The following is a 40,910-nucleotide window of genomic DNA, read 5'->3' on the forward strand; positions in this document are numbered from 1 at the left end:
GTGCTCAGATAGTTGGGCTGGATCGAGGGATAGGCGGCGGGGTCGGCGCTGGTCATGTCGATGATGCGCTGTCCCGGTCGCGCCCGGGCGATGACACCCTCGCTGCCGAGCATCACTTCGCGCAGCACCTCGGTATTGGCCACGCAGCTCAGGATCACGTCCACCTCCGCGGTCAGCTCGGCGACGCTGTCGGCTACCCGGGCACCGGTGTCGGCGGCCACCGCCTCGGCCTTGGTCCGGGTGCGGTTATACAGTGTCAACGGATGCCCGGCCTCGGCCAGCCGGCGGCTGAGTGGATCGCCCATCAGGCCGATACCGATAAAGCCGAGGCGAGGCAGCGCAGATGATGTGGTCGAGCGGGGAAGCGGCATGACGAACTCCTGTGCAGGGGCGGGTGGTCGTGACACCCCGGTTGGCCAGTGCCAGGGGGCGTGAGTGGGGGGAAGCGTCTAGCATGCGTCAGTCGGTCGTGCTCCCTCAACTGATAGTGTGGACGCGCCCGGACGCGCGACCTAGTCTGGGGATTCACCCCATGCCCCCATCGGGGCGTCTGGCGTGTTCCTTTATTCGACACTCCATCTTTATCCAGGCCAAGACCGCGATGCTCGAGTACTCCCTGGCCCACTGGGTCACGTTTCTGTCGGCGGCACTGCTGCTCAACCTTTCCCCGGGGCCGGACATGGCCTACGTGCTGGGCCAGACTGCACGCCATGGCCGCCGTGGCGGCTTTGCCGCCATGTTCGGGGTATGGAGCGGGGCGGGGCTGCACGTCATCATGGCCGCGTTGGGTCTGTCGGCGATCCTCGCCACCTCGGCGCTGGCCTTCAGTCTGGTGAAGTGGGTGGGCGCCGCCTATCTGGTGTGGCTGGGGCTCAAGTCGCTGCTGGCGCGGGGGACAGAGGACACCGCCACGGCGCCTGTGGTTCCTGCCAGCGGCGCCCGCATCTACCGCCAGGGAATCATGATCTCGCTGCTCAACCCCAAGGTCTCGATCTTCTTTCTGGCCTTCCTGCCCCAGTTCGTGGTGGCCGGGGCGGGACCCGTCAGCCTGCAGCTGGCGCTGCACGGGCTGGCCATCATCCTGGTGGCGGCCGTGGTCGAGCCTCCGCTGGTGATCGCTGGGGCCAGGCTGGCCAAGGCCCTGCGCGGCAGTCGCAGGCTTGGGCTATGGTGTGAACGAGGGCTGGGCGCCTTGTTCGTGGGATTGGGCGCGAGGCTTGCCCTGACCGAGCGTAACCTCTAGCCGGGAACCGGGAGGCGACACCATGCGCCTGAGAATACTGTCCGACCTGCACCTGGAACACTTCGACGGAGATCGTGAGTTGCCGGAAGTCGAGGCCGACGCGGTCATCCTGGCCGGGGATATCCACCTCGGGCTCAAGGGGCTCGAGTGGGCGGCCAGGCGCTTTGCGGATCAGCCGGTGATCTACGTGCCCGGCAATCACGAATTTTACAAGCACCGCATGGGCGCCCTGCGCCGGGAGATGGCCACACGGGCCGGGGAGCTTGGCATTCACCTGCTCGACAACGCACGGCTGGAACTCGGCGGCGTGCGCTTTCTGGGCACGACACTGTGGACCGACTTCGCGCTCTACGACGAGCGTCCCGACCCGCAGGACATTCCCACCGAGACGCTGTCCGCTGCACTGCGACAGATGCCCGACTTCGCGGTCATCGAAGAACCCGAAGGTGAGGTCTTCTCGCCGGAACGCAGCGTCGAGCTGCACCGCGAGAACCGGGCCTGGCTGGAGGCCGAGCTTGCCAGGCCGTTTGGCGGTGCCACGGTGGTGGTCAGCCACCACGCCCCCCTGGCCGAGAGCATTCCCGCCCACTATCAGGGCGACCCGCTGTCGCCGGCCTTCGCCTCACGCCTCGAGTCGCTGATGGAGGGCGTGGCGCTGTGGGTCCACGGCCACGTCCACGACCCGGTGATGCTGACGGTGGGGGACACCCGGGTGGTGGCCGTGCCCGGCGGCTATCCCGGCGAGCGCCCGGAGGATGACCTGCGCCTGGATCGTGTGGTCGAGGTCTAGGCAGACCTGTCGAGAAATTCGAGGATATGACGGCTGGTCGCCTCCGGCTGCTCGTCGGTCACCCAGTGGCCGGCGTCCTTGATCCACTCAAGTCTGGCGCCGGGTATGGCATCCGCCAGCATCGGCGCGTAGTCCGGCTTCTGGAAGTTGTCCTTGTCGCCCCATAGCACCAGGGTAGCGATCTCGAGGTTCTTCAGCTCACCGGCGATGGCCTGGGTGTATTCCTTGTTGAGGCGGCGCATGTTGCGGAAGAAGGCCGCCTTGCCTTCGGCGCTGTTCCACGGCTCGACGTAGATTTCCTTCAGGCGCTCGGTCGCCGCCTCGGGATCGTGGACGCCCTTGGGCATGAAGTCGCGCATGGTCGCGATGAACTCCTCGACGCTGGTGGACGCCTCGACCCCCGGCTCCAGCATCTGCTTGAACTCTGGTATCGGCCAGGAATCGAAGCACACGCTGTCGATGAGCACCTGGCGGCGTACCCGCTCTGGATGGTTGACCGCGATCAGCTGGCTGACGCCACCACCGATGTCGTGGGAGACGATGTCGGCGCTGGGCACTCCCAGGGCATCCATCAGCTTCACGAGGAGGCGGGCCTGGGCATTGATGGAGACGTCGGCATCCGTGGGCATGTCCGACTCGCCGTAATTGAGCATATCCGGTGCGATCACGCGATACTGCCGGGCTAGTTCCGGCATCACATGCCGCCACATCAACTTGTTGGTCGGAATGCCGTGGATCAGCAGCAGCGGCTGGCCTTGTCCCATCTCCTTGTAGGCGAGGCGATGGCCTTCGATCCAAGTATGGCGCGTTTCGACATGTTCCATTACGTCGCTCACGTTGCTCATCTCCCTTGCACCTTGGTGGCGGTGCGTCGATGTACCTGAGGTCACGGACTGACCTTTGCGATGTCGCGTCGCCACCCTAACGGTCATTGAGCGATCACTCAAACTATTTTTGAGTGATCGCTCTAAAATGGTTCAAGAGATGTGCATGCCCGCAATGCAGGACCCATGGCGTTGCGGCATGAAGCGTTGTGGGAAGAGGTGTTGTGGCAAGGGACGTTGCAGCAAGAGGAGCTGCAGAAAGGGGCGTTGCGACAAGAGAGGTGAGTTGCGGGAAGGGACTGGATGCAGCGAGAAGAGCGACGACAGGAGGACCCGATGGGCGCCGCTCCCGTCGTTGGCCAGGGATCGTCATGCACTGAGGCTGAAGCAGGGCCAAGAAGGCTCTTCTGGCGAGCCTTCTTGGCCCTGATAGAGGACTTTTAGCCGCCCTGGAGCTGTTCCTTGAGCTTGTTGGGCAGCTTCTTGATGATCAGCCGGTCGCGCTCCTCGTCGTACTCGATGCTGTTGCCGAGCAGATGGGAGTCGAAGCTGATCGAGACGCCCTCGGCGCGGCCGGTGAAGCGGCGGAACTGGTTCAGGGTGCGCTTGTCCGGCGGAATCTCCGGAGACAGCCCGTAGTCGGCGTTGCGGATGTGCTCGTAGAAGGCCCGCGGCTTGTCGTCGTCCACCAGCGCGGACAGCTCGTCCAGGGTCATGGCCTCACCACGGCTGGCCTGATCCTGGGCGTAGTCGATCAGCGCGTCGGTCTTCTCGCGGGAGGTCTCCTCGGCCATGTCCTCGCGCTCAACGTAGTCGCTGAACGCCTTGAGCAGGGTGCGGGTCTCGCTCTTCGGGTCGACCCCTTCGCTGGCGCCGAGCAGCGCCTGCAGGTCGTCCGCCAGCTTGCGCGCACCACGGTCGGCCAGCAGTGACAGGTACTGGCTCGACGGGCCGCCTTCCTGCCATTGGGTCAGGTTGAGGCGAAAGGCCAGCGACATCTGGCTGTGGTTGACCTGACCGGTAATGGCGACGCGGCCGTCGTCACCGATGACGAAGCCGTCACGATGGTGCACCAGCGCCAGAAACAGGTGGCGGGTTTCGCCCTGGCGCTGGTCGGCGAGGATCAGGTGCCCACCGGTGGGCAGGTGGTCGTCGACCAGTGTCTTGATCGCTTCACCCAGAGACGCCGCGAGCGTTTGCAGGTCGCGTTCGTCCTGAAGGTAGGCCTTGAACTCGGCCGGGAAGCGGCTGGACGTGGCGACCAGGCCGGTGGATTCAGCCGCGGCGTCGTCCCAAGGCGGGGTATCATCAGCCGGGGGCTCGTCAACAGAGGCATCGCTGGCGCCCACAGCGTCCTGCTCTACCTCGCTCACCGCGACAGTATGCTCATTGAGCCGTCCCCAGCGCTTGGCCTTGCCGTGGTAGGCATCGGTCAGGCGGGTGACCAGGCTGTCCAGAGCGTCACTGTCGGGATGCAGTTCGCTTGCGGGCACAAGGGTTGCCGGACTGTCGCTGGCGCTCTTGTCGAGGCGCTGGATGACACAGGCGGATATCGGCATGGGGACCTCGTGGGCAGGGGGGGCGGCGGCAGATGATAACGCAATTGGGAACCACTGCATAAATTGCTGCGCTCGACATCTCGGCCGCCGGCGGTGCTCAAGCTTCTCATTTAACTATATGTAAAATCGAAACTTTCCGCTCCGGCGGCAGCTGACCTCTCTTCGCTCGCGACATTTCTTCAGCGCTTCCCTTGCTCCGTTGGGTCGAAAGGGTCCCTGGATTCAGGGCTTGAGTCGATAGCCGCTTCTGAAGATGGCGTGGATCACCACCAGGGCCACGGCCATGAACAACAGGATCATGCCCAGGCTGATCCACACGCTGACGTCACCGAGCCCGTAGAAGCTGTAGCGAAAGCCCGACACCAGATAGACCACCGGATTGAACAGGGTCACCGTCTGCCATAGCGGTGGCAGCATGTCGATGGAGTAGAAGGTGCCGCCGAGGAAGGTCAGCGGGGTGATCACCAGCAGTGGCACCAGCTGGAGCTTCTCGAAGCCGTCGGCCCAGATACCGATGATGAAGCCGAGCAGGCTGAAGGTCAGGGCGGTGAGCACCAGAAACAGCAGCATCATCAGTGGATGCTCGATGGTAAAGGGCACAAACAGGCTGGCGGTACCCAGCACGATAAGCCCCAGGACGATCGACTTGGTGGCGGCGGCGCCGACAAAGCCCAGCACGATCTCCAGCGGCGAGATCGGCGCCGACAGGATTTCGTAGACGGAGCCGGAGAAGCGTGGAAAGAAGATCCCGAAAGAGGCGTTGGAGACGCTCTGGGTCAGCAGCATCAGCATGATCAAGCCAGGCACGATAAAGGCCCCGTAGGGAATGCCCTCGACCTCACTGATGCGGGACCCGATGGCCGAGCCGAACACCACGAAGTACAGCGAGGTCGACAGCACCGGAGAGACCACGCTCTGCAGGATGGTGCGCAGGCTGCGGGCCATTTCGGCCCGATACAGCGTCTTGACCGAGGTGAGGTTCATGTCCGTTCCTTGACCAGATTGACGAAGATCTCTTCCAGCGAGCTCTGACGGGTGTGCAGGTCCTTGAAGGTGATGCCGGCGGCGTCGACCTCGCCCAGCAGGTCGGCGATGGCGCCTTCGCCGTCGTCGGCACCGTCGTAGCGATAGACCAGGGCGTGGCCGTCATCGGCCAGGGTCAGGCTGCGGTGGGCGAGCGCCTCGGGCAACTGGGAGAGCGGTTCGCGCAGGTGCAGGGTCAGCTCCTTGCGCCCCAGGCTCGCCATCAGTGTCTGCTTGTCCTCGACCAGCACCAGTTCGCCTGCGCGAATCACGCCGATGCGCTCGGCCATTTCCTCGGCTTCTTCGATGTAGTGGGTGGTGAGGATGATGGTGACGCCGCTCTGCCTGAGTCCACGTACCACCTCCCACATGTCGCGCCTCAGTTCGACGTCGACCCCGGCGGTGGGTTCGTCGAGAAACAGCACCTGGGGCTCGTGGGCCAGCGCCTTGGCGATCAGTACTCGTCGTTTCATGCCGCCGGACAGGGTGATCAGGCGATTCTTGCGTTTCTCCCACAGGCTCAGCTGGCGCAGTACCTTCTCGATATGCGCCGGGTCCTTGGGCTTGCCGAACAGGCCGCGGCTGAAGGAGACGGTATCCCAGACGGTGGAGAAGGCCTCGCTGGTCAACTCCTGGGGCACCAGCCCGATGCGCGAGCGGGCGGCGCGGAAGTCGTCGAGGATGTCATGGCCATCGACCAGCACACGCCCGGAGGACGGATTGACCAGGCCGCAGATGACGCTGATGAGGGTGGTCTTGCCGGCGCCGTTGGGTCCGAGCAGGGCGAAGATCTCGCCGCGACGAATCTCAAGATCGATGCCCTTGAGCGCCTCGAAACCGCCGTTGTAGACCTTGGTCAGTCCCTTGACGTCGATGATCGGGGCGCTCATGTCTGGGCCCCTTCGGCGGCAGGTACAGGCCGCCCGGGTGCGACCCGGGCGGATAGAGATGCTGAGGGATGCGGGCGAGGCATGGAGACGTCCTTATCGATTGACCCCGCCCATCCTAGCGCGACCGCTCTGATCTGCACACAGTCGGGCGCCGTCCCGGCGCGTCTCAGTCGCGTGGGGTGACGTTGGTCATCCGCGGCAGTACGTCGGGACTGTGGCGGCTGACGCGATGGAGCATCGCCATTACCACATGGCCGAGGGCGAGGGCGAACAGGGCCCAGCCCAGCCAGCCATGGAGCAGGTTGGCGGGGGCCTCCATCCAGGCGATCTCGTCTCCTTCGAAGCCGGCCATCAGTTCGATGCCGAAAGGCGAGAAGGCGCGGCCGGAGCCGTACTGGCGAAGGAGCGCGATGGAGGGGATGAGAATCAGCAGTCCATAGAGCGCGACATGGCCAAGGTGCGACGCCAGGTTGACCCGTGCCGGGCGACGCCGCTGGTTGATCAGCGCCCAGCTCACGCGTAGCAGCATCAGCACCAGAATCGTCAATCCCACGGGCTTGTGGCTGCCCCACAGCAGTTCATCCAGCCAGGAGTCCTCGAACAGGAACCTGGCGCTGGCGGTAACGAGCTGCCACACCACCAACGCGGCGATGGCCCAATGGAAGAAACGGCTGATGCTGCCGTAACGGTCGGGAGTGTCGGTGATCGGCATAGGGGGGTCCTCATCATCGGGTAACAGATAGCGTCGCGGTCCATGGGTTCTTGTTTTTTGCCTAGGCTAACCCAGCCCAGCGGACCAGGCGGGTGAATTCTCCCAAGAGACTGTGCAAGAACCGGCAGTCACGCGTGGAACACGGTGTTCGACGATGTGCGTTGGACAGACTCGTGTAAGGAAGGCCGCAGCCGCGCTACTCAAGGATTCCCAATTCGACGGCGTCTTCGGCAAGAGGATCGATCCATGGCTCGAGTGTCCCCCCTGACGTATAAAAAAAATGTGGCTGAAGCAATGGCAAGCAGAGCAATCGCAAGCGGTGCTATGGCAAGCGGTACTATGGCAAGCAGTGCATTGGCCAGCAGTGCAATGGCAAGTCAGCCAATGGCGAGCAGGGCAGCGGCGCTGGCGCAGTCACCCTGGCGTTCGCTGGTGCTGCTGGGACTCGGCCTGGCGCTGATGGTCGCGGTCTTGCCCCGGGCGTCGGCGCAGGCGGGCGAGCAGGTGACGCCGAGCGTGTCCCAGAACATCATGCAGCAGAAGTGGGTGTCCGATGACTCGAATCTGATCTCGACCATGGTGCTGGTCACCCTGGACCCGGGGGCCAGCCTGCCGCCTCACCGTCACGCAGGGCCGGCCTACGTCAAGGTGGCCACCGGCGAGGTGATCTCGCAGCTTGAAGGCGGGGAAGAAGAACGCTTTGGCCCCGGAGACGAATGGCGAGAGCCCGAGGGCGTGCGCCACGTACAGCTGGTCAATGCCAGCGACGACACACCGGCGGAACTGATCGTGGTGATGATCCACACCCGTGGCGAACCCCTGACCCGGGTGGAATGACCCTGTCAGTGTCGCTCTGATAGCCCCGCTCTGACGGTATCGCTCTGACAGCCCCGTTCTGATAGCCCCGCTCTGATAGCCCCGCTCTGATAGCCCCGCTCGGATCGTGTCCAGCGGATTACTCGACACGCCGACACGACAACGCCGCGATCTCTCGCGGCGTTGTCGTTGCTGCTCAGGCAAGCCTGAGGCTCGGTCGAAAGGTCGCCAAGCGCAGGCGCCTTTTCGGCAAGCCTAGCCGCGGCTGGTGACTTCCAGCAGATGATAACCAAACTGGGTCTTCACCGGGCCCTGCACCTTGTTGAGGTCGGCGGAGAAGACGACCTCGTCGAACTCACGCACCATCTGGCCGGGGCCGAAGCTGCCCAGGTCGCCGCCCTGGCGGCCGGACGGGCAGGAGGAGTGCTCGCGGGCAACCTCGGCAAAATCACGACCGTTCTCGATCTCGGTCTTGAGGGTTTGGCACTTTTCTTCGCTGTCGACGAGGATGTGGCGGGCGGTGGCCTGGACCATGGGATGACTCCTGAACTTCACTGAAGGTTGGCTGATGTTGCGAGACGCGAGCTTACCACGGGTGCCGCCGAGGCGGCACCGGGCTTGGTCTGTGTCCAGGTCCGGTGCACCATGGGACTGTCGTCGCCGCCCTTGCGCCCTCTCTTGTGTAGAACGAGTAGATACGATGGACCCGAAATCATCATCCGCCGCCGCAGAACTGACCCCACTTCTGGTCAGCGCCTGCCTGCTCGGGGATCCGGTGCGATATGACGCCGGGCACAAGTGGCTCGGCGACGAGCGTTTGGCGCTGTGGCGTGACCAGGGGCGGCTGGTGCCGGTGTGCCCCGAGGTGGCGGGAGGCCTGCCCACACCGCGGCCCGCGGCGGAGATCGCAGGAGGCAGCGGCGCTCAGGTGCTGGCAGGCGAGCTCAGGATCGTCGATATCGACGGCGGTGATCCCACCGAGGCCTTTGTGGCGGGCGCCAGGCGAGCGCTCGCCACCGCCAGGCGCTACCACTGCCGGTTGGCGCTGTTGACCGATGCCAGTCCGTCCTGTGGCAGCACCCAGGTGTACGATGGCCGCTTCAGTGGCAGCAGGATCGCCGGTGAAGGCGTGACCGCCGCGCTGTTGCGCGACGCAGGCATCGAGGTCTTCGCCCCGCATCAGCTAGAGGAATTGGCTCGCCGTCTGGTCGAGCTGGATACCGACCGGCGGCGTTGAATGTCGGAGCGCTATTCTTGGGGCTCCTGCTCTTGTTGCTGCTCTTGTTGCTGCTCTTGTTGCAGTGCGGGTCGCTGGTGCTGTCGAGTCCCTTCACCTCGCTCGACGTCCAGAGCGGGTTCCACGATCGGGAAACGCACCGTTAGCGTCTGGCGCTGGTGATCGCGCGTCACCGTGATGCTGGCCTGGGTGCCTGGCAGTACGCGAGGCACCAGTGCCTTGAGCTGGTAGGGATGCGCGATGCCATGCCCGGCAAAGTTCAGGATGCGGTCGCCGACGCGCAGCCCCGCAGCCTCGGCGGGACTGTTCGGTACCATCTCGGTCACCACCAGGCCCGGTCGGTCCTCGCTTGATTCGACACCTACCCCGAGTCGCGGCCCCTCGCTCTGCTTGTCTTCGCGTACCACAAAGACGGCGTCGGCAAGTCCCGCTTCGGCCTCGCAGGCGTCGTCGGCAGACAGCGGCAAGAGGCTCGCGACATCGGCGATACCCAGGCTCTTAAGCTGTGCCTCGATTCCCTCGCCGTGGCTGGCGTGACCCATTCCCACCAGGCCCACCGCCAGGTGGCCATCTTCGACCAGGGCGGCGAGCCCCTGGGCCATGGCCATGTCCCACACCTGCTGGGCGTAGACGAAGCCGTCGATCATGTTGTCGTCGAAGCCCTCGCCAAAGCCTTCGCCAGCAAGTTCCAGGGCGTGTTCCTCGAGACTCGCCTCGAGCCGTTCACGGTAGGACGGCATGGCCGGTACGGGTTCGGGAATGCCGTGGCGTTGTGCCGGCGGCAGTGTGGAGACGCCATCCTCGACCAGCCGTTGGCGCAGCTCAGGGGTGACGTTCAGTGCCTTCAGCGGCAGCGCCTGGTCCCGGGCAAAGCGCAGCACCGGCAGGTACAGCTCGGGGTCGAAGCCCCAGTAGCGGTACCACTGGCTCTGCTCGAGCAGGGCGGCCTCATCGATGTCACCGGCGATCCAGGCGTCCAGTGCCGGTTGGCTTTCTCTCGGCAGCATCTCAAGGCCAATGGCCAGATCCGGCTGATGGGCGTGCAGGGCGGCCAGGCTCGCCAGCTGGAATCGATGGTGGTCGGGACGATCGTGCTGTTCACCCAGCAGGACCACCTGCTGGCGGGCGAGCATCGGCCAGCCCATCGTCGGCGCCGTATGGGGGCGAGCGTCACCGGGCGTGATCCAGTCGCCGGGCGCCAGGCCAGCGCCTGTTGCAGTGTTGGTGCAGGATGCCTGGGCATCGAGGCCGAGCACCAACAGTATCGTCAGAGTAGCCAGCCTCGGCATCGTCCATCGGCGTGGGAGAGAGCAGCGATGTGACGGTCGAAATCGCAGAAGGGGCATGAGCGGAGCCAGCGTGAATCCAGCGTGAATCAAGAGAGAACCAAGAGTGAACAAGAGCGGAACCAGCGCAGCTTCGGACCGGAACGACGCCGAAACCAGACCGAAGCGAGAGTCGAAAAGGTTCAGGCTAGCCGCCCCGGCGCCGACGATCCAGTGTGGTCTGCCCATCGCTTGATCGATGTCCCGCCTGCGGCCTGCTGGTACCATGACGCACGCCGTCCACTGTCCATCGCCCAACACCCACCTTTAGCTACCATGATCTTCGCGACCGCATGAACACTCCCTCGCTCCACGCCGAGCGCCTCGAGGCCTTGACCCGATTGCTCGCCGACTGGCACTGGCTCTGGTCGCCGGCGCCCTTTACCCATGCCGGGACTCCCTGGCCCGAGCGGGCGCCCGCCGGCGATGTCGCCGCTTGCCTGCAGGCGCTGGACGACGCTCGGTGCCAGCGCTTGCAGCAGAGGCCTTTCGATGCCTCGCCGCTGGCCGCCTGGCTACCGGTGGATGAACTGGCGCGCCTGGTCAGGGTTCCCGATGGAGCGCCGCCGATCCAGGCGCCCGAGGCGTGGGCGGCCCACGTGGGAGGTCGCAAGTGGCAGCAGATGCTGGCCTTTGCGCCCCAGGTGGCCATCGGCCAGGGGCAGCGGCTTGTCGAGTGGTGTGCCGGCAAGGGACATCTTTCGCGTCTGCTGGCGCGCCGCCACGACGGCTCCATTTGCGCGCTGGAGTGGCAACCGGCGCTGTGCGAAAGCGGCCAGGCGCTGGCCGAGCGGCAGGGACTGGAGGTGACGCTGGTCGAGCAGGACGTGATGGCGCCCAGCGTGAGCCGACACCTCGGTGACGCCGATCGGGTGGTGGCGCTGCATGCCTGTGGCGATCTTCACGTGCGCCTGCTGGAGCTGGCACGTGAACAGAAGGTGGCGATCAGTCTGGCTCCCTGCTGCTACCAGCGTACCCGTGACAAGATCTATCGCCCCCTGTCGCGTCAGGCGCAGCAACAGGCAGAGCGCCATGGTCTGTCGCTGGACCGAGAGGCGCTGGCGCTGTCGGTGCAGGAGACCGTGACCGCCAGCCAGGGAGAGCGACGCAAGCGTGAACAGGCGAACGCCTGGCGACTGGGTTTCGATGCTCTTCAGCGCCGGCTGCGCGGAGTCGACGACTATCTGGCGGTGCCGAGTCTGGCCTACGGCAGGATGCCGGAGCGCTTCGAGGACTTCTGTCGTTGGGCCGCCCGGGAGAAGGGACTGACAGTGCCCGACGGGATCGACTGGGACGCCTATCGACGTCGTGGCGAAGCGTGTCTGCAGCGGGTCAATCGACTCGAGCTGGTGCGCCATCTGTTTCGCCGGCCGCTGGAGGTGTGGCTGGTGCTGGACCGGGCCCTGTGGCTCGAGGAGGCCGGCTTCGAGGTCAGTCTGAGCCAGTTCTGCCCGCGCGCGCTGACCCCGCGCAATCTTGCCCTGGTGGCGCAACCGACGTAAGGCCGCGAGATCACCAGCCGGTCGCGACGTTCCCGCAGGCGCGGCAAGTCCAGTTACTGGCGCTGCCGTGGTGGTCGAGACGAGGCGGCCCCGGACACTTGAACTGTCCGGGGCCGTGTTTTCTTCAAGGGAGGGGATAGCTCGGCTGGCGCCGCACGCCGGATCAGCTGCGCTTGCTACGCCTGAATTGCTCGGTTTCCCAGACCTTGGCGCGCTTGATCAAGGGGGTGATGCTGGATCCCTGGATCAGGATCGAGAACACCACCACCGAGTAGGTCATTACCAGGATGATCTCGCGCACGTCGATGTTCTTTTCGGGAATCACGGTGATCCCCGACGGAATCGACATCGCCATGGCCAGCGCCAGACCACCACGCAGTCCGCCCCAGGTCAGGATGCGCACCGAGTAGGGGTTGTAGCGACGAAAGCGCCGGAAGCCCAGGTAGGCCAGGCGCACGCTCAGATAGCGCGACAGCAGCACCAGCGGCACGGCGGCGATCATCAGCACCCAGTCCTCCGGGTGGAAGCTGAACGACAGCATGGTCATGCCGATCAGCAGGAACAGCACGCCATTGAGGAACTCGTCGACCAGCTCCCAGAAGTGGTCGAGATGCTGCCGGGATTCCTCGGAGAAGCCCTTGCGACGGGTACGGTTGCCGATGATGATGCCGGCCACCACCATGGCCAGGGGGCCGGACACCTCGAGAAACTCGGCGAACACGTAGCCGGTGGTGGGCACCAGAAGCGTCAGCATCAATTCCATGGAGTGGTCGTCGGTGTGACGGATTAACTGGTGAAACAGCTGACCGAGCACGAAGCCGTAGACGATGCCGCCCAGCGCCTCCTGCAGAAACAGGTGGCCGACGCTGGTCACCGTGGGGGTGGTGCCGCCGAAGGCGACGGCGAACAGGGTGACGAAGAGCACCAGACCGAAGCCGTCGTTGAACAGCGACTCGCCCTCGATCTGGGTCGAGATGCGCCGGGGCGCGTTCATCTTCTTGACGATGGCGAGCACCGCGATGGGATCGGTGGGAGAGATCAGGGCACCGAACAGCAGGCAGTAGATCAGATCGAAGTCGATACCCAGCCAGCCCACCAGCAGCCACAGACTGTAGCCGATGAAGAAGGTCGAGAACAGGGTGCTGCCCATGGCAAGGATGGCGATTTCCCACTTCTGGTCACGCAGGTGGGGGAGCTTGATCCCCAGCGCACCGGCAAACAGCAGAAATCCGAGGATGCCCTTCAGCAGGAAATCCTCGAAATTCAACTGATTGATGGCGGTTTTAGCGGTTTCGTCGAGGGCGAACCAGCCCGCGTGACCGGCGATGACGATGGCCAGCGACAGTATCAGAGCGCCAGCAGTGATCGCGATGGTGGTCTGAAATTTTCCGATCTTGCCGTTGATCAGGGAGATCACCATCGCCATCGCGGCGAGCAGGCAAAGGGTGTCGTACACCGACATGGAGGGAGGCCTCTAGGTAGGATGGGTGAGTCGTGTCGGCTCGAGCGCTGGCTCGAGGCCGTAAAAGGGGGGCAGCAGCAGGCACATCGGCTCGGCCCGTCGCATCACCCGAGGAGGTCAGGCGCTGGTGTGACGGGGGAGGCGATTGTGACGTGTCCATCGCGGGAGTTCGGTCCTGAGCGTGGTGTGCTACGCCCTGGCCGGTTGGACCAGGGGGAGCGGATAGGGCTTGCGAACAGGTCTTGCAAACTGGGCTTGCGAATAGCGCCTGTACGCTGGATACGGATGTCCCGGCGGTCAGCATCTGCGGCGTCATGCTCGGAGGCGCTGAAGCCAGGCGTCAAGGCCTTCGACGCGTGAGACGCGAGTCGGCTATATCGGCGTTTCGCAGTGCAACAAAGTATACGCGGGTCGCGGTGCGGGTACATCCCGGATGTCGCTTTTTTTGAAGCGCGTGGGCGAGGATTGACAGGCGCCTGGCTTGTCTACGACAAAGGTCTGAAACCAAAGGCGTGTGTCGCTCGGTTCAAGCGAGCGCCCTGACGACAAGGAACCTCTATGCAAGTACACGATATCGCCGTACACCTGGGTCCTGCCCAGGCCCATCTGCGCCAGTTGGATGACGGTTGGGCGGGGCTGATCGATCGGGTGGGCGACTGCGGACTGACCACCGCCCTCGATCGCAGCCCCTACGAGTCGTTGTCCAGGGCGGTGGCCTATCAGCAGCTCCATGGCAAGGCGGCGGCGGCGATTGTCGGCCGTCTGACGGCGCTGTTCCCGGGGCAGGATTTCCCCAGTCCCCGGCAACTGTCCGAGCTCTCCTCGGAGGAGCTTCGAGCCTGTGGCTTCTCGGCACGCAAGCAGGCGACCCTCCAGGGCCTCGCCGAGGCGGCACTGGACGGTCGAATCCCCAACCGCGAACAGGCCGCCGAGATGGAGGACGAAGAGCTGATCAAGCGTTTCACCGCCATCAAGGGTATCGGCCGCTGGACCGTCGAGATGATGCTGATCAACACCCTTGGACGTCCCGATATCCTGCCGGTGGATGACTTGGGCATCCGCGACGGCGCGCGCTACCTGTTCGGCTGGGAACGCATGCCGACGCCAAGGGAGACCCGCGAGCTGTGCGAACCCTGCAGGCCCTGGCGCTCGGTGGCGTCCTGGTACCTGTGGCGCTGCAACGAACAACCGGATTACCGACGCCTGGCGAAGTCCTGAACCGGGCCAGGCAAGCCGAGAAGGCTAGGAAGGCAAGGAAGGCGCGGAAGCGAGGATGACCGGTGACAGCCGTGCAGGGTGCGCGGCCGAAGCTCTGCACGCGGGGCCCGCTGATGGCGACAGCAGGGTGACTTAGTCGCGACGGCGGTAGGGGTCGGGCATCGCCTGTTCCGGGCGCCAGCGGGTGCGTTCGCCGTTCAAGGTCAGCACAAGCTGGCGAGGCCCGGCGTGGTCGCGGTGCTCGCACAGATAGATACCCTGCCAGGTGCCCATCGCCAGGCGCCCCTCGGTGATGGGAATGCTGAGTGATGGCCCCAGCAGGCTGGCCTTGAGGTGGGCCGGCATGTCGTCGCTGCCCTCCTGGGTGTGACGGTAGTAGGGTGCGTTCTCCGGCACCATCACATTGAAGTGACGCTCGAAGTCGCCACGTACCGTGGGATCGGCGTCTTCGTTGATGGTCAGCGATGCCGAGGTGTGCTGGATGAAGGCGTGGAGCAGGCCGATGCGCATGCTCGGCAGGTCCGGCAGTGCCTGAACGACCTCATCGGTGATCAGGTGAAAGCCCCGGGGGCGGGCAGCGAGGCGAAGGGTGCTCTGGAACCACATCTAGGACGGTCTCATTGTCGGCGTTGACGCTGGAGGCCATGGCACGGCAAGGCCCTTGCGCAGGAAAGCCCCTGTGCAGCAGGGCCATCGCTCGAGGCAGACAGGCGCGATCAGGCGGCCAGCGGTAAGGAATTCAAACGCGCAAAGACTACCTCCTTTACCGTCCTGTGAGGAGTCCCGAATGAAAGATCAACGTCTGACCCGGGCCGACGTCTTTCGCCACCAGCCGATGCTGGCCAAGTCCCTGGTGGAACTCGAGCGCGCCGTGGCCGAGGCGGGCATCGAGTCTGAGCTGGTGCACCTGATCAAGCTGCGCGCCTCCCAGCTGAACGGTTGCGCCTTCTGTCTGCGCATGCACAGCCAGGAAGCACGCGAGGACGGTGAGCAGCAGTCGCGTCTGGATGTTCTGTCGGCGTGGCGAGAGACCCAGCTCTTCAGTCGCCGTGAACAGGCAGCGCTGGCCTGGACCGAGGCGCTGACGCTGGTCAGCGGCCAGGAGATCGGCGGCGGCGACTACACCCGCCTGGCCGCGGAATTCACCCCCGAAGAGCAGGTCAACGTGACGGCGCTGGTGGTCTCCATCAACGCCTGGAACCGGATCGCGCTGGCGTTCGCCTTCCCGGTGGAGTGACGTCCTGCGGCGCGACCGAACGTCTCCCGCGCGGGTAGGCGACGTCGTCTTGCCCCTATGCCCCGCCAAGCAGGCCGGCGGGCAGGCTCATCCTGCCAGCAGCGGAAACAGCGGATGCTCCATGGGGCTGCCCGCGGGCAGTTCGTCGGCGAGGCCGGGAAAGGGCGGCGAGGTGGTCCAGGCCCGCGGTGCGTGGACCATGTCGTCACCCAGCAGACGCACCGAGAAAGCGCGACGGCGATGAGGGCCACTGACGCCACCCGAGGCGTGCAGGGTCAGCATGTTGAAGAATACGGCGTCGCCGGGTTCCAGCGCCCAGCCAAGGATGGTGTAGCGTTCACGCTGGGCCTCGATGTCAGGCAGCTCGGCCAGACTGCCCTCGGGGAACCAGCTGGCCTGGTGGTCCATGAAGGTCCGTGGCATCAGCCAGGGCCCCTTGTGGGACCCGGCCACAAACTCCAGGGTGGCCGCCCGGGATACCGGATCCACCGGTAGCCACATGCTGACGTTCTGACTGCCTTCCACGTTGTAGTAGGGCTGGTCCTGGTGCCAGGGGGTACGCTGGCGCGTGCCCGGTTCCTTGACCAGTAGATGGTCGTGGTAGAGGCGTACCTGGCGCGAGCCCATCAGGCGTTGCCCGATAAGCCCCAGCGGCGAGTCGAAGATGAAACCCCGATACGCTTCGTTGGTCTGCCAGTTGCAGAAGTCCTCGAAGAACCAGCCTGGGTCATCGGGTCGACTGGCGACCTTGGCCCGGGGGCTGGGATCGCGCAGGTTGTCCTCGATGCCCTCCGCCAGTCGCTTGAGCTCCTGGGGGCAGAAGATGCCGCGTAGACAGATGGCGCCGTCGCGCTGGAAGGCGGCGACGTCTTCGTCGCTGACCATGGTGTCGGGATGGATGCGCAGGTTCATGGGGCCTCCAGGCGGTGGAAGTCAGGAAGAGGAAAGGACAGCTGTGACAACAGCCGGTCGAAGAAACCCTCGCACTTCGTGATCTGATCGAAGGCGATGAACTCGTCTGGCTGATGGGCCTGATGGATGCTGCCGGGGCCGCAGATCACGGTAGGGACGCCCAGCTGGGCGAACAGCCCGGCCTCGCAGCCGAAGCCGAGCGCCAACGGCTCGACGCTGCATTCGGCCAGCTCGGCGATCCATGACAGGTAGCCTTGGCGGCGTTCGTCCAGCGGTGGGTACTGGCCGCGGCATTCCAGGGTCAGTCTGGCGCGACGGCCCAGGCCGATCAGGTCGCGATCCAGGCCGCTGGGAAAGTCCTTGCGCAGGCGCTCGAGGATTTCCATGGCGGGCTGCCCGGGCAGCGGGCGCATCTCGAAGTCGATGCGGCAGTGCTCGGGGATCTGATTCAGCGCGCTGCCACCCTCGATCAGCCCGACGTGGACCGTGGAGTAGGGGGGATCGAAGCGCTGATCGGTGAGCGACATCAGGCGCTTTTCCCGTGCCAGCTGGCGGATCTGCGCAACCACGCCCGCGCCGACGTCGATGGCGTTGACGCCTCGCCCCGGGTAGCCCGAGTGGCCTCCCACGCCCTCGATGGTGGCGCGCATGCCGACGTGGCCCTTGTGGGCGTTGGCGATGCGCATCGCGGTGGGTTCGCCGACGATGATGCCCCGCAGGCGTTCCTTGTGGACCTCGAGAAACGGCAGCATCAGCGGGGCACCCAGGCACCCGACCTCTTCGTCGAAGGACAGCGCCAGCAACACCGAGTGACGCGAGTGCTCTGCCTGCCAGGCGGCCAGTTTCGTCAGGGCCACGCCGATGAATCCCTTCATGTCCGCCGTACCGCGACCGTACAGGCGTTCAGCGTGGCGTTTCGGCGTGAACGGGGCGGTGACGCGCCAGTCCGCGTGGCTCGCCGGCACCACGTCGGTGTGGCCGGAAACCAGCAGGGCCGGGGCGTCGCGGGGGCCAAATTCGGCGATCAGGTTGGCCTTGTCGCCGCTGTCGTTGTAGAGCAGGGTCACCGCTGCCCCACGCGCCTCGAGCCAGCCGGCGACGTCGTTGATCAGTTCAAGGTTGGAGCGATGACTGGTGGTGTCGAAGGCCACCAGGCGTTCGATCATCGCAAGGCTCAAGGGTAGCGTGTTGCTGGTCAAGACGAAGCTCCGTGAGTGCAGACCGTCAGGCGAGGGGCCAGACCACCAGGGTCGCCAGCAGGATGAGCACAGCGCCGAGGGCATAGAGCAGGGCGATCAGCGGCAGCATGAAACGCATCCAGCGGCTCCAGGGAATGCCGGCGATGGTGAGTCCCGCCATCAACCAGCCGGCGGTAGGAGTAAAGGCATTGGAGATGCCGTCGCCAAACTGGAAGGCCAGCACCGCGACCTGGCGGTGTACCTCGGCGAGGTCCGCGATGGGCGTCATGATGGGCATGGTCAGCGCCGCCTGGCCGCTGCCCGAGGTGACGATGAAGTTCATCGCGCTTTGCATGGCGAACATGCCCAGTGCTGCGGCCGACGCCGAGGTGTCGCCGATCAGCGTGGAAAGCGAATGGATGATGGTGTCGATGATCTCGCTGTGCTGCACGATGACCACGATGGTGAAGGCCAGGCCCACCGCCAGGGCGCCATCCATCATGTCCTTGCAGCCGGTGGAAAAGGCTCCGGCGATGGTGTTGGCTCGCATGCCGGCGAGCAGTCCGGTGACGATACCCAGCAGCAGGAAGACGCCGGCCATCTCCTTGAGGTACCAGCCGAAGGCACTGACCCCGGCGATGATCGCCACCAGGGCCAGGGCGAAGGCGCCGAGGATCAGCAGGTGGCGAGGGGTCAGGTCGACGTGATCGCCCGGTCCTTCTTCATCGGGCGGGGCCAGGCCGTAGACCACACTGCGCTCTGGCCTTGCCTGCACGCGACGGGCGTAGAACATAACGTAGCCGATGCTCAGGGCGACGAACGCAAGCCAGCAGACGAAGCGGTAGCCCATGCCGGAAAACAGCGGCAATTCGGCGATGCTCTGGGCGACGCCGACGTTGAAGGGATTGAGAAAGGAGCCGGTGTAGCCGATGGCGGTGCCGATCAGCGGGATGGCGGCGGCGACCACGGCGTCGTAGCCGATACGTCGCGCCAGCGGCAGCAGGATGAAGATGTAGACGATGCTGCCCTCGATCATGCCGTAGGTACCGGAACACAGGGCGAAGAAGGTCATCATCAGCGGGATGATCAGGATCTCGCGGCCCTTGAGCTTCACCAGCAGGAAGTGGACCAGCCCTTCGATGGCGCGGGAGCGTCTCAGGACCCCGAAGGTACCGCCGACGATGACCAGAAAGAAGATGATCGACGAGCCGCTCTTCATCCCTTCGAAGAAGGCGTTGAAGAACTCGAAGGGACCGATGCCCGGGGAGTCGATGGCCTGGTAGGTGCCGGCGACGATGACGGAGCGCCCGTCGGCGTTGGTGATGCGTTCGAAGCTTCCGCTGGGGACGAACCAGGTGACGATGGCCGCCAGCAGGGCGAGAAAGAAGAGGATGACGAAGGCGTGGGGCAGCGGCCTCTGTTGCTCGACGTGTGGTCTGGCGGCCATCTTGTCATGATTCATCGGCTGACTCTCGCTGGTGGCGGGTTTGTGGCACCTGGGGCTGAGTTCATTGATCCTTTCGGTTTAGTCCGAACCAGCGAAGCCTGTCGAGTCAGGGCGCGCGGCTGGGCAGAAGATCGTCGAGAACGAGGTCACACAATGCGCCTTCGTCCAGCAGACGTGTGGCGGCCTCGATGTCCGGTGCGAAGTAACGATCGTGGTCATAGTGGGTCACCCGGCGACGCAGTCGCTGACGGGCCTGCTCCAGCAAAGGTGTCGAGGCAAGCCCCTCGCGCATGTCGAGGCCCTGGCAGCTTGCCAGCCATTCGATGGCCAGCACGCCGCGAACATTGGCCGCCATCTCCTTGAGTCGCCGTCCCGCCGCCGGCGCCATGGACACATGGTCCTCCTGATTGGCCGAGGTAGGCAGGCTGTCGACGCTGTGAGGGTGGGCCAGAGCCTTGTTCTCGCTGGCCAGCGCGGCGGCTGACACCTGGGCAATCATGAAGCCGGAATTTACGCCGCCGTTTTCGACCAGGAAGGGGGGAAGCCGGGACATGTGGGTGTCCATCATCAGCGAGATGCGTCGCTCCGACAGGGCCCCGATCTCCGCCAGCGCCAGCGCCAGATTGTCGGCCACAAGGGCAACCGGCTCGGCGTGGAAGTTGCCGCCCGAGAGGATGTCGCCGTTGTCGGCGAACACCAGCGGGTTGTCGGTGACGGCGTTGGCCTCGATCTCGAGCACCCTGGCCGCGTGGCGGATCTGGTCGAGCACCGCGCCCATGACCTGAGGCTGGCAGCGCAGCGAGTAGGGGTCCTGGACGCGGTCACAGTCGGCGTGGGAGGCCCCCACCTCGCTGGTGTCCTCGAGCAGGTGACGATAGGCCCTGGCAACGTCGATCTGCCCGGGTTGGCCGCGCAGTTCGTGGATGCGGGCGTCGAAGGGAACCCGTGAGGCCAGGCTCGCCTCGACGCTCAGGGCGCCGCACACGGTGGCGCTGGCAAACAGATCTTCGGCCTCGAACAGACCGCGCAGCGCCAGCGCGGTGGAGACCTGGGTGCCATTGAGCAGCGCCAATCCCTCCTTGGGTGCCAGGGTCAGGGGCGACAGGCCAGCCACGTTCAGGGCGTCCCGTCCCGAGAGGGTCTCGCCACGGTGGCGTGCCTGGCCCTCGCCCAGCAGCACCAGACTCATATGGGCCAGTGGCGCCAGGTCGCCCGAGGCACCTACCGAGCCCTTGGCGGGGATGACCGGCCAGAACTCGGTGTTGATCAGGGTGATCAGGGCGTCCAGGACTTCACCGCGAATGCCGGAGTAGCCGCGTGCCAGGCTTGCCACCTTCAGCGTCATGATCAGCCTTACCAGCTCGTCGTCCAGGCGTTCACCGACGCCGGTGGCGTGGGATAGCACCAGCGAGCGCTGCAGGTCCTCCAGGCGTTCGCGCTCGATGCGGGTCTGAGCCAGCAGGCCGAAGCCGGTGTTGACCCCGTAGGCGGTGCGTCCCTCGTCGATGACGCCAGCCACCGTCGCCACCGAGGCGTCGATGGCGGCGTATGCCGAGGGCTCCAGAGACACCACTGTCGGTGACGTGAGGAGCCTGCGCATGTCCTGGAGGGTGAGTTGGCCTGGGGTGATGACGAGTCGATGCATGGTGGCGAGCTCCCGAGACGTGGCCGAACATGATGGGAAAACTTTAATGTATATACATTAACAGCAGGGCAATGGCGCGGCGTCAAGGCGGCTATCGTCGAACGGCAGGCGAGAATCGCCAGGGGGGAGTGACGATGTGTGTCACAGACTGTGCCCGATCTTCTATACAGATTTCGCCGCTGACATGATCGGGGGCAGCGACTGGGTCGGCTAGCGCAGGGATGGGTCGATGGACGTCTGGACCTGGTTCACAACGTCAGCGGATTCAGGCAGGTGTCGAACCGTCGCTACAGTGTTGCCCAGGGGCTGGTGTCCCCCTGCTCCAGCACACGTCGCACGGTGGCGAGGGCCTGTTGCAGGGACTCGCGGCTGTCGGGGGCGCCCACGCACAGGCGAATGGCCTGGGGCGCCGGCTCGCTGCCGGTACAGAAGGGTTCAGGCGTTGCCACCAGCACGCCTTCGCTCTTCAGCAGGGCCTGTACCTCGCTGGCCCGCCGGCCCTCGGGCAGCGGTAGCCATAAGTTGGCGCCGTGGGTGAGATGGCGGGGCGTCAGGGCCTCGAAGCTTGCCCGTGCCAGACGCTGCCGAGCGGCCAGCTCTGCGGTCTGCCAGGCCAGCAGTTCTGGGTAGCGGGGCGAGGCGATCCAGCGCCGCGCCACCTCGGTCATCAGCGGCGGACACATCCATGACTGCGCCCGCAACAGGCTGCCGATGCGCTCGCGCAGGGTGGCCGGCATCTGCAGGGTGCCGACTCTGAGGCCACCGGAAAGCACCTTGGAGGTGCTGAATACCTGCAGCGTGCGTTCCGGCGCCAGTTCCAGTAGAGACACACCGCGATCCTCCCGCGGCAGGTACTGGACGGCGTCCTCGATCAGCCAGAAGTCATGTCGACGCGCCAGGGCGGCGAGCTGTTCCCTGCGCTGTGGCGAAAGCACCGCGCTGGTGGGGTTGTTCTGGTCTGGGGTCAGGTAGACCAGGCGGGGCACCTGGCGCTGGCACAGGCGTGCCAGTGCATCGATGTCCATGCCGTCGTCGTCCAGGGGTACCGCCATCGGCTTGAGGTGAGCGTGGCGGGTGGCGGCGTTGAACCCCGGATAGGTGAGGGCGTCGGCGGCCACGCTGTCGCCGGGGCGGGTCAGGGCTCTCAGGCACAGGTCGATGCCGTGCTGGCCGCCCTGGGTGATCGCCAGCACCTCGTGCAGGGGAAAGCCGAGATCCTCAAGCCAACGTGACAGCGCCTCTCTGTGCTGCCGGGTGCCGATGTCGGGCTGGTAGGCGGCGACCATGGCAAGGCAGGCCGGGTCCTCGGTCACCTCCGCCAGGGCCTGCTGCAGACACTGATGACGCCAGGGGTGCGGCGGAGCAAAGCTCAGGCTCATGTCGACCACGCCATCGGAGTCGGCTGCGACGTGTACATCGAAGGGGCTGTTGCCGGTGGCGGCGTCATTGACGTAGGTGCCACTGCCGACCCGGGACGATACCCAGCCCCGTTGCTGGGCTTCGCTGTAGGCGCGGGTGATGGTGCCCACGGTGACGCCCAGCGCGTCGGCCAGGGCCCGTTGCGGGGGCAGTCGATCGCCGGCGGCGAGCTGGCCCTGGTCGATGGCCTCGCCGATGGCCGAGGCGATCTGACGATAGCGGGCCGAGCGGGAGTCGAATTCGAGGGAGGGAGCCCAGTTTGTCATGGTGACAATAAACTCTTTGACGGCAATTGTTGCCTGAGTATGCTTTAAAAACCGGGGTCAATTCACTTAGTTTCACACCATAATGCAAAAATTGTAGGGGTACAATCATGGAAGAGACCGCTAGTCAGCTCGCCTTTCTGCTTCCGGCAGCGCTGTTCATGGTGTCAATGACCATCACGCCGGGTCCCAACAACGTGATGCTGACCGCCTCCGGCGCCAACTACGGCTTCCTGCGTACCCTGCCACACCTGTTCGGCATCCTGGGCGGCTGTTTTGTGCTGTTCGCCTCGATCGCGCTCGGGCTCGGGGTGGTGTTCGAGCGCTATCCGGTGGTGCAGGGCGGACTCAAGCTGGTCGGCAGCCTGTACCTCTTGTACCTGGCGTGGAAGATCGCGACGGCCCCGCCGCCGGACCTGCGGGTAGGCGATGCCCGCCCGCTGTCCTTCGTGCAGGCGGCGGCGTTCCAGTTTGCCAACCCCAAGGCGTGGGTCATGGGTATCGCGTTGATGGCGGGGTTCCTGCCGGACGGCGGCAACCCCTGGGTCAACGCCCTGTTGCTGGCGGGCGTGGCGGAACTGGTGGGGCTGCCCTGCATCGCTCTGTGGGCAGGGTTTGGCACCGCCATCGGCCGCCTGTTGAAGAGCGACCGATCCTGGCGGGTGTTCAATGGGGTGATGGGGGCGCTCACCGCGGCCTGCGTGGTGATGATCCTGGCCTGAACCATTCAGCCTGGCGCGATCGGAGCTTAAGGCTTGTCTGAAAAGTGCCTGCGCTCGGTAATACGGCGTTAAAAATCGGCTGGTGCGCCAGCCCGGTCAAAATGCTCATTTACACCCCGTAAACTGCGCTTTCTCACCGATTTTTGCCTTGTCTAACCTTCGCTCGTCGACTTTTCGGACAGCGCCTAAGGCTTGGTCAAGAAGACTCAGCCCTCGCTGGGCTCATCTGGCGATGCCCCCTCGGGCCGCCGGGCGGTCAGGGTGATCTCCACGGCGGCGCCGCCATGCAGCTGTGGCGACACGGTGCAGGTACGCGCCGGATAGCGCGCAGCCTCGAACCACTCGGAGTAGACATCATCCACCGCCTGTTGCAGCGACAGGTCGGTGAGGTGCACTTGAACACGCACGGTGTCGGCCAGGGTGCAATCCGCCTGCTCGAGCAGGTGAGACAGTCGCCTGAGGATCCAGCGAGTTTCTTCGGCGGCGTCACCGAGAATGGCGTCACTGCCCTGGATATCGGCGGCGGTCAGCCCCGACAGATGGACGTAGTGTTCGTCCATGACCAGATGGGAGCCCGGAAACTCGGGGCTGGGTAGGGTGGGGTCGTTGAAGTAGCGTGCCATCTTGCCTCCTGCTGCGGCTTGGTCGTTGTGCCGCTGGAGAAATGTCTGGCGAATGCCGCCGACTTTCCTTGCGGAAAGCAGGCGGCGGAAAATGCGTTTGTCGGTCGACCGCGGAGAGTGTCCGGGAATAGTGCGGGCGTCAGCTGCTGACTTCGCACTGTACCGGCATGCGCCGGCCGATGGTCCAGGTGGCCTCGTTGCCCTTGCCACGGAAGACGTGCTGGCCGTTTTCCGAGGCGTAGTGCATGCCCGAGGCGGCGGGCTGGCGTTCGAGCGGGAAGCTGTCGCCGTGCATCTGTACCTCGGCGCTGTCCTGACTGTCGAAGACGATGGTGAACTGGCTGCCATCCTGGCAGATGTAGTCGGCGGAGGGCGAGGCTGCGGCGTCGGCACTGTCATCATGGCCACTGCCGCCGGCACAGCCGGCCAGGGCGGTGAACAGCGCAGTGAAGGCGGCAACAGGGATCCAGCTGGCGTTCATGAAACATCTCCTTGTCATATGAAGGGAGCCGTGGAAAAGGCTCGCCTGGCGTTAGGCCTTCCCAGGCTACACAAGTTCCGCACCCGCCACGATACCTCGCCGGATCAGCCCTGCTCAGGCGGTTCGCGTCCGGGAGTCGTGTTGCCGCGGGAGTCGCCGTCGTTATCGTCATGGGCCCCGTCGTCAACGCTGACATCCGTCGGTTGTTGCTCCTGGCGTCTGGCGTGGCGCTCTGCCTTGTCGCGATGGGTGTCGTCGGGCACCAGGGCTAGCAGAGTCTCGCCGTCACCGGCATCGAAGCTTTCATCCTTGTGCATGACGCGTACTTCGCCATCCTCGCTGTAGGTCGATATCACCCGGGCGTCGGGGTTGTCGCGTCGATAGTCCTCGAACGAATAGCTCTCGCTGAGGCGCGTCAGACGGACGCACCAGCCCTCGCGGATGTAGTTGGTGGCCTGTTCGAAGTCGAGTTCCTTGGCAAAGAAGCGCCCGCCCAGGGTCTGCTCGAGATGATCGCCACCGGCACCGCCCCCCGGGGCGAAGCGGTACACCTGATGGTGGCCGAATTCGGGAGCATAGTGCATGCACAGCAGGGCGTTGTAGTCGTCGTTGTCGGTCAGCGCCACCATGCTGTCGAAGCGGCTGAACTCCAGCGTCAGTTCGGCCTCCTCGGTGAGTACCTCGCCGTAGTAGGTGGGAATGTCGCGGCCTCTGACCTGGCGCAGATGGTTGTAGTTGCGATCGGCGATCAGCACCGGGCGCCCGGTGGACTGGATGGCCTCGGCCAGGGCGACCGTGAAGGGGTTGGCGCCGATGATCAACAGCCCCTTGGTATCGGTGGACTGAAGATTGAAGCGACGGGCCAGGGGCTGCAGCGAGAAGCCGTGAAGCAGCACCGTGACCGCGACGATGGCAAAGGCCAATGGCGACAGCAGGGCGGCGTCCTCGATGCCGATGTCGACCAGGCGCGCGCCGAACAGACCGGCGATGGCCACCGCGACCACCCCGCGTGGACCGATCCAGCCGACCATCAGCTTTTCGCCGAAGGGCAGGTCGACCTTGATCAACGATATGAAGACCGCCAGCGGGCGGACCAGCAGCAGTACCACCGCGACGAACAGGATCTCGCGGGTCGTCAGGGTGGCCAGGGTGCCCAGGTCCACCTGAGCGGCCAGGAGGATGAATACCCCGGAGACCAGCAGTACGGTGATGTTCTCCTTGAAGCGGCGGATCTCGTCCAGCGACGACAGCGACGAATTGCCGATCACCACGCCCATCACGGTGACCGCCAGCAGGCCGCTTTCATGCAGCAGCGCATTGGGCAGGGCGTAGGTGGCCATGACGAAGAAGATGATCACCGGCACCTTGAGAAACTCGGGGATATGGCCGCCCTTGATCGCGCGGATCAGGCCCCAGGCGGTGGCCAGTCCCACCGCGCTCGCCACCGCGATGCCCAGCGCCATATGGCCGAGGGTCATCGACAGCGAGTGAGAGGAGTTGAGAACGATGGCGAGTTCGAAGGCCAGCACCGCCGCCAGGGCGCCCACCGGGTCATTGAGGATCGCCTCCCAGCGCAGGATTTCCCCCGGACGCCGCTTGAGGCTGGCCTGGCGCAGCAGGGGAATGATGACGGTGGGGCCGGTGACGATCAGGATGCCGCCAAGCACCGAGGCCGATGCCCAGGTCAGTCCACCGATGTAGTGACCCGACAGGGTCGCCAGCAGCCAGACCAGCGGGCCGCCGAAGAACACCAGGCGCTTCACCGCAAGCTCCGCGCCCTTCAGCCGTGTCAGGTTCAGCGTCAGGCCACCCTCGAACAGGATCATCGCCACGGCGACCGCGATCAGCGGTTCGAGCAACTCGCCGAATACCGAGCGTGGGTCGAGCACACCGGTTACCGGGCCGATGAGTACGCCGCTCAGCAGCAGCAGAACGATGGCCGGCACCTTCCAGCGCCAGGCCAGCCACTGGGCGCCGATACCGAGCGCCGCGATCAGGCAGAAGACGAGAACGGGGGTCATGAGGGCTTCCCTGTGGTCCAATCGGTGCAGTCAGTGCAGCCAATACTTTGCCAACCAGGCTGGCTACGCAACGTCGAGCGCGAAACGTCAGGCACGACAAGTCAGGCGCGCAAAGTCGGCAAGCGATGCCATCTAACGCTAGGCGGCGCCCGCTGCATTCACAACCAACCCTGTAAACGCTTGCGACCCGATCGGCACAGTTACCCGGAGACTCAGGGGCCCGCGCCACGCAGACATTGAAGGAGCCTTCGCACTACCGAGGGCGGGGAAGTGTTCGCGTCAGCCCGCGGGCCGGTCGGCGCCGGCCGCACGGACGCCGAGGACGGGTGACGAAGATTGAACGTGAAGCCGGAAACGCTGATGATCTTGTCGCGCTGAAGCGAGACTTCGAACTCCGCTCTTGGCGCGGCCAGGTCGAAGTCATACTGGGTGGTAAGGTTCACCTGCTTGTTCTGTTCATGACGGTAGCCCGAGCGCAGCGGTATCAGACGAATCGCATTGGATACCACGCTTTCCTCGTCCGGTTCCGGCACGATGGTCGGTAGGCCGATGTAGACCTTGTCATTTTCCAGGGTCACCAGAGCATAGGTGATCTTGCGATATTTAAGCTGTTTCAGCGTCTCCAGCAAGGACGACCGGCTCATCCGGTCGTGTCGATCGATCGTGCCTTTGCGCAGGTTGTCGGACAGTCCGGTTCGGGCCTCGAGAATGGCCGCGTTGTGGGCCAGGTCGATCTTGGCCTGGGTCATGATGGTGACAAGGTGGTGCTCGATAGGTGCCTGGTCTCGCAGCAGCTTCACCACATGGTGGCGGCGCGCCTGTTGTAGCCGCGTTGCTCCCAGCCAGGTGAATCGCTGGCATGACCAGGCAATGGACCAGGTAAAGGCGATTGAGCACAGTGACAGGGACGCAATCTGAAGCGATGCCATGGTGGCAGGAGGAGGAGGCGTTGCAGAGTAGAGTCCGCTTGCCATCAGCTGGGCGAGCAGCATGAACAGGTGAGTGTGAGGAAGGAGGGTGATGCCTGTCAGCCTGCCGATCAGCACACCGAGCCACGGCAGCAGATAGCCGAACAGCAAGGCGACCACCGCGACAATAAGAATGCCGAACTGTGCCGCACGAATGTAGAGCGACCAGCCATGGTAGAGGCTGATACGGATGCGCTCGGCAGGGCTTTCGGTGAGGTAGATATAGCCACACACCAGCACGGGAAAGATGAGCAGCCCGATCATGGTGGGCGGCTACGCTGCTACTGGCTGTCGTGGGAAGCCAGGGGGAAGCTCTGGTCGATGCGTTGGCGCTCGAGCTCGGCGGCGTCCTTGCTGGCGTACCTGCGCACTACCACGGTACCCGAGGCAGTGATATCCACGTCATCCCAGCCTGCCGTCTCTGCCGCCTCGGTAGATTGCTGCAGCTGCTGCTGAATCTGCTCGAGAATGCGTTGGCCCTGTGCGCTCATGTCCTGTTCCCCTCATGGACTGACACTGAGAATAGCACGATGCGATGTATGGCGCGGGATGGAAAGGAAGCGGAAGGGAGAGCAAAAGGGAGGGAAGAATCGCTCAGGCCCTGTTTCTCGCTTTCCTCCTTCCCCCTCGGCATTGGTCAGCCCTTGGCAACCACCGCCACACCGGCCTTGGAACGATTGGGACGCCCGATGGCGCGGGTGATCCAGTCGCCCACGGCGGCGATGCGCTCGAGGTCCACCGTGGTTTCGATGCCCAGGCCTTCAAGCAGGTAGACCACGTCCTCGGTGGCGACATTGCCGCTGGCGCCCTTGGCGTAGGGGCAGCCCCCGAGGCCCGCCACCGAGCTGTCGATCACCTGGATGCCGTCCTCGAGTACCGCGGCCAGATTGGCCAGCGCCTGGCCATAGGTGTCGTGGAAGTGGGCGGCCAGACGCTCGACCGGAACGTCACGGGCCACCGCCTCGAGCATGCGCCGGGCCTTGAGCGGGGTACCGGTGCCGATGGTGTCGCCCAGCGACACCTCGTAGCAGCCCATCTCGTCCAGCGCCCGGGCGACCGCCGCTACCTGCTCGGGAGCGATGTCGCCTTCGTAGGGGCAGCCGAGCACGCAGGACACATAGGCGCGCACCTGGATTCCCTGATCGCGGGCGCGTTCCACCACCGGGGCGAAGCGCTCGAGCGACTCGGCGATGGAGCAGTTGATGTTCTTTTGCGAGAACGACTCCGAGGCCGCGCCGAACACCGCCACCTCATCGACGCCGCACTCGATGGCCGCCTCCAGTCCCTTGAGGTTGGGAGTCAGCGCCGAATAGCGCACCCCTGGCTGGCCTTTGCCCTCTCGCATCAGGGCGGTCATCACCTCGCGGTGGTCGGCCATCTGCGGCACCCACTTGGGCGACACGAAGCTGGCCGCCTCGATATGGCGGTGGCCGGCCTTGGCCAGGCGTTCGACCAGTTCGAGCTTGGTCGCCGTGGTGATCGGGTCCGGCTCGTTCTGCAGGCCGTCGCGAGGCCCGACTTCGACGATGCGAACGCTGGCGGGAAGGGCCATCAGCGGGACTCCTTTTGCTCGGTTTCGGGCTGTGTCTCTGACTGCGCCTCTGTTGGTGACGCGCCGGCGTCGAACTCCAGTAGCACGTCGCCCTGGCCGACGGTGTCGCCGGCGGCGAAGTGGAAGCTGGCCACGGCGCCGTCGGCCGGGGCGGTGAGGGTGTGCTCCATCTTCATCGCTTCCATCACCATCAGGGCGTCACCCTTGGCAACGGCAGCACCGGGCGCAACCAGCAGCGCCACCACGGTACCGTGCATGGGCGCGGTCAGGGTCGACTCGACCTCGTGCTGGCCGTGGTCGATGGCGTCGATACGCCGCCAGTAAAGGCGGACCTCGCCCTCGGGGCTCGACAACACGATCTCGTTGCGCTCCTTGCCTTCGCCCACCAGGCGCGCCTGCAGGCGGCGGCGGTGGCCGTCCAGGGTGATCGCCACGGCGTCGCCGGGCAGATCGGTGAGGCTCGCCGATACCTGCTGGACCTCGTCGCGATTGGCCCCGCTGATGCTGAGCTGCCAGGCGTCGTCACTGGCCCCATGACGTCCCTCGACCAGCGCCAGGCTCGCCGGCTCGGCGTCCAGCGCCTCGCGCGGGTCGCACAGGGCGATACGGATCTGGCGTGGGCCGTTCAGGCGAAAGCCGTCGTGGCGGTCCCAGGGCGAGTCGCTCTCGCACTCCCGAGACAGTTGATGCAGCGCCACCAGGGCGGCGCTGGCCAGGCTGTCCTGGTCGAGGCCGCGGGAGGCGAACAGGCTGTCCTCGTGGCGCTCGATAAAGCGGGTATCGAGGTTGGCCGCCTGGAAGTCCGGGTGGGTGGCCAGGCGCTGCAGGAAGCCGCGGTTGGTGACCACACCACGCACGTCCAGCGCCGCCAGGGCGCGGTTCAGGGTCGCCAGCGCCGAGGCGCGGTCGGGGCCGTGGGTGATCAGCTTGGCCAGCATGGGGTCGTAGTGCATCGACACCATGTCACCGCTTTCGACCCCGCTGTCCAGGCGCACCCTGGCCGGGTCCAGCGAGGCGCCCTCGAGGTCCAGCGAAAAGTGGCTGAGCAGGCCGGTGGCGGGCAGGAAGTCCTGGTCGGCGTCCTCGGCGTAAAGCCGCGCCTCGAAGCTGTGGCCATTGATGGTCAGCTCATCCTGGCTCAGCGGCAGGCGCTCGCCCATGGCCACGCGCAGCTGCCACTCGACCAGGTCCTGCCCGGTGATCATCTCGGTGACAGGGTGCTCCACCTGCAGGCGGGTGTTCATCTCCATGAAATAGAAGGAGCCGTCCTGCCCCGGTGAGGCGTCGAGCAGAAACTCCACCGTGCCGGCGCCGACGTAACCGATCTCCTGGGCCGCGCGCACCGCCGCCTCGCCCATGGCCTGGCGCAGTTGCAGGGTCATGCCCGGTGCAGGGGCTTCCTCTAGCACCTTCTGGTGACGACGCTGCACGCTGCAGTCGCGCTCGAACAGGTAGACGCCGCCGCCGTGGCTGTCGCAGAACACCTGGACCTCGACGTGGCGAGGCTGGGTCAGGTACTTCTCGATCAACATGCGGTCGTCGTTGAAGGCCGCGCGGGACTCCCGTCGGCAGCCGTCCAGGGCCGCCTGGAACTCGTCGGCGTTCTCGACCACGCGCATGCCCTTGCCGCCGCCACCGGCGCTGGCCTTGAGCAGCACCGGATAGCCGATGGCGTCGGCCTCGCGCTTGAGCAGGTCGTCGTCCTGATCATCGCCGTGGTAGCCCGGCACCAGCGGCACCCCGGCGTCCATCATGCGGGCCTTGGCGGCGGACTTGTCGCCCATGGCCTTGATGCTGGAGGCGGGCGGGCCGACGAAGACGATACCGGCGTCTTCGCAGGCGCTGACGAAGGCCTCGTTTTCCGACAGGAAACCGTAGCCGGGATGGATGGCGCCGGCGCCGCTGCGGCGGGCCGCCGCGATGACCTTGTCGACATCGAGATAGCTTTCCCGGGCCGGCGCCGGACCGATGCGGATCGCCTCGTCGGCTTCGCGCACGTGGCGCGCGCCTTCATCGGCGTCGGAGTACACCGCCACCGTCTTCAGGCCCATGGCCCGGGCGGTGGCCATGACACGACAGGCGATCTCGCCACGATTGGCCACCAGCAGAGTGTCGAAGCGCGGCTGGCGGTCTGACGGATTCGAGCTCATGAGGCGCTCCCTTTTTTGTTGGTGGATGAAGGGGGGCTGGTGGAAGAGGCGCTGTCGGCCCAGGCCGGACGGCGCTTCTCGAGGAAACTCGCCAGTCCCTCCTGGCCTTCGGCGCTGGTGCGCAGTTCACTGATGACCTGACAAGTGCGCTCGCGGGTGGCGTCACTGTCGGTGTCTCTGGCGACTTCCGCCAGCAGGCCCTTGGTGGCCCGGCTGGCCTGGGGCGAGGTGGCCAGCAGGGTGTGGAGCATCGCGTCGATGGCGGCGTCGAGTTCCTCTGCGGCGACTACCCGGTGGACCAGGTCCAGTCGCTGGGCGGTGTCGGCGTCCATGACTTCGGCGCTGAGCGCGTAGCGGCGCATCTGACGGCTGCCGATGGCGCGCTGCACGTAGGGGCTGATGACCGCCGGCGACAGGCCGATGCGTACCTCGGACAGGCAGAACTTGGCTCTGTCGGAGGCGATCACGATGTCGCAGCAGGCGGCCAGGCCTACCGCGCCACCGAAGGCCGCACCCTGGACCCGGCACACCGTCACGCAGGGCAGGCTGTCGAGGCCGTGCATCAGGCGAGACAGCTCACGCGAGTCGGCCAGGTTGTCGTCGACGCTGTAGTCGACCATGCGCTTCATCCAGTTGAGGTCGGCGCCGGCGGAGAAGCTCTTGCCCTCTGAACCCAGCACCAGCACTCGTACCTTGCCGCTGTCGGCGGCCTGGCGTACCTGATCCAGGTGGGCGTTGAGCTCGCCGATCAGGGCGTCGTCGAAGGCGTTGTGCACCTCGGGGCGGGTCAGTGTCAACCAGGCAACCCCCCGGTCGTCGATCCGTAGTTGGGACATGTCTGACATGGGATCCATCCTTGAGGGCATTACATGCGGAAGACGCCGAAGCGCGTCTGTTCGATCTCGGCATTCATCGCGGCGGCCAGCGACAGGCCCAGTACATCGCGGGTCTGGGCCGGGTCGATCACGCCGTCGTCCCACAGTCGGGCGCTGGCGTAGTAGGGATGGCCCTGGTGTTCGTACTGTTCGCGGGTCGGCTTCTTGAAGGCCTCCTCGTCCTCGGCGGACCAGGACTCGCCGGCGCGTTCGATCTGCTCGCGCTTGACCTGGGACAGCACGCCGGCGGCCTGCTCGCCGCCCATCACCGAGATGCGGGCGTTGGGCCACATGAACAAAAGGTTGGGCTCGAAGGCGCGGCCGCACATGCCGTAGTTGCCGGCACCGAAGCTGCCGCCGATCAGCACCGTGAACTTGGGTACCTTGGCGCAGGACACCGCGGTCACCAGCTTGGCGCCGTGCTTGGCGATGCCCTCGTGCTCGTACTTCGAGCCGACCATGAAGCCGGTGATGTTCTGCAGGAACACCAGCGGAATCTTGCGCTGGGCACACAGTTCGATGAAGTGGGCGCCCTTGACCGCGCTCTCCGAGAACAGCACCCCGTTGTTGGCGACGATGCCCACCGGATGACCGTGGATATGGGCGAAGCCGGTGACCAGGGTATCGCCGTAGTAGCGCTTGAACTCGTCGAAGTCGGAGCCGTCGACGATCCGCGCGATGACCTCGCGCACCTCGAAGGGCTTCTTGAGGTCGGTACCGACGATACCGTAGAGCTCCTCGGGGTCGAGGCTGGGCGGGCGCGGAGCGGCCATCGCCAGCTCGCCGCGCTTCTGCCAGTTCAGGCGGGACACGCAGCGCCTGGCGATCTGCAGGGCGTGGGCGTCGTTGTCGGCGTAGTGGTCGGCGACCCCGCTGATCCGGGTATGGACGTCGGCGCCGCCCAGGTCCTCGGCGCTGATGGTCTCGCCGGTCGCGGCCTTGACCAGCGGCGGGCCGCCGAGAAAGATCGTGCCCTGCTCGCGCACGATGATCGATTCATCGGCCATGGCCGGCACATAGGCGCCACCGGCGGTGCACGAGCCCATCACCACGGCGATCTGTGGAATTCCCTCCGCCGACAGGGTGGCCTGGTTGTAGAAGATCCGGCCGAAGTGGTCGCGGTCGGGGAATACCTCGTCCTGGCGCGGCAGAAAGGCACCGCCGGAGTCGACCAGGTAGACGCAGGGCAGGCGATGCTTGCGCGCGACTTCCTGGGCGCGCAGGTGCTTTTTCACCGTCAGCGGAAAATAGGTGCCGCCCTTGACGGTGGCGTCGTTGGCGACGATCACGCACTCGACGCCCGAAACGCGGCCGATGCCGGTGACGATGCCGGCCGCCGGCACTTCGGTGTCATACACCTCATGGGCGGCCAGCGCCGACAATTCGAGGAAGGGCGAGCCCTCGTCGAGCAGGTGGTCGATGCGGTCGCGCACGAACAGCTTGCCGCGGGATTCGTGCCGGCTACGGGCCTTGTCGCCACCGCCACGGCGGATGGCAGCGGTCAGTTCGGCCAGTTTGCCGACCTCGGCGCGCATGGCCGCGTCCCGGGCCTGGAAGTCCTCGGAGCGCGGGTTGATCTTGGTGTCCAGAATCGCCATGACCGGCTCCCCTTACTTGGATTCGTTGAACAGCTCACGCCCGATCAGCATGCGCCGGATCTCGCTGGTGCCGGCACCGATCTCGTAGAGCTTGGCGTCACGCAGCAGGCGCCCGGTCGGGTACTCGTTGATGTAGCCGTTGCCGCCGAGCAGCTGGATGGCGTCCAGCGCCACCTGGGTGGCCTTCTCGGCGCAGTAGAGGATCACCCCGGCGGCGTCCTTGCGCGAGGTCTGGCCGCGGTCGCAGGCGGCGGCGACGGTGTAGAGGTAGGCGCGGCAGGCGTTCAGGGTGGTGTACATGTCGGCAACCTTGCCCTGGACCAGCTGGAACTCGCCGATGGACTGGTTGAACTGCTTGCGCTCGTGGATGTAAGGCACCACCACGTCCATCGCCGCCTGCATGATGCCGATGGGGCCAGCAGCCAGCACGGTGCGCTCGTAGTCCAGCCCACTCATCAGCACGCGCACGCCCTTGCCGACCTCGCCCAGCACGTTCTCGGCGGGGACTTCGCAGTCCTCGAACACCAGTTCGCAGGTGTTGGAGCCGCGCATGCCGAGCTTGTCGAGCTTCTGGGCGGTGGAGAAGCCGGCAAAGCCCTTCTCGATGATAAAGGCCGTCATGCCCTTGGAGCCGGCGTCGGGATCGGTCTTGGCGTAGACCACCAGCACGTCGGCGTCGGGGCCGTTGGTGATCCACATCTTGTTGCCGTTGAGGATGTAGCGGTCGCCGTCCTTGCGGGCGCGCAGCTTCATCGACACCACGTCGGAACCGGCGCCCGGCTCCGACATGGCCAGCGCCCCTACGTGCTCGCCGGAGATCAGCTTGGGCAGGTACTTGGCCTTCTGTTCGGCGGAGGCGTTGATCTTGAGCTGGTTGACGCACAGGTTGGAGTGGGCGCCGTAGGACAGGCCCACCGAGGCGCTGGCCCGGGAGATCTCTTCCATGGCGATGCAGTGGGCCAGATAGCCCATGCCTGTGCCGCCGTCCTCGTCGGACACGGTAATGCCGAGCAGGCCCATGTCGCCGAACTTCTGCCACAGGTCGGCGGGGAATTCATTTTTCTCGTCGATCTCGCCGGCGCGGGGGGCGATCTCGTCGCGGGCGAAGGCGTTGACCTGGTCGCGCAGCATGACCAGGGTTTCGTCGAGGCCGAAATCGAGGGGCGTATAGGGGCTGAACATGATGGGCTCCGGGGCATCCTTGATGGTCGATACGGCGCCAGGAGGGGGCCGGACCATCTTTATTGATGGTGTTGGTGACGAGGTGAAACGGCACCGCAGGCGGTGAGCGTTCACGGGATGACAAGAAGACTAGGCAAGGTTTACGTTAACGTAAAGTGCAGCTTGTGATGCTTGCGACCAAAGTTGGTAGATAGGTACGGGTAGTCGAGCGGCAGGCGCCCGGCAGTGGGTAGCCACCAGAAGCGCCAGACGACGCCTTCGGGTCAGGGCGATGGGGTGAACAGGGTGGCCGTGCGGTTCAGATCGAGATCAGGATAATGGCAGTGGTTCAATGCCAGGCCAGATTCAGGGACGAGATCGGCAACGCCTGAGAAAGCGCGCCTGGCACGAGGCATGGAGCGATACGGCAAGGGTGAGCCGTCTGCCTCCAGGCGCGCCCGTCCCATCAATCTTCGTCCTGCCAGTAGTCCACCGCGTCCTGGCGCATGCCGTAGTGTTCGAAGCTGCGCTCGGCCTTGTCGCCGCCCGGAGCGCTGCCGGCCAGTACACCAAACTTGCCTGAGTCGGGATACTCCATCACGTCCGGTGCGTTCATGCTGCTGATACACAGGTAGGTCAGGGGTTCGTCGGAGTCGTTGATGATCTGGTGGGCGCAGTCGGCGTCGCCGGCGGGGGCCGCGATCAGCTCCCCCTCGACGATGGGGTAGCGTTTCTCTCCCAGACGCACGCTGCCCTTGCCCTTGAGCACGATGAACATCTCGTCATTGTTGTGATGGAAGTGGAAAGGCCAGGCGTGGCAGCCAGGTGCCAGGGTGACTCGGCGACAGCCGAGGTCGCGCATGCCCAGCACCGGCGTCAGGTTGATGATCTTGGCATCGACCTTGTCACCGTGCTGGTGGTCCTGGCGGGGGATCGGGCAGTGGCACAGAGAGAGGATGCGAGCGCGCATTGAGGGTCCTTGTCGGTCATGGGGACGAACGAAGCACGCCGATCGCGTGCCTTCGCCCGTCTCGCGTCAATCCATGTATCAGCCTAGACCGAGATATATGACCCTGCTACGACCCCGGTCAGTTGACGTTGCTGCCTCGGGCGCGGCCGCCGGCTTCAGCGCAAGCCAGCGATTACTCGCCGTCGGCGTTGGGAAAGAACAGCTGCTGCCCCTTGACCTCGAAGTCGCCGATGGCCTGCTGGCCCGCCTCGGACAGCAGCCAGTCGTGCCACTGGTCGGCCAGGTCGTGCTTGAGCTCCGGATGGCGCTCGGGCGACAGCTTGAGGCTGCCGTACTGGTTGAACAGCACCTCGTCACCTTCGAACAGCAGCTCGAGATCCTGACGGTTATCGAAGGCCACCCAGGTGGCACGATCCGACATCACGTAGGCACCCATGCCCGCCGCGGTGTTGAGGGTGGCCCCCATGCCGCTGCCCAGCTCGCGGTACCAGTCGCCGCCGGGTTCGACCCCCGCCGACTCCCACAGCCGCAGCTCCGCCCGGTTGGTGCCGCTGTCGTCGCCACGGGAGGCGAAGGGCGACGCGTTGTCGGCGATCAGGTTGAGCGCCTCGGCTGCGCTGTCGGCGTCACGGATGCCTGCGGGATCCTCGGCCGGGCCGATCAGCACGAAGTCGTTGTACATGACGTCGGCGCGCTCGGTGGCGTAGCCGTCCGCCACGAAGGCCTCTTCACCGGCGGTGTCGTGCACCAGCAGGCTGTCGGCGTCCCCGCGCCTGGCGATCTCGAAGGCCTGTCCGGTGCCCACGGCGACCACATGGACGTCGATGCCGGAGTCCTCGGTAAAGCTCGGGATGATGGCGTCGAACAGCCCCGAGTTCTGGGTCGAGGTGGTCGAGGCCAGGGTGATAAAAGGGGGCTCATCCTCGGCCTGGGCACTGGTGGCGCACACCGCCAGACCGGCGATCAGCAGGGCGCCGGAAAGCAGGGCACTGGCAGGAGTGGAGTCTGGATATCTTGTCATGGGGGCCTTCCTTGCGTGGGTTGATCGGACTTCTGGATGGGGCAGGCCGCTCAATCGAGCAGCTCGCCGTGGACAAAGGCGTGGCCCTCGGCGGTGACCGGGGCGTCGAAGAAGGTCGCCGCAGGGCTCTGTTCGACCAGCCTGCCGTGGTGCAGCAAGATCACCTCGTCGGCCAGTCGGCGCGCCTGATGAAGGTCATGGCTGGTCATCACGATGCGTACGCCCTGGCGGTGAAAGTCGCCAATGGCGGCCTCCACGGCGCGAATGGCGGCGGGATCCAGGGCCGAGGTGGGCTCATCGAGAAACAGCACCTCGGGCGACAGCAGCCAGGCCCGGGCCAGCGCCAGGCGCTGCTGTTCGCCGCCGGACAGTACCCTGGCCGGTCGCCGGGCAAGCGCCTCCAGACCAAATCGTGTCAGCGCCTCCCTGGCCCGTTCGCGGCGCTGACGCCGCGGCACCCGCTGCACCGCCAGGGCATACTCGAGGTTGGCCAGGGCTGAGCGTCTGAGCAGCACCGGGCGCTGGAACACCATGGCCTGGCGTGGCGCCGCGCCTTCCCACACCAGGCGCCCCGACGTCGGTTGCAGCAGACCATGGGCCAGGCGCATCAGCAGGCTCTTGCCGGCGCCGTTGGGCCCCATGATCAGGGTCCGGCGATGGCCCTCCAGGTTCAGCGACAGCGGCCCCAGCAGCGTCTGCCCACGGGATGCGTAACTGACGCGATCGAAGTTCAGACGTGGCGTCGTGGCCGGTACCGAAAGGGTCAGATGGGTCATCCGAGCTGCCTCCGCGTCGCTTCGCCCAGCAGATGCGCCAATGCATTGATGACCCCCACCAGTGTCAGCAACACGATACCCAGGCCCAGCGCCAGGGGCAGGTTGCCCTTGCTGGTCTCCAGCACGATGGCCGTCGTCATGACCCGGGTGACGCCGTCGATGTTGCCGCCGACGATCATCACCGCCCCGACCTCGGCGCTGGCGCGGCCAAAGCCGGCCAGCACCACAGTGATCAGCGACAGCCTGGCGTCCCACAGCAAGGTCGGAATACGGCGCCGCCGAGAAACTCCGATGGAGGCGAGCTGTTCGGCGTACTCGCCGTGGAGCTCCTCGACCTTCTGACGGGTCAGGGCCGCCAGGATCGGCAGCACCAGGATGACCTGGGCCACGACCATGGCGGTGGGGGTAAACAGCAGCCCTAGTGAACCCAGCGGCCCTGCCCGGGACAGCAATAGATAGACGGCGAGCCCCGCCACCACCGGCGGCAGGCCCATCAGGGCATTGAGGGTGACGATAAGAGGGGCACGGCCTGGAAAGCGAAACAGCGCCAGCGCCGCCCCCAATGGAAAGGCCAGCAGGGCAGCGATGGCGACAGCGGTCAGCGAGATCTTCAGCGATAGCCCGACGATGTCGAGCAGGTCGGCGTCCAGACCGATGACGAGTTCAAGGGCAGTAAGGAAGGCAGAGTCGGTCATCGTGTCTCGGTCGATTTGGGGCGTCGGGTGCTTGCCGTTTTCCGGTCTACCGGCATGATGTGATGATCTACTGCGGCGCGCACCCCATGGCCGTAATATATGCAGCCATAGATCACTTCCTGCAAAGTGACCCTCTACACCTTTTGGAGGTAACCCGATGGTCGAACCCGTCCTGCCTCGCTACCTCACCACCGCAGAGGTGGCCGACTATCTGCGGTTGAAGCCACGCAAGGTCTACGATCTGGTCCGCCAGGGGCAGATTCCCTGCACCCGTGCCACCGGCAAACTGCTTTTTCCACGTCATGCCATCGACCTGTGGCTGATGAACCACCTGGAGGGGGACCAGTCTTCCGCGACCGAGCCGCTCGAGGTGATGGCCGGCAGTCAGGATCCGCTGCTGGACTGGGCGATGCGCGAGAGCGGCTGTGGCCTGGCGAGCCTTTGCCTGGGTAGCGGCGACGGTATCCAGCGGCTGATGGCGGGCAAGGCCATGGTGGTGGGTGCTCATCTGCTGGACGGGGCGGGGCGCTACAATGTGCCCTCGGAGCTTGGCCTCGGTGGCATGCGGGACCTGGTGGTGGTGCACTGGGCCAGACGTACCCAGGGGCTGATGCTGGCGCCGGGCAACCCGCTTGGCCTCGAAGGCCTGGGTGACCTGGCAAGGCCGGGGCTACGTGTCGGTCGGCGACCCGAGGGTGCCGGCGCCCACCGCTTGCTGGGTTGGCTGCTGGAGCGGCAGGGTATCGAGATTGAGCGGCTGGATATGCTGGAGCATCCGGCGACAAGCGAGGACGACCTGGCGCTTGCCGTTGCCCAGGGCAGGGCGGATGTAGGGCTTGGAGTGGAGGCCGCAGCAAGGCGCCAGGGGCTTTATTTCCTGCCCCTGCACCAGGAGTCCTTCGACCTGCTGTTGCGGCGACGCAGCTATTTCAGCGATGCCCTGCAGCGGCTGTTCGCCTTCGCCCGGGGTGAGCGTTTACGGGACCAGGCGGAAAGCCTTGGCGGCTACGAGGTGTCGCGGATCGGGACGATTCGCTTCAACGCCTGATGCGAGGTCGGTGATCCTTGGTGTTCCGCCTTTCACGCGCGCAAGGGTGTCGCGGAGGGCCGGTGATCCTCGGTGTTCCGCCTTTCACGCGCGCAAGGGTGTCGCGTGAAAAGGCGGTCTCACTAGTTACTCTTCCCGCATCGCTCGGGCCAGCATGTCCACGATCGGTTTCGCCACATAGCTGGCGAAGCTTCTTTCGCTGGTGCGGATCATCACCTCTGCCGGCATGCCGGCCATCAGCCGCATATTCTCGGTCATGTCCTTCTCGCCGAGTTCGGTGACCTGGATGCGTACCTTGTAGTAGCGCTGGCGCGTCGCCTCGTCCTCGAAACTGTTGGCGCTGACGTGGACGACCTCACCGTCGATGACGTTGGACAGCCGCTGGTTGAAGGCGCTGAAGCGGATTTCCGCCGGTTGGCCAAGGTACAGATGGTCGACGTCGTGGTTGGCCACCTTGGCCTCGACGATAAAGCCGTCGCCCATGGGCACCAGGTCCATCAGCGGGTCGCCGCCGCGCACCACCGCGCCCAGGGTATGCACCTTGAGCCCGACCACGGTGCCCGCTACCGGGGCGGTGATCTGGGTGCGCTTCAAGGTATCGTTCAGCGCCACCAGGCGTTCTTCAGCGTCCGCCACCTCGGCCTGCACCTGGCGCAGCGCCTCGCCGACCTGCTGCTGGAACTCCTGCAGGCGAATCTGCTTGTTCAGGGTGTTCTCGCTGATCTGGGCCCTGAGCCTGGCCACCTCGGAGACGTGACGAGCGTTGTCGCTCTGGTACTCCAGGCTCTCGCGCTCCATCTCGCGCATGCGCTGGCTGCTGATCAAGCCATCACGAAACAGCTTGCGGTGGTTGGCGACATCGCCGTTGAGGGAGTCGATTCGTCGCTGGGTGATGACCTGGGTCTCCTCGAGGCCGGTGATCTGCTCCTCGAGCTGGAGGATCTGCTGGTCGAGCGCCGCCAGGGTGCCCTCCAGCGAGTCGCGGCGTACCTCGAACAGCCGCCGCTGAACCTCCAGCACCGCCTGTACCCGGGCGTTGTCCGAATCGATCAGGGCTTGGGGGAAGACCAGCGTTTCGGCGCCGGACTGTTCGGCCAGCAGGCGTACTTCGCTGGCGCGGGCGATCAGGTACTCGGTCTCGACGATACGACTCTGGGCCATCGCCTGGGTGTCATCCAGGGTGATCAGCGGTGCGCCGGCCTCGACCTGGCTGCCATCCTCGACGTGGATCTGCTCGACGATGCCACCCTCGAGATGCTGCACCGTCTTGGTGAAGCTCTCTACCGACACCGAGCCTGGAGCCACCACCGAGACCGCCAGGCTGGCCATCACCGACCAGCTGCCGAAGCCGCCGAAGGCGACCAGCAGGATGATCAGGCCCATGCGCCGATAGCGAGTGTCCTGCAGCGGCAGGTCGTCCTGGGAAGGGGAGGGGCTGTTCATGATGAGGTCTCCTCACCGCCGCTGCGGCGGTTGACGGGGGAGCGCCCCCGGGCGCTGGGGTGCAGGGTGGTGACGCCGGGCGAGCGCCGTCCAGCGGTGGCCAC

The 40,910-nt window shown here is 65.5% G+C and carries 39 protein-coding genes; 9 read left to right on the forward strand and 30 right to left on the reverse strand.

Annotated features, from left to right (window positions below; genetic code table 11):
* Positions 1-371: NAD(P)-binding domain-containing protein (locus NH448_RS17650; protein ID WP_253029128.1), on the reverse strand; the 371-nt coding region annotated here is incomplete at its 3' end.
* Positions 372-532: 161 nt separating this feature from the next.
* On the opposite strand from NH448_RS17650, the gene NH448_RS17655 reads away from it, so the two are divergent.
* Both NH448_RS17655 and NH448_RS17660 read left to right on the forward strand, forming a co-directional pair.
* Positions 533-1,243, forward strand: a complete 711-nt coding sequence (locus NH448_RS17655; protein ID WP_366078345.1) for a LysE family translocator — start codon at positions 533-535, stop codon at positions 1,241-1,243.
* Between the two features lie 22 nt (positions 1,244-1,265).
* The gene (locus NH448_RS17660; protein WP_124804395.1) at positions 1,266-2,033 is read left to right on the forward strand and encodes a metallophosphoesterase family protein; all 768 of its coding nucleotides are present in this window, start codon (positions 1,266-1,268) and stop codon (positions 2,031-2,033) included.
* Here the strand turns inward: NH448_RS17660 and NH448_RS17665 are convergent.
* From NH448_RS17665 to NH448_RS17685, 5 genes are all read right to left on the reverse strand, one after another.
* Positions 2,030-2,878 carry an alpha/beta hydrolase gene (locus tag NH448_RS17665; RefSeq protein WP_253029129.1) on the reverse strand — a complete coding sequence of 283 codons (849 nt, stop codon included), beginning with the start codon at positions 2,876-2,878 and terminating at the stop codon, positions 2,030-2,032. The genes NH448_RS17660 and NH448_RS17665 overlap by 4 nt on opposite strands.
* A 419-nt stretch (positions 2,879-3,297) precedes the next feature.
* Entirely contained in the window at positions 3,298-4,416 is a 1,119-nt protein-coding gene (locus NH448_RS17670; protein WP_253029130.1) for a nucleoid-associated protein, read from the reverse strand.
* Positions 4,417-4,638: 222 nt separating this feature from the next.
* Positions 4,639-5,400, reverse strand: a complete 762-nt coding sequence (locus NH448_RS17675) for an ABC transporter permease (RefSeq protein WP_108132729.1) — start codon at positions 5,398-5,400, stop codon at positions 4,639-4,641.
* Positions 5,397-6,329: an ABC transporter ATP-binding protein gene (locus NH448_RS17680; protein ID WP_108132730.1), complete on the reverse strand. Its 933-nt coding sequence runs from the start codon at positions 6,327-6,329 to the stop codon at positions 5,397-5,399. The genes NH448_RS17675 and NH448_RS17680 overlap by 4 nt, the downstream gene beginning before the upstream one ends.
* Before the next feature lie 166 nt (positions 6,330-6,495).
* On the reverse strand, positions 6,496-7,041 hold the full coding sequence (locus NH448_RS17685; protein WP_222517005.1) for a cytochrome b: 546 nt from the start codon (positions 7,039-7,041) through the stop codon (positions 6,496-6,498).
* 384 nt (positions 7,042-7,425) lie between these two features.
* Here NH448_RS17685 and NH448_RS17690 point away from each other — a divergent pair, with 384 nt between their 5' ends.
* Complete coding sequence (locus NH448_RS17690) at positions 7,426-7,878, forward strand: cupin domain-containing protein (protein WP_249743089.1); 453 nt, start codon at positions 7,426-7,428, stop codon at positions 7,876-7,878.
* Positions 7,879-8,112: 234 nt separating this feature from the next.
* Here the strand turns inward: NH448_RS17690 and NH448_RS17695 are convergent, their stop codons facing one another.
* Positions 8,113-8,391, reverse strand: a complete 279-nt coding sequence (locus NH448_RS17695) for a peptidylprolyl isomerase (RefSeq protein WP_045994272.1) — start codon at positions 8,389-8,391, stop codon at positions 8,113-8,115.
* A 166-nt stretch (positions 8,392-8,557) separates the two neighbouring features.
* Here NH448_RS17695 and NH448_RS17700 point away from each other — a divergent pair, with 166 nt between their 5' ends.
* Entirely contained in the window at positions 8,558-9,094 is a 537-nt protein-coding gene (locus tag NH448_RS17700) for a DUF523 domain-containing protein (protein ID WP_185696421.1), read from the forward strand.
* A gap of 11 nt (positions 9,095-9,105) precedes the next feature.
* Here NH448_RS17700 and NH448_RS17705 read toward each other — a convergent pair whose 3' ends face one another.
* The gene (locus NH448_RS17705) at positions 9,106-10,383 is read right to left on the reverse strand and encodes a ChaN family lipoprotein (RefSeq protein ID WP_253029131.1); all 1,278 of its coding nucleotides are present in this window, start codon (positions 10,381-10,383) and stop codon (positions 9,106-9,108) included.
* Between the two features lie 329 nt (positions 10,384-10,712).
* Here NH448_RS17705 and NH448_RS17710 point away from each other — a divergent pair, with 329 nt between their 5' ends.
* On the forward strand, positions 10,713-11,921 hold the full coding sequence (locus tag NH448_RS17710; protein ID WP_253029132.1) for a methyltransferase: 1,209 nt from the start codon (positions 10,713-10,715) through the stop codon (positions 11,919-11,921).
* 163 nt (positions 11,922-12,084) lie between these two features.
* Here NH448_RS17710 and NH448_RS17715 read toward each other — a convergent pair whose 3' ends face one another.
* Positions 12,085-13,383, reverse strand: a complete 1,299-nt coding sequence (locus NH448_RS17715) for a sodium:proton antiporter (protein WP_045994275.1) — start codon at positions 13,381-13,383, stop codon at positions 12,085-12,087.
* A gap of 558 nt (positions 13,384-13,941) precedes the next feature.
* Between NH448_RS17715 and NH448_RS17720 the strand changes: the two genes are divergently transcribed.
* Positions 13,942-14,601 carry a DNA-3-methyladenine glycosylase gene (locus NH448_RS17720; RefSeq protein ID WP_108132734.1) on the forward strand — a complete coding sequence of 220 codons (660 nt, stop codon included), beginning with the start codon at positions 13,942-13,944 and terminating at the stop codon, positions 14,599-14,601.
* A gap of 132 nt (positions 14,602-14,733) precedes the next feature.
* Here the strand turns inward: NH448_RS17720 and NH448_RS17725 are convergent, their stop codons facing one another.
* Positions 14,734-15,207, reverse strand: a complete 474-nt coding sequence (locus NH448_RS17725; RefSeq protein WP_124804400.1) for a secondary thiamine-phosphate synthase enzyme YjbQ — start codon at positions 15,205-15,207, stop codon at positions 14,734-14,736.
* A 181-nt stretch (positions 15,208-15,388) separates the two neighbouring features.
* Between NH448_RS17725 and NH448_RS17730 the strand changes: the two genes are divergently transcribed.
* On the forward strand, positions 15,389-15,838 hold the full coding sequence (locus NH448_RS17730) for a carboxymuconolactone decarboxylase family protein (protein WP_108447732.1): 450 nt from the start codon (positions 15,389-15,391) through the stop codon (positions 15,836-15,838).
* An 87-nt stretch (positions 15,839-15,925) separates the two neighbouring features.
* On the opposite strand, the gene NH448_RS17735 is transcribed toward NH448_RS17730, so the two are convergent.
* From NH448_RS17735 to NH448_RS17755, 5 genes are all read right to left on the reverse strand, one after another.
* On the reverse strand, positions 15,926-16,750 hold the full coding sequence (locus NH448_RS17735) for a phytanoyl-CoA dioxygenase family protein (RefSeq protein WP_124804401.1): 825 nt from the start codon (positions 16,748-16,750) through the stop codon (positions 15,926-15,928).
* Positions 16,747-17,949, reverse strand: coding sequence for an acetylornithine deacetylase (gene argE / locus NH448_RS17740; RefSeq protein WP_185696423.1), 1,203 nt, complete (start codon positions 17,947-17,949; stop codon positions 16,747-16,749). Before argE ends, NH448_RS17735 begins: the two co-directional genes overlap by 4 nt.
* 25 nt (positions 17,950-17,974) lie before the next feature.
* Complete coding sequence (locus NH448_RS17745; RefSeq protein WP_052704477.1) at positions 17,975-19,390, reverse strand: AbgT family transporter; 1,416 nt, start codon at positions 19,388-19,390, stop codon at positions 17,975-17,977.
* 91 nt (positions 19,391-19,481) lie between these two features.
* Complete coding sequence (gene hutH / locus NH448_RS17750) at positions 19,482-21,020, reverse strand: histidine ammonia-lyase (RefSeq protein WP_253029133.1); 1,539 nt, start codon at positions 21,018-21,020, stop codon at positions 19,482-19,484.
* A 287-nt stretch (positions 21,021-21,307) separates the two neighbouring features.
* Positions 21,308-22,705, reverse strand: a complete 1,398-nt coding sequence (locus NH448_RS17755; protein WP_253029134.1) for a PLP-dependent aminotransferase family protein — start codon at positions 22,703-22,705, stop codon at positions 21,308-21,310.
* Between the two features lie 107 nt (positions 22,706-22,812).
* Here NH448_RS17755 and NH448_RS17760 point away from each other — a divergent pair, with 107 nt between their 5' ends.
* Positions 22,813-23,424: a LysE family translocator gene (locus NH448_RS17760; protein ID WP_045994283.1), complete on the forward strand. Its 612-nt coding sequence runs from the start codon at positions 22,813-22,815 to the stop codon at positions 23,422-23,424.
* Positions 23,425-23,630: 206 nt separating this feature from the next.
* Here the strand turns inward: NH448_RS17760 and NH448_RS17765 are convergent, their stop codons facing one another.
* From NH448_RS17765 to NH448_RS17830, 14 genes are all read right to left on the reverse strand, one after another.
* Positions 23,631-24,047, reverse strand: coding sequence for a RidA family protein (locus NH448_RS17765; protein ID WP_045995003.1), 417 nt, complete (start codon positions 24,045-24,047; stop codon positions 23,631-23,633).
* Positions 24,048-24,186: 139 nt separating this feature from the next.
* On the reverse strand, positions 24,187-24,528 hold the full coding sequence (locus NH448_RS17770) for an MliC family protein (protein WP_108447738.1): 342 nt from the start codon (positions 24,526-24,528) through the stop codon (positions 24,187-24,189).
* Between the two features lie 104 nt (positions 24,529-24,632).
* A complete protein-coding gene (locus NH448_RS17775; RefSeq protein ID WP_221621165.1) occupies positions 24,633-26,549 on the reverse strand; it encodes a cation:proton antiporter in 1,917 nt (638 codons plus the stop codon).
* A gap of 212 nt (positions 26,550-26,761) precedes the next feature.
* A complete protein-coding gene (locus NH448_RS17780) occupies positions 26,762-27,781 on the reverse strand; it encodes a hypothetical protein (protein ID WP_253029135.1) in 1,020 nt (339 codons plus the stop codon).
* 17 nt (positions 27,782-27,798) lie between these two features.
* Positions 27,799-28,008, reverse strand: coding sequence for a hypothetical protein (locus NH448_RS17785; protein ID WP_124804405.1), 210 nt, complete (start codon positions 28,006-28,008; stop codon positions 27,799-27,801).
* 146 nt (positions 28,009-28,154) lie between these two features.
* Entirely contained in the window at positions 28,155-29,069 is a 915-nt protein-coding gene (locus NH448_RS17790) for a hydroxymethylglutaryl-CoA lyase (RefSeq protein WP_253029136.1), read from the reverse strand.
* Complete coding sequence (locus NH448_RS17795) at positions 29,069-31,219, reverse strand: acetyl/propionyl/methylcrotonyl-CoA carboxylase subunit alpha (protein WP_253029137.1); 2,151 nt, start codon at positions 31,217-31,219, stop codon at positions 29,069-29,071. The genes NH448_RS17790 and NH448_RS17795 overlap by 1 nt, the downstream gene beginning before the upstream one ends.
* Positions 31,216-32,064, reverse strand: a complete 849-nt coding sequence (locus tag NH448_RS17800) for an enoyl-CoA hydratase-related protein (RefSeq protein WP_253029138.1) — start codon at positions 32,062-32,064, stop codon at positions 31,216-31,218. Before NH448_RS17800 ends, NH448_RS17795 begins: the two co-directional genes overlap by 4 nt.
* Positions 32,065-32,084: 20 nt before the next feature.
* Positions 32,085-33,692: a carboxyl transferase domain-containing protein gene (locus NH448_RS17805; protein ID WP_108132749.1), complete on the reverse strand. Its 1,608-nt coding sequence runs from the start codon at positions 33,690-33,692 to the stop codon at positions 32,085-32,087.
* A 12-nt stretch (positions 33,693-33,704) separates the two neighbouring features.
* Positions 33,705-34,874, reverse strand: a complete 1,170-nt coding sequence (locus NH448_RS17810) for an isovaleryl-CoA dehydrogenase (RefSeq protein WP_045994997.1) — start codon at positions 34,872-34,874, stop codon at positions 33,705-33,707.
* 445 nt (positions 34,875-35,319) lie between these two features.
* Positions 35,320-35,823 carry a cupin domain-containing protein gene (locus NH448_RS17815; RefSeq protein ID WP_108447744.1) on the reverse strand — a complete coding sequence of 168 codons (504 nt, stop codon included), beginning with the start codon at positions 35,821-35,823 and terminating at the stop codon, positions 35,320-35,322.
* Between the two features lie 172 nt (positions 35,824-35,995).
* Positions 35,996-36,844, reverse strand: coding sequence for a substrate-binding domain-containing protein (locus NH448_RS17820; RefSeq protein ID WP_108447745.1), 849 nt, complete (start codon positions 36,842-36,844; stop codon positions 35,996-35,998).
* 50 nt (positions 36,845-36,894) lie between these two features.
* Positions 36,895-37,620, reverse strand: a complete 726-nt coding sequence (locus tag NH448_RS17825) for an ATP-binding cassette domain-containing protein (protein ID WP_213229840.1) — start codon at positions 37,618-37,620, stop codon at positions 36,895-36,897.
* Entirely contained in the window at positions 37,617-38,315 is a 699-nt protein-coding gene (locus tag NH448_RS17830; RefSeq protein WP_108132752.1) for an ABC transporter permease, read from the reverse strand. The genes NH448_RS17825 and NH448_RS17830 overlap by 4 nt, the downstream gene beginning before the upstream one ends.
* Before the next feature lie 157 nt (positions 38,316-38,472).
* On the opposite strand from NH448_RS17830, the gene NH448_RS17835 reads away from it, so the two are divergent.
* A complete protein-coding gene (locus NH448_RS17835; RefSeq protein ID WP_253029139.1) occupies positions 38,473-39,363 on the forward strand; it encodes a helix-turn-helix transcriptional regulator in 891 nt (296 codons plus the stop codon).
* A gap of 126 nt (positions 39,364-39,489) precedes the next feature.
* Here the strand turns inward: NH448_RS17835 and NH448_RS17840 are convergent, their stop codons facing one another.
* Positions 39,490-40,806 carry an HlyD family type I secretion periplasmic adaptor subunit gene (locus NH448_RS17840; RefSeq protein ID WP_108132754.1) on the reverse strand — a complete coding sequence of 439 codons (1,317 nt, stop codon included), beginning with the start codon at positions 40,804-40,806 and terminating at the stop codon, positions 39,490-39,492.
* Between the last annotated feature and the right edge of the window lie 104 nt (positions 40,807-40,910).

The organism is Halomonas sp. OfavH-34-E, from assembly GCF_024124525.1.
GTDB classification, from domain to species: Bacteria; Pseudomonadota; Gammaproteobacteria; order Pseudomonadales; family Halomonadaceae; genus Halomonas; species Halomonas litopenaei.

What these genes read in the sequence shown, in the direction of transcription:
- NH448_RS17710 (WP_253029132.1), top strand. Translation starts at nt 10,713, where the DNA reads ATGAACACTCCCTCGCTCCACGCCGAGCGCCTCGAGGCCTTGACCCGA.
- NH448_RS17830 (WP_108132752.1), bottom strand. Translation starts at nt 38,315, where the DNA reads ATGACCGACTCTGCCTTCCTTACTGCCCTTGAACTCGTCATCGGTCTG.
- NH448_RS17665 (WP_253029129.1), bottom strand. Translation starts at nt 2,878, where the DNA reads ATGAGCAACGTGAGCGACGTAATGGAACATGTCGAAACGCGCCATACT.
- NH448_RS17825 (WP_213229840.1), bottom strand. Translation starts at nt 37,620, where the DNA reads ATGACCCATCTGACCCTTTCGGTACCGGCCACGACGCCACGTCTGAAC.
- NH448_RS17705 (WP_253029131.1), bottom strand. Translation starts at nt 10,383, where the DNA reads ATGCCGAGGCTGGCTACTCTGACGATACTGTTGGTGCTCGGCCTCGAT.
- NH448_RS17820 (WP_108447745.1), bottom strand. Translation starts at nt 36,844, where the DNA reads ATGACAAGATATCCAGACTCCACTCCTGCCAGTGCCCTGCTTTCCGGC.
- NH448_RS17695 (WP_045994272.1), bottom strand. Translation starts at nt 8,391, where the DNA reads ATGGTCCAGGCCACCGCCCGCCACATCCTCGTCGACAGCGAAGAAAAG.
- NH448_RS17795 (WP_253029137.1), bottom strand. Translation starts at nt 31,219, where the DNA reads ATGAGCTCGAATCCGTCAGACCGCCAGCCGCGCTTCGACACTCTGCTG.
- NH448_RS17785 (WP_124804405.1), bottom strand. Translation starts at nt 28,008, where the DNA reads ATGAGCGCACAGGGCCAACGCATTCTCGAGCAGATTCAGCAGCAGCTG.
- NH448_RS17745 (WP_052704477.1), bottom strand. Translation starts at nt 19,390, where the DNA reads ATGAATCATGACAAGATGGCCGCCAGACCACACGTCGAGCAACAGAGG.
- NH448_RS17810 (WP_045994997.1), bottom strand. Translation starts at nt 34,874, where the DNA reads ATGTTCAGCCCCTATACGCCCCTCGATTTCGGCCTCGACGAAACCCTG.
- NH448_RS17720 (WP_108132734.1), top strand. Translation starts at nt 13,942, where the DNA reads ATGCAAGTACACGATATCGCCGTACACCTGGGTCCTGCCCAGGCCCAT.
- NH448_RS17815 (WP_108447744.1), bottom strand. Translation starts at nt 35,823, where the DNA reads ATGCGCGCTCGCATCCTCTCTCTGTGCCACTGCCCGATCCCCCGCCAG.
- NH448_RS17760 (WP_045994283.1), top strand. Translation starts at nt 22,813, where the DNA reads ATGGAAGAGACCGCTAGTCAGCTCGCCTTTCTGCTTCCGGCAGCGCTG.
- NH448_RS17725 (WP_124804400.1), bottom strand. Translation starts at nt 15,207, where the DNA reads ATGTGGTTCCAGAGCACCCTTCGCCTCGCTGCCCGCCCCCGGGGCTTT.
- NH448_RS17755 (WP_253029134.1), bottom strand. Translation starts at nt 22,705, where the DNA reads ATGACAAACTGGGCTCCCTCCCTCGAATTCGACTCCCGCTCGGCCCGC.
- NH448_RS17660 (WP_124804395.1), top strand. Translation starts at nt 1,266, where the DNA reads ATGCGCCTGAGAATACTGTCCGACCTGCACCTGGAACACTTCGACGGA.
- NH448_RS17775 (WP_221621165.1), bottom strand. Translation starts at nt 26,549, where the DNA reads ATGACCCCCGTTCTCGTCTTCTGCCTGATCGCGGCGCTCGGTATCGGC.
- NH448_RS17675 (WP_108132729.1), bottom strand. Translation starts at nt 5,400, where the DNA reads ATGAACCTCACCTCGGTCAAGACGCTGTATCGGGCCGAAATGGCCCGC.
- NH448_RS17715 (WP_045994275.1), bottom strand. Translation starts at nt 13,383, where the DNA reads ATGTCGGTGTACGACACCCTTTGCCTGCTCGCCGCGATGGCGATGGTG.
- hutH (WP_253029133.1), bottom strand. Translation starts at nt 21,020, where the DNA reads ATGCATCGACTCGTCATCACCCCAGGCCAACTCACCCTCCAGGACATG.
- NH448_RS17765 (WP_045995003.1), bottom strand. Translation starts at nt 24,047, where the DNA reads ATGGCACGCTACTTCAACGACCCCACCCTACCCAGCCCCGAGTTTCCG.
- NH448_RS17690 (WP_249743089.1), top strand. Translation starts at nt 7,426, where the DNA reads ATGGCGAGCAGGGCAGCGGCGCTGGCGCAGTCACCCTGGCGTTCGCTG.
- NH448_RS17655 (WP_366078345.1), top strand. Translation starts at nt 533, where the DNA reads ATGCCCCCATCGGGGCGTCTGGCGTGTTCCTTTATTCGACACTCCATC.
- NH448_RS17730 (WP_108447732.1), top strand. Translation starts at nt 15,389, where the DNA reads ATGAAAGATCAACGTCTGACCCGGGCCGACGTCTTTCGCCACCAGCCG.
- NH448_RS17685 (WP_222517005.1), bottom strand. Translation starts at nt 7,041, where the DNA reads ATGCCGATCACCGACACTCCCGACCGTTACGGCAGCATCAGCCGTTTC.
- NH448_RS17770 (WP_108447738.1), bottom strand. Translation starts at nt 24,528, where the DNA reads ATGAACGCCAGCTGGATCCCTGTTGCCGCCTTCACTGCGCTGTTCACC.
- NH448_RS17780 (WP_253029135.1), bottom strand. Translation starts at nt 27,781, where the DNA reads ATGATCGGGCTGCTCATCTTTCCCGTGCTGGTGTGTGGCTATATCTAC.
- NH448_RS17805 (WP_108132749.1), bottom strand. Translation starts at nt 33,692, where the DNA reads ATGGCGATTCTGGACACCAAGATCAACCCGCGCTCCGAGGACTTCCAG.
- NH448_RS17790 (WP_253029136.1), bottom strand. Translation starts at nt 29,069, where the DNA reads ATGGCCCTTCCCGCCAGCGTTCGCATCGTCGAAGTCGGGCCTCGCGAC.
- NH448_RS17835 (WP_253029139.1), top strand. Translation starts at nt 38,473, where the DNA reads ATGGTCGAACCCGTCCTGCCTCGCTACCTCACCACCGCAGAGGTGGCC.
- NH448_RS17840 (WP_108132754.1), bottom strand. Translation starts at nt 40,806, where the DNA reads ATGAACAGCCCCTCCCCTTCCCAGGACGACCTGCCGCTGCAGGACACT.
- NH448_RS17680 (WP_108132730.1), bottom strand. Translation starts at nt 6,329, where the DNA reads ATGAGCGCCCCGATCATCGACGTCAAGGGACTGACCAAGGTCTACAAC.
- NH448_RS17670 (WP_253029130.1), bottom strand. Translation starts at nt 4,416, where the DNA reads ATGCCGATATCCGCCTGTGTCATCCAGCGCCTCGACAAGAGCGCCAGC.
- NH448_RS17700 (WP_185696421.1), top strand. Translation starts at nt 8,558, where the DNA reads ATGGACCCGAAATCATCATCCGCCGCCGCAGAACTGACCCCACTTCTG.
- NH448_RS17800 (WP_253029138.1), bottom strand. Translation starts at nt 32,064, where the DNA reads ATGTCAGACATGTCCCAACTACGGATCGACGACCGGGGGGTTGCCTGG.
- NH448_RS17735 (WP_124804401.1), bottom strand. Translation starts at nt 16,750, where the DNA reads ATGAACCTGCGCATCCATCCCGACACCATGGTCAGCGACGAAGACGTC.